Origin of the sequence: Georgenia wangjunii (assembly GCF_036421975.1) — a bacterium.
Lineage (GTDB): Bacteria > Actinomycetota > Actinomycetes > Actinomycetales > Actinomycetaceae > Georgenia_A > Georgenia_A wangjunii.
On sequence record NZ_JAZGON010000003.1, the window covers coordinates 172,880 to 230,550 of the forward strand.

Consider the following 57,671-nt stretch of genomic DNA (forward strand, 5'->3'; position numbering starts at 1 on the left):
GGGCAGGCCCTGTTCGAGGGCACCGACCTGTTCGGCCTCGGCAAGGAGCAGATGCGCCGGCTGCGGGGGCGGGACCTCAGCATGGTGTTCCAGGAGCCGCTCAGCTCCCTCGACCCGGTGTACACCGTCGAGTCCCAGCTGCGCGAGGGCCTGCGGCGCCGGGAGAAGCTGAGTGGCAAGGCCGAGCGGGCACGGATGAGCGAGGCGCTCGCCGAGGTGGGCATCCACGACGGCACGCGCGTGCTCCGCAGCTACCCGCACCAGCTCTCGGGCGGGATGTGCCAGCGGGTCATGATCGCCATGGCGCTGCTGACCCAGCCCCGCCTCCTCATCGCCGACGAGCCGACGACGGCGCTGGACGTGACGATCCAGGCGCAGATCCTCGAGCTCCTCGACCGGCTGCGTGTGGAGACGGACATGTCCGTCCTCCTCGTCACCCACGACATGGGCGTCGCGGCGGACCTGGCCGACCGGGTCGTCGTCATGTACGCCGGGCGCGTCGTCGAGGACGCAGACCCGGGCGCCGCGTTCACCGCCGCGCAGCACCCGTACACCGCCGGGCTGCTCGCGTGCATCCCTCCGATGGTCGGTGCGCGGCCGGAGAAGCTGCCGGCCATCGGCGGCACCGTGCCCGATCCCTCAGCACTGCCCCCGGGGTGCTCGTTCCACCCGCGCTGCCCGCGCGCGACCGAGCGGTGCACGACGGAGACCCCGCCCTTGGCGAGCGTGGGGGTCAGCACGGCCGCCTGCTGGCACCCTCTCGGTGAGCGACCACCGACGGACCCGCGCAGCGCGACGCCGGTGCCGGACGGGGCGCTGCTGTGAGCGCGCCGGTCACGCACCCCACCGCCGCGGGGGAGGTCGTGAGCGACCCGATCCTGTCGATGCGCTCGGTGTCCAAGCACTTCCAGGTGCGCACCACGGCCAACCCCTTCCGTCCGCCGAGCGTGCTCAAGGCCGTCGATGGCGTCACGCTCGACATCGCCCGCGGCGAGACGTTCGGGCTCGTCGGGGAGTCCGGCTCCGGGAAGTCGACCCTTGGCCGGCTCGCCGTCCGCCTCGCGACGCCCACCGCGGGGACCATCGACTTCGACGGGCACGACATCACGAGCATCGAGGGGGAGGTGCTGCGGCGGACACGGCGGCACATGCAGGTCGTCTTCCAGGACCCGCTGGGCTCGCTCAACCCCCGCATGCGCGTGGGGGACATCATCGGGGAACCCCTGCGGGTCTTCGACAACCTCCGTGGCTCCGCGCTGGAGGACCGGGTGGCCGAGCTGCTCCGAGCCGTGGGCCTCGACCCCTCGCGGGCCACGGCCCGGCCGCGCGCACTCAGCGGCGGCCAGCGCCAGCGCGTCGGGATCGCCCGCGCGATCTCGGTCAACCCGAGCCTCATCCTCGCCGACGAGGCGGTCTCCGCCCTCGACGTCTCGGTCCAGGCGCAGATCACCAACCTCCTCGGTGATCTGCGTGAGCGGCTCGGTCTCACCTATCTGTTCATCGCGCACGGGCTGCCCATCGTCCGGCAGGTGGCGCAGCGGGTCGGGGTCATGTACCTCGGCCGCATCGTGGAGGTCGCGGGCGTCGACGAGCTCTTCGACAACCCGCAGCACCCGTACACCAAGGCGCTGCTCGCAGCCTCGCCGGTGCCGGACCCCTCCCTCAAGCGCGAGCGGGTGGTGCTGCGCGGGGAGCCGCCCACGCCGCTCAACATCCCCAGCGGCTGCCGCTTCCGCACCCGCTGCCCCATGGCGCAGGACATCTGCGCCGACATCGCACCACCCGTGGTGAGGGTCGGCCCCGGACACACGTCCGAGTGCCACTTCGCCGGACAGCTCTAGGAGGACCCGTGCGGACGGAAGCAGACAGCCGGCCCATCGGGGTCCTCATCGCGAGCAACCTCCTGGGAGGCGTCGGGGTCGCCTCGGGCGTCGCCGTCGGCGCGCTCCTCGTCGAGGAGCACGGCGGGACCGCGATCGCCGGGCTCGGTCAGGCCGCGAGCGTCCTCGGCGCGGCCATCGCCGCGATCCCGCTCGCGACGATGGCCACGCGTCACGGGCGCCGGTGGTCCCTCGCCACCGGGTACGCGATAGCGCTGACCGGGGCGGTGCTCATCATCACCGCCGCGGTCGTCGGGCAGATCCTCGTCCTCCTGCTCGGACTCGGGCTCTTCGGCGTGGCGCAGGCGGTCAACCTGCAGTCCCGCTACGCAGCCGCCGAGGGGGTGCCCGCCGCCAGCCGGGCCAAGGCGATGTCGATCGTCATCTGGGCCACGACGATCGGCTCCGTCGCCGGCCCCAACCTCAGCGCCGTCGGCGAGCGGCTCGGGACGTCCGTCGGGGTGCCAGGGCTCGCGGGCCCCTACCTCTTCTCGCTCGTCTCGTTCGCCGGTGCCGGGCTCGCCGTGGCGCTGTTCTACCGGCCGGCGCGGGTCGCGGCGGTGGGGGCGGACGCTGGCGGCGCGCCGACCGGTGCCAGCGCGTCCCGGGTTCCGGCCGCCGCTCCGGCCGGGGGCCTCGCTCCCGGCCTGCCCGCCAGTGGCGAGGGTGCTGGGGGCCGCGTCGGCAGCGCGGCGAGCCATGCGCCGACCATGGGCGCGGTGCAGGCGCTGCGGTGGGCGCTCGCGCGTCGGGTGCCGCGTTTCGCCGTCGTCCTCCTCGCCGGCGGCCACGCCGTCATGGTCATGGTCATGGTGATGACCCCGCTGCACATGCAGCACAACGGGATGTCGCTCGAGGTCGTCGGGATCGTCATCAGCCTGCACGTGCTCGGGATGTTCGCCCTCAGCCCGGTGTTCGGCTGGCTCGCGGACCGCTACGGAGCGATCCGCACGGCGACGCTCGGGGTGGCGATCCTCGTCGTCGCAATCGTCCTCGGGTTCGTCGCCGCCTCGACGCACGCGCACGGCTCGCTCACCGCGGTGGCGCTGACGGTGCTCGGGCTCGGGTGGTCGGCGACGACCATCTCCGCCTCCGCCCTCATCACGAGCACGTCGAGCGACGCGGTGCGCGTGCCCCTGCAAGGAGCCACTGATGCCGGCATGAACTACGCCGGTGCCTCGGCGGCGGCCCTCGCCGGGCCCGTCCTTGCTGCCGGGGGCTTCCACGCCGTCAACATCGGCGGTGCGCTCATCCTCGTGCCGGTCATCGTCCTCCTCGTCGGCCTCCTCCGGCGCCCGGAGCACCCGGCGGAACCGCCGTCCCCGACGACGCCCGCCACCGCGCCCGCCGCAGGCGTCGTCGGCAGCAGCTGAGCGCCCACCGGCGGAGCAGCCCCTCTGGCGGAGAGCCTTCCCGCCGGGTGCATGTGTTCAGTGCGGCGTCGTGCTCGAGCCACGTCAGGGTCACCTGTCGGACATCCCGGTCCGGTGGACTGCGGGGGCCATAGCCGACCCCTGCAGCCAAGGAAGCCACGTGTCCCTGCGCAACGATCACCTACTTCGACGGCGTCCACGTGACGTCGCCCTCGGACTCCTCGCCGTCATCGGCCTCGCCGTGGGGCCCGCCACCGTGGCGGCCGCCGCACCGCCCGGGGACTCCCTCGACCTGACGAGCTCGGGGACCGCCATCGTCCACCGGCAGGACGAGACGACCGTCTCCCCGGGCGTGCGCCTGACGGAGTTCACCCGCTACGAGGCTGCGGGCTGGCTGCGGGGCGCGGTCCTCGAGATCGACCTCGAGAACCCCGCGATCTCGATCGACTACCTCCACCCTGGCGCCGTGGCAGGCAACAAGACGGTCCTCGACATGGTCGAGGAGGAGGGCGCGTTCGCCGGCGTCAACGGCGACTTCTTCGACATCAACAACTCCGGCGCGGCGAACGGGATCGGCGTCGACGCGGAGGACGGCATCGTCAAGTCGCCCGTCCCGGGCCACAACAACGCCCTCGTCATCGACTCGCGCGGCCTCGGGCACATCACCGAGGTCTTCCTCGAGGGCACGGCCGTCATCAACGGCGGCGAGAGCCGGATGCCCCTCACGGGCGTCAACACCTCGAACTTCCCCGGCGACGGCGTCGCCGTCTTCAACTCCGAGTGGGGCACGTACGCCCGTGCGAACAACCTGCCGGACCGCGCCGGGGCCGTCGAGGTCTGGATCGACGCCAGCTCCTCGGTCATCACCACGGCTCAGCCCGTCGGTGAGGGGGAGATCCCTGCGAGCGTGCGCGTCATCGTCGCGCCGGCCGGCCCGCTCGCGGATCAGCTGCGCGGCCTCGACGCCGGCGACACGGTCCAGACCTCCTACTCGGTCCGCTCCGACGCGGACAGGGCGGTCGTCGCGGTCGGCGGCCAGGCGGGGCAGACGCTCGTCGGTGATGGCGAGGTCCGGACCTTCGGCGACAAGAGCGTCCACCCCCGCACGGCCGTGGGCCTCGACGACGGCGGGACGCGCCTCATCCTCGCCGCGGTCGATGGCCGCACGACGCTGAGCCGCGGGCTCTCGCTCGACGAGCTCGCCGTCTTCATGCGCGACCTCGGCGCGGACAACGCGCTCAACCTCGACGGCGGCGGCTCGACCACGCTCGTCTCCCAGGAGCCGGGGGAGGACGGCGCGGAGGTCATCAACTCCCCGTCCGACGGCGTCGAGCGCGAGGACGCGAACGGGCTCGGCGTCATCGTCGAGAAGGGGTCCGGCGTCGTTCAGGCCTACACGGTCCGCCCGGCCCTCGCGGCCGACGACGCCGCGCGCGTCTTCCCCGGCCTGCACCGCCCGCTCGAGGCGCTCGGCTACGACGAGAACCACCACGCCGTCGCCAGCCCCGCCGAGGCATGGACCTCGAGCGACGAGGCCGTCGCCACGGTCACGGACGGCGTACTCACCGCCGTCGCACCGGGGCGGACGACCGTCACCGCTGCGGCGGGGGACGCCACCGGGCAGCTCGGCGTGCACGTCCTCGGCGACCTCGCGCGCATCGAGGCGACCCGCTCCGTGCTGGCCATGCCCTCGCCCGAGGCTGTCGCCCAGCTCGGTGTCATCGGCTACGACGCCCGGGGCTTCTCCGCCCCGATCGACGCCGCGGACGTCACCGTCACCGGCGCCGACGGGCTCCTCTCGCTCGAGGCAGGATCGGCGTCGACGTTCGACGTCTCCGCGCTCGTCGAGACGGGCTCGGCGAACCTCACCCTCGCGGTCGGCGACGCCGAGGCGGAGGTCTCCGTCCTCATCGGGGTGAACGATGTCGCGGTCACGACGTTCGACGACGCAGCGAGCTGGTACACGGCGGGCGCGCGCTCGACGAACGTCCTCGCGCCGGGTGAGGGCCGGGACGGCTCGGGCCTCGCGATGACGATCGGGTTCGACGAGCAGAGCGGCACCCGCACCGCGAACATGTACCCCTCGACCGACCTCAGCTTCTTCGAGCCGTTCGACGGTCAGCTCCAGGAGGTCGGCGCCTGGTTCAAGGGCGACGGTGACGGCAACCCCGCGACCTACTTCACGCTCATCGACGCGGACGGGCGCGCGCAGTACATCTACGGCCCACGCGTCGAGGGGACCGAGTGGCAATACATCAGCGTCCCCGTCCCGCAGACGCTCGCCTCCCCGGTGCGCTTCCGCTCGCTCGCGCTCTACGAGTCGGCGGCGGCGAACCAGTACCGGACCACCGTCCAGGTCGACGACGTCCAGGCCGTCGTCGCCCCGCTCGCCGAGGCGCCGCAGGTTGAACGCTTCCACGACGCCGCTGTTGTGCCGGCCGGCGCGACGGACGACGCTCCGCTGCGGGTGGCGGTCATGTCCGACGCGCAGTTCGTCGCACGCAACCCCACCTCACCCGCCGTCGCCGGTGCGCGCGAGGCGCTCCAGGAGATCGTCGCGGCCAACCCGGACGTGCTCGTCATCAACGGTGACTTCGTCGACGAGGCAGCCCCCGAGGACTTCGACCTCGCCCGCGCGATCCTCGACGAGGAGCTCGCGGCTGCGGACTTCCCCTGGTACTACGTGCCGGGCAACCACGAGGTCATGGCCGGCCCGATCGACAACTTCATCGCGGAGTTCGGACCGACGCACCAGCACTTCGACATGGACGGGACGCGGTTCATCACCCTCAACACCGCGACCGGCACCCTCGGCTCCGAGTTCGCGCAGGTCGCCATGCTGCGCGCCCAGCTCGACGCGGCGGCGGTGGACCCGGCCATCTCCGGTGTCCTCGTCTTCGGGCATCACCCGACGCGTGACTTCCTCCCGACGGCGGCCAGCCAGCTGAGCGACCGTCAGGAGGCCGCGATGCTCGAGGACTGGCTCTCCGACTTCCGCGAGTCGTCCGGGAAGTCGACGGCGTACATCGGCTCCCACGTGGGGGCGTTCAGCGCCCGCAGCCAGGACGGCGTCGTCCACCTCATCAACGGGAACTCGGGCAAGAGCCCGAGCTCGACACCGGACAACGGCGGATTCACAGGCTGGAGCATGCTCGGGGTCGACCCGGCTCAGGGCGCCTGGGCCTCGGCCGCGGGCGAGTGGCTCGACGTCGAGATCATGGCGCGCGTGGCGTCCATCGAGATCACGGCGCCCGCATCGATCACCGGTACCGACTTCGCCGTCGTCACCGCGACCCTCACCCAGGACGACACCCGCGAGGTGCCCGTCCAGTGGCCCGTCTCGGCGGCGTGGGCCGGGAGCGACGGCGTGCACGTCGGGACCGCGGGCTCGGCGCCGACCGACGCACTCGTCGCGCTCGACCCGGTCACGGGACTGCTCAGCTCGCTCGACCGCCGCTGGGACGGCGAGGCGCTCGTGCCGGCGGCCCCCGAGCAGGAGCTGACGGACGTGGTGCGTACCGAGGACGTCGAGATCTCGGTGACCGTCAACGGGGTGACCGCCACGCACGCGATCGCGGTGGCCGTGCCGGCGCTGGCGGAGCCCGAGCCGGAGCCGACCGAGGAGCCGACCACGGAGGAGCCCTCGGACGAGCCGACCGAGGAGCCGACGACGGAGGAGCCGACCGAGGAGCCGACGACGGAGGAGCCGACCGAGGAGCCGACGACGGAGGAGCCGACCGAGGAGCCGACGACGGAGGAGCCGACCGAGGAGCCGACGACGGAGGAGCCGACGGACGAGCCGACCACCGAGGAGCCCTCGGAGGAGCCCACCGACGAGCCCGGCCCGGCGCGGGTCTCGCTCAGCGCGCGGAGCGTCGCGGTGGGCGGCGAGCTCGTCGTCACGGCGCAGGGCTTCCTGCCCGACGAGCAGGTCGAGATCGAGCTGCTCGGCGGTGGCGTCCTGGCCGCGGTGGCGACCGACGACAACGGCATCGTCAGTGCGACGGTCCGGATACCGGCCGGCACGCCGGTCGGGGAGCACGTCCTTGCCGTCACGGGGCTGGCATCGGGCCTCGTGGCCGAGGTAGAGCTCACGGTCACGGCCGCGACGTCTCCCGGTGGCGACCCCACCGGCGGCGCGGACGATGACGGCGTCAGCGGTGACGGCACTGACGGCGTCAGCGGTGACGGCACCGCGGGCGGCGGCGGAAGCCTCCCGAGCACGGGCGCACCGGTCGAGGCGCTCGCGGGCGGCGCCCTGGTGCTGCTCCTCGCCGGTCTCATGGTGGGCGTGGTCCGCCGGACGCGGGCGACCCCGCTGTCCTGACCGACGCAGCGACCGAGGGCCCCGCGAGCGATCTCGCGGGGCCCTCGGCCGTTCCGCGAACGTCGCTCAGCCGCCGGCGCACCTAGCGGGAGGAGATCAACGGGGAGCGTGGCTGTGCCTATGTCGCCGGAGCACTCCCCGATGTGCACGGCCCAGCCGGCTCGGCGATGTTCATCGCCCGGCCATGGTGCGTGCTCCTTCTCTTCACCCCACGTCATTAGCGTCACGGCGACACCGCCACCAGAAAGGCGCCCCATGTCCGATCCCCGCATGACCGTCCACGGTTCCCGACGCCGTCGGCGCACCAGCAGCGTCGCCCTCGCATCCATGGTCGCCCTCGGTGCGGCGCTCGCCGTGACGGCGCCTGCCGTCGGGGCCGAGAGCGTGACCGACGCCCGCCCCGACCGGGTCGTGCTCACGCCGGCCTCCGATCCCTCGACGGCCCAGTCGTTCAGCTGGCGCACCGGCGCCGAGGTGCTCGACGGGGCGGTGCACATCCGTCTCGCCGGCAGCACCGACGACTGGCGCGTCGTCGAGGCGTACACGAACGCGCCCATCTCGACCGACGGTCCCGCCACGGTGAGCCACTCGGCCACCGTCACCGGTCTCGTGCCGGGGACCGAGTACGAGTACTACGTCGGCTCTGACGAGGCCGTGGACGAGACCTGGACCTTCCGCACGGCCGGCCAGCCGGGCGAGGAGTTCACGTTCCTCTACTTCGGCGATGCGCAGAACGAGCTCGACAGCACGTGGCGGCCGGCGGTGGAGGCCGGGTACAGCGCCTTCCCCGACGCGATCGGCACCGTCAACGCGGGCGACCTCATCAACAACTCGAACAACACCGAGTGGGACCAGTGGTTCGCGGGCATGGACGGCTTCTCGCAGACGAGCAACGTCATCGCCGCCCCCGGCAACCACGAGTACAGCGACGACAGCTTCTTGCGCCAGTGGAAGTCGAACTTCGAGTACCCGGCCAACGGCCCCGAGGCGGGCACCGTCGAGGGCGACTCGGCAGCGGCCGCGCAGGAGCGCGCGTACCGCGAGCACATGGCCGAGGTCATCGAGGAGACCGTGTACTACACGGACTACCAGGGGGTCCGGTTCATCGCGCTCAACGCGAGCCGAAGCCAGGCGACGGCGCTGTTCACCCCGGAGTACCTGCCGCCGTGCCTCATCGGCTGCGCCGACCCGGTCGCGCTGTGGCTCGACCTCCAGGCCGCGTGGCTCGACCACGTGCTCTCGACGAACCCGAACCAGTGGGCAGTGGCGACCTTCCACCAGCCGGTGTTCTCGACGGCGGTCGGGCGCGATGAGGTGGACCTGCGCGAGGCATGGCTCCCCGTCTTCCAGGAGAACGACATCGACCTCGTCCTCATGGGGCACGACCACACCTACGCGCGCGGCTACGTCTCGAGCGACGCCACGACGACGCCGGGCATCACGACGGGGCCGGTCTACGCGGTGTCGGTGGCGGGCCCGAAGTACTACGACCAGCAGCCCGAGGACGACAACGTCTGGACGCGCAACGGCGCCACGCAGGTGGTGCGGGCCGGTCAGACGTCCACCTTCCAGGGCATCACGGTGAGCGGTGGAACGCTGCGGTACGAGTCGTACGTGGCGGCGAAGTGGGACGGGGACGAGGCGTCGACGACCGATGTGCCCGTCGGCGGACTGCTGGACTCGTTCACCATCACCAAGCGCGACGACGGCACCAAGTGGGTCACGGAGGACGGCGTGGACGTCCCCGCACCGGGTGAGGGACCGGACCCGGTCAACCCCGTCGACCCCGCGGACCCGGAGGAGCCGACCGACGAGGAACCGGCCGAGGAGCCTGCTGACGTGCCGCTCGGTCATGTCGCGCTGGGTGAGCTCCGTTCGCCCTCAGCCGCCGTACCCGGCCCGAGCGCCTACGACGAGCGCAACGGCGTGCTGTTCGTCGCCGACCAGGCGACCGACGGCACGGGGCGGATCGAGGCGGTCGACGTCGCCACCGACACCGTGCTGCGCTCCTTCGAGGTCGGCGGACCGGTCATCGACCTCACCTACTCGACCGTCGAGGGCGGCATGATGCTCGTCGGCTGGGAGCAGGACGGCGCCTACCTGGCCAACGGGTTCGTCGCGGGTGCGGCGGGGTTCGGCGCGCCGCTCCTCGACGAGCCGCTCGCCCTGCCCGCTCCGTTCGACGTCGCACCGATCCGCGGCGTCGGGTTCGACGCGGGGGCGCAGATGGCCTACCTCGCGCTGGACGCGTCGGCGCTGGGCGCCGGCAGCATCATCGTCGCGATCGACATCGACAACGGCTCGCTCGCGGGCCAGACGGTTGTCCCCGCCGGCGTGCAGCGCATGAAGGTCGACCCCGCCACGGGGATCCTGTACGTGACGTTCGACGACGGCGACGCCGGCGCTCTGCGCCTCTACAACGGTCGTGGTGGCCTCGAGGTCGTGCAGGAGCACACGCTGGACGCGGGAACGCGCAGCGTCGAGCTCGACCAGGGCAACGGTCGCGTGTACGTCGGTCACGCCACCGCGGATGGTGGTGTCTCGGTCGTCGATGTCCTCACCGAGACGGTGCACCGCGAGAGCGGGCTGGCCGCGGACGTCGAGGCCGTGTCGATCGATCGCGAGCTCGGGCTCGTCTACCTCACCAGCACGTCCGCGGAGGCCCCGGTCGTCGTGGCGGGGCGCCACCAGGCTCCCCGGATCACATCGTCGCCGTCACCGGTGACCGTGGACGCGGGCGAACCTGCCAGCTTCAGCGCGAGCGCCTGGGGCGTGCCGACGCCGGCCGTGCAGTGGGAGCTGCGCACGGCGGGTTCGGACGCGTGGACCGCGGTCGTGGGCGCGACGTCCGACACGCTCGTCGTCCCCGACGCTACGGACGGCGCGCAGTACCGCGCTGTGTTCACCAACGACGTGGCCGGCGAGACCTACAGCACCAGGTCGGGCACCGCGACAGTGACCGTCGTCGGCGGCGAGGTGCCCACGGACCCGGGGACCGACCCGACGGACCCGGGCACGGACCCGACGGACCCGGGGGCCGACCCGACGGATCCGGGCACCGGCCCGACCGACCCGGGCACGGACCCGACCGATCCCGGGACCGACCCGGCTGGTCCGGGCACCGACCCGAACGAGGGAACCGGTAGCGGTGGCGGCGACGATGACGGAGACGACGCGCCCGGCGGCGGAAGCCTGCCGAGCACCGGCGCGCCCGTCGAGGCGCTCGCGGGCGGCGCCCTGGCGCTGCTCCTCGCCGGTCTCATGGTGAGCGTGGTCCGTCGGACGCGGGCGAACCAGATGTCCTGATCGACGCAGCGACCGAGGGGCCCCGCGAGCGATCTCGCGGGGCCCCTCGGCGTTCCGCGCGAACCCCGGCGCCGATCGGCCGAGCGGCGCACGGCCAGGTCAGGCTCACCCGCGGCGGCGAGGCGGGCGGGACGAGCGAGTCGTGGGGCTATGTCGCCGTGCGCCTGTCGGTCTCGTTCCGCCGCCGCCGGGTCGTCACGCTCAGACCGACGCAGTGGCAGGAGCTCGCGGCGATGACCGCACTGCTCGATGCCCGCCTCTCGGGCTGGGAACGGGCCGACCAGGCGGTCTGAGCGACGCGCCACGCCAGACGCCCGTCAGCCGCTGTTCGGATGACGGACAGTCGTGGTTCACCTTCCGGTCACCGGGGCCGCCTACGGTCCGAGCGTCCCCACCTGACGGAGGAGTTTCCTTGCTCATGCGCGCCCCATCCGCTCGACCGCCCCGAGCCGCGACCCCGCGGTCCCGGGCCGCGATCTCCCGGCCCCGCGCCGGCGTCGCCGCGGCCGCCCTGGCCGCCCTCGTCCTCGGCGCCACCGTGCCGGCGACCATCGCCACCGCAGCCCCGGCGACGAGCTGGCCGCTCGTCGTCACCGAGGTCGTCCCGAACCCGGACAGCTACGACCACTTCGAGTACTTCGAGGTCACGAACACCACGGCCGAGGACCTCGTCATCGGCGAGGGCGGCTACACGTTCTCCTACGCCTTCGACGACTCGGCCGACACCGGCAACAACGTCCCGCTCGCGGCCCCGGCCGGAACGGTCGTCCCCGCCGGCGGCACGACGGTCTTCTGGGTCTCGTACGAGAGCGCCGACGGCAACGTCAACTCCTTCGCCTACGACGAGGCGTACTTCCGCGCGTTCTGGGCGTCACGCGGCGGTTCCCTCGCGGGTTACGACGTCGTCCGCGTCACCGGGCAGGCCGGCATGGCCAACGGCGGCGGGCGCACGATCCGCATCGCTGACGCGACCGGCGCCGTCGTCGGCTGGTCGCACTACCCGGCCGGATCCACGGGCATCGACGAGGCGGCGCAGTTCCGCACGCCGGTCGAGGCGTCCCAGGGCTCGATGGACCTCCTCGCCGGCAACGCGGCGCCGACCCCCGGCGTCGTCGACCCCGCACAGCTCGAGGACCGCGGCGGCTCCGAGGAGCCGACCGAGGACCCCACGGAGGAGCCCACCGAGGACCCGACGACGGACCCGACCGACCCGATCCCCGGCCCGGCCGCGGACTCAGCTGTCGGCAACCTCCTGCTCACCGAGCTCGTCGTCGACAGCACGAACGTCGGCGCCAGCGACGGCTACGAGTTCATCGAGCTCTACAACACGACCACCGAGCCGATCGACTACGCCGACTACCAGATCCGCTACCTCTACCCGGACAGCGGCAGCAGCGCGCTGTGGCCGGCCACCCCCGAGGACGCCGTCGTCGCCCCCGGCGGCACGCTCGTGCTGTGGATCAAGAACGGCCCGAACAACGACCTCACCCGCGCGGACTTCAACGCCTTCTACGGCACCGCGGTCCCCGAGGCGCAGATCCTCGAGATCACGGCCGGCGGCATGGCCAACGGCAGCGCCCGCGGCATCGAGGTCATGACGGACACCGGCGTCACGGTCAACCACGGCTTCTACAACATGGCCGGCGTCCGCGACGTCCAGACCAACCAGGGCCTCACGTACGCCGTGGACCCGGCTGACTTCGCGCTCCAGCGCCTCCTCGGCTCGCGCCCCGCCACCCCCGGCGCGGTCGACGCCGACCAGGTGCCCACCGAGCTCACCGCGATGACGGCGGACGCGACGGCTCCCGTCGTCGCGGACACGACGCCGGCCACGATCGACCCGAGCGGCGACTTCACCGTCTCCGCGACGATCACGGACGACACCCTCGTCCGCAGCGTCACGCTCGAGCTGCGCTCCGACGTCGAGGACGCCCCGCGCACGGTCAACCTGCTCCGCGGCGACGCGGACGGCTTCGCGCACACGATCGGCGCGGTCGACCTCATCGGCAAGGCGTACTACGAGTACCGGTTCGTCGTCTCCGACGGCACGAACGTCACGGCGACCGACGTCGTGCGCGTCCCGGTCGAGGGCGTCAACGCGGACCCGGTCCGCCTCAGCGTCTCCGACGGCGACGTCCTCGCCGGCACCGCGACGGTCTCCGCCGCGGGCGACGACTTCCCCTCCGGCATCTCCCTGGCGATCGACGGCACCGAGCGCACCCCGACGACGGCGCAGCTCGAGTCCGCGCCCGTCTTCGCCGTCGAGGTGACGGCCACGGACGACCGGTTCCGCAACGCCGTCGTCATGCCCGGCGATGGCGAGACGGTCAACGACCAGTGCGCCTCCGGCGAGGTCCTGACGATCTTCGAGCGCGGGACCTACGCAGGCGTCGAGACGGTCACCGCGCCGGTCCCGCTCGGCTACCTCGAGCAGGGCGCCGACCTCACCGTCCTCGTCTCCTCGGGCACGAAGGCCTGGCCGTGCGAGGACGACGACGAGAACAACGACGACTTCTCCATCTCCAACCCGCGCCTCATCCTCCCCGACGGCCGCACGCTCACGCCGGCCGGGTACACGGGCGGCTCGCTGTCGATGGGTGACTCCAACGACGGCCAGTACGACAACTACCCCGCGGTCTTCACCATCCCCGACGACGCGTACGTCGCCGTCGGCTACGCATGGGACACGACCGAGGCGGCCGACGGCGAGCACACCGTCACCGCGACCGACGGCGAGTTCACGGCCACCGCCGCCGTCGTCGTCGACAACACCGCGCCCGTCATCACGTCCCGCGTGAGCGCGGACCGCACCGAGGGGGAGCGCCTCCAGGGCGCCATCACCCTCGACGCCGAGGTCACCGACGCCACCACCGAGGTGGCCGACGTGCTCGCCACGCTCGACGGCACGCCCGTCGAGCTGCCGTACGTGACGTCCTCGACCGACCTCGCCGTGGGCGGGCACACGTTCGTCGTCACGGCGACGGACGCTGCGGGCAACACCGCCGAGCTCGTCGAGGCGTTCGAGGTGCCGGAGGAGAACCCCTCGGTCGAGCTCCTCGCGCCCGAGGACGGCGCGTCCGTCGAGGCGCCCGCGCTCGAGCTCTCGGCCCGGGTGACCGACCCGACGGGTGACGACCTCGACGTCGTCTTCCGCGAGGCCTACGCCTACGACCCGACGGACGCGGCGGTCACGGCGCGCTCCGGCGAGACCCGGGACGCGCTCGCTCCCGAGCGCGACGGCGCCGACCTCGACGACGCCCAGCTCGCCGCGCTCGCCGGCATCGACGGCGAGTCCGTCGACGTGTCGAGCGCGGACGCGCTGCCCTACCAGGCGTTCGACGTCGCCGTGCCCGCGGACGCGGGCGACGGCGCGTCGGTGCGCGTGCGCTGGGACGGCACCGCGAACGAGGCGGCCAAGGTCCTGCTCTACGTGTGGAACACGCACCTCGGCGCATGGGAGGAGGTCGACCGGCACCTCACCGACGGCGAGGCGTTCACCCTCGAGGCGGACGTGCCGGCGGCGGACCACCTCACGGACGGCACCGCGCGGTTCCTCGTCCAGCACTCCGAGGGGTACGCGGGGGAGGACCTCTCGACGCGCGAGTCGGTCGTCGAGCCGGCGCACCCGCTGGACACCCCCCGCTCGGAGTACGACTTCACGCTCGCGTGGGAGTCGGACACGCAGTACTACAACGAGGAGTTCTACGACCACCAGCTCAACATCCACCGCTACCTGCTCGACCAGCGTGCGGACATCAACCTCCAGTACCTCTTCCACACGGGCGACATCGTCGACAACTTCGACCAGCCCTACCAGTGGGCCAACGCCGACCCGGCCTACCGGATGCTCGACGAGGCGGGCCTGCCGTACGGGGTGCTCGCGGGCAACCACGACGTCGGCAACTTCGACAGCGACTACACCGAGTACAGCCGGTACTTCGGCGAGGCGCGCTTCGCCGGCAACCCCTGGTACGGAGGCTCGTACAAGGACAACCGCGGCCACTTCGACCTCATCACCGCCGGCGGCATCGACTTCATCGTCGTGTCGATGGGCTGGGACCCGGGCGACGCCGAGATCGCGTGGATGAACACCGTGCTCGCCGAGTACCCCGAGCGCGTGGCGATCATCAACCTCCACGAGTACCTCCTCACCACCGGCGGGCTCGGCCCGATCCCGCAGCGGATCCAGGACGAGGTCGTCGCGACGAACGCCAACGTCTCGATGGTCATGTCCGGGCACTACCACGACGCCTACACGCGGTACGACTCGTTCGACGACGACGGTGACGGCGTCGACGACCGGACCGTCACGCAGATGCTCTTCGACTACCAGGGCCTGCCCGAGGGCGGCCTCGGGTTCCTGCGGCTCATGCAGTTCGACAACGAGGACGAGGAGATCCGCGTGCGGACGTACTCCCCGTCGCTCGAGGTCTACAACTCCGACGACCCGTCGCTCGACCTGGAGAACCAGGACTTCGTCATCTCCTACGAGACGGCGGGGATCGTCAACCGCGTCAAGGAGCTGAGCGGCGACGCGTTCCGGGCCGAGGTGCTGACGGACGCCGAGCTCGGCGCGGGTGCGGGTGCCGGGGACGACGACAGCGAGGCCGGCGTCGTCGGTCGGGTCGAGGGCGTGCCGAGCGGGTCCGAGGTGTCGGTGTCGTGGACGCCGGCCGACGGCACGTACGGCTGGTACGTCACGGCGACCGACGCCTTCGGCGGCGAGGCCGACTCGGAGGTGTGGGAGGTGACGTTCACCGGCACCGAGGTCCCGACCGACGAGCCGACGGACGGCGGCCCGACGGACGGCCCGACCGACGGCGGCCCCACGGACGGCCCGACCGACGGCGGCCCGACGGACGAGCCGACCGACGGCGGCCCGACGGACGAGCCGACCGACGGCGGCCCGACCGACGGCGGCCCGGACGACGACGGTCCGGGTGCTGGTGGCCCGGACGGTGACGGCGACGGACCTGGCGCCGGCGGACCGGGTGCGGGTGGCTCGGACGGCTCCGGCTCCGGCTCTGGCGGCCTGCCGACGACCGGCGTCGGCATCGGGAGCGCCGCCCTGGCGCTCCTCCTCCTGGCCGCCGGTGGCGCTCTCCTCGCCAACCGCCGCCGCGAGGTCCGCGCCTGATCCGCTGCCGGCCCACCTCCTCAGGTTCGTGATCATGCAGAAGTGCCGCGCACCTCACCCATGATCGTGATCATGGAGAAGTGCCGGTCACGCTCCATGGTCGTGATCACGGAGGAGTGCCCGACCTGAGTCAGATCGACCGCGCCCCGGCGTAGCGAACCCGCTACGCCGGGGCGTCGTCGTCGTCCATACCCGAGCTGCGCCGTCGGCCGGGCGCTGCGCAGGACTCCCCGAGGCATGATCGCTAGATTTGGGCAGATGACGGACAAGGGCACACAGTCAGAGATCATCGCCGCGCTCGAGGTCATCGACCCCGAGACCTTCGACGCCACCGCCGAGGCGGAGCGCAGGGTCCAGTTCCTGGCCCAGTACCTCCAGGACACCGGTGCCAAGGGCCTCGTGCTCGGCATCAGCGGCGGCGTGGACTCGACCGTCGGGGGGCGGCTGTGCCAGCTCGCGTGCGAGCGCGTCCGGGAGAACGGTGGCGACGCCCGGTTCGTCGCCGTGCGCCTGCCCTACCTCGTCCAGCGGGACGAGGACGACGCCGCCGCCGCGCTCGGGTTCATCCAGCCGGACCTCAGCGCGACCATCGACATCGGCCCCGCCACCGACGCCCTGTGGGACCAGGTCCACGCGACCGGCATGCCGATGGACGCGGAGAAGGACCACTACCACAAGGGCAACGTCAAGGCGCGGATGCGGATGATCTCCCAGTACGCCATCGCCGGCGCGCGCGGGATGCTCGTCGTCGGCACCGACCAGGCCGCGGAGGCCATCGTCGGTTTCTACACGAAGTTCGGCGACGGCGCGGCAGACGTCACCCCGCTGTTCGGCCTGCCCAAGCGCCGGGTCCGCGAGATCGGCGCGTACCTCGGCGCACCCGAGCGCCTGCTGACGAAGGTCCCGACGGCGGACCTCGAGTCGGACCGGCCGCTCCTCGCGGACGAGGAGGCGCTCGGCGTGCGCTACGAGGCGGTCGACGACTACCTCGAGGGCAAGGACGTCGCGGAGCAGGACGAGGCGACGATCCTCGGGTGGTACCGGCGCACCGGCCACAAGCGCGCCCTGCCCGTCACGCCCGACGGGTACCTGGGCGACCGCTCCTGAACGACGGGCAAGACGCCCGGACGCCCATCGCGGCGTCGACGGCCAGGCCGGTGACGACTCCTCCTACGACGGATGGGAGAGCGCCCTCGACGTCCTCGCTGAGCACGTCACGGCAGTGGGGTCCCGAGCTCGCGGCGCATGAGCCAGCGCGGCCGGTGGCCGCTGTGGCCGGTGGTCGGGGCGGCGCGGTGGAAGCCCGCGCGCTCGAACGCCTCGACCGTGCCGACGTAGCCGGAGATGACGTCGACCTTCTCCGCGCCCTTCTCGATGGGGTAGCCCTCGACCACCGCGGCCCCGTGGGTGGCCGCGTGCTCGACCGCGCCGGCGAGGAGGTCGTGCATGAGCCCCCGACGGCGGAACCCCGGGCGCACGACGAAGCACACGATGCTCCACGGTTCCGGCCCGTCGAGGAGGGGGAGCGTGCGCGAGCGCAGGAGGCGCCGGTAGGAGCTGCGCGGGGCGACCGAGCACCAGCCGGCCACCTCGCCGTCGACGTAGGCGAGGACGCCCGGGCCGGGCTCGCTGTCGCACTCGCGGCGCATGAAGTCCGGACGCTCGAGGTTCGGCACGCGCGAGTCGCGGAAGCTCATGCACCAGCAACCGCCGGCGTCGGGCCGCTTGGTCCCGGCGACGAGCGCGAAGTCCTCGAAGCGCCCGACGGCGGAGCGCACCTCGGTGGCCATGGGAGAACGCTAGGCCGGACGCGCCCGCGGCGACAGGCGTTTCGCCGCTTGACCGGGGATACCGGGGAAGCGCTGCGGCCACGTGAGCACACCGCTGCTCCCGGATCGCCCGCGCTAGAGACCGGTCGGGCTCTCCCGGGCGCTGGCCCCCGACAGGCGCGGAGCCTCAGTGACCGGGGCGGGGCGCCGCGTCGTCGGCAGGCGGCGCGGGCGGGGCGTGGCGGGCGGCGTCGTCTGCAGGCGAGGCGGCCGAACCGTGGCGGGCGGCGTCGTCGGCCGCGGTCTTCTCCGACTCTGCGCGGAGGACGCCGCGGTGCTGGGGGATGGCCCACGCGAGGGCGAGAAGGCCGAGGAGGATGCCGGCGCCGCACACCCGGAGGATGCCGTCGGCCAGGTCGACGCCTGCCGCGCGCAGGATGAGGACGACGACGAGCGCCACCACCCACACGCCGATGCCCGTGAGCACCATCGTCACCGTGTTGACCTTCATCGGCGGAAGGTCCTCGGGACGGGTCTGGGGCAGCGGCATGCTCTGATCGTAGGCGCCGTGACGGCGCCGTGACGGCGGCGTCGGGAACGTGTCAGCTCGCGCCTCCGCCGTCCCACGTGGAGCCGACGGTCGGGCCGGCCGGCCCCGTCACGCAGGGCGGGGTGCGTACATGATCACTGCGACGCCGACGAGGCAGACGAGCGCACCGAGGACGTCCCACCGGTCGGGCCGGAACCCGTCGACGACCATCCCCCACGCGAGCGAGCCGGCGACGAACACCCCGCCGTACGCGGCGAGGATCCGGCCGAAGTTCGCGTCGGGCTGGAACGTGGCGACGAGCCCGTACAGGCCGAGGGCGATCACCCCCGCGCCGACCCAGACCCAGCCCTTGTGCTCGCGCACCCCCTGCCACACGAGCCAGGCGCCGCCGATCTCGAAGAGCGCGGCGACGACGAAGAGCAGCATCGAACGTGCTGGCATGGCATCTCCCTTCTCCGTCGACGGACGCTAGCGGTGCGGGCCGGTCGGTCCCGGGAGGCGGGCCGCCGCCGAGCTCCCGCGGGAACCGGACCGGCGTCAGGCGGGCCGGGCGCGGTCGGCGGCGGTGTTGACCGCGCCGGCGACCTCCTCGGCGTGACGGGTCGTGACGACCCACGTGCTGCCGTCCGCCTTTCGGAGCTCGACCCCCGTCCGGCCGCGGCCGATGAAGCCGTACCGGCGGCCGGCCGGCGCCTTGCGCAGCCCCCAACCGCCGAACTCCCCGGCGCTCACGGTGACGGGCCGCGCGTCCTCGACCTCGGCGGCGTCGATCCGCAGCGCGGTGCGACCGAACCAGCGCACGACGACGGCGCCGTCCTCGACCCGGAGCCGCCCGGACATCCCGATGGCGTGCTCCGCGACGCTCGACGTGCGCGAGCGGGGCAGGTCGGGATCCGGCCGGGCTCTCGCGTGCACGACCGGCTCGAGGTTGCGCGGCACCCGCGCGCAGAGGAACCCGACGACGACGCACGGCACGGCGAGCGCGGCGAGCATTCACCACTCGACGGCGCGGGCGGTGCCTCCGCGCTGGACGGCCAGGCTGAGGACGCCGGTCGCGGCGAGGAAGAGGGCGGTGCCGACCCCGAACCCGAGGAGGCTGGCGCGCAGGGCGGACCAGAGGCGCCCGAGGCCGGCGAACAGGCCGATCACGCCTGGCACGACCACCACCACCGCGGCCATGAGGGCGACGAAGCCCCTCCGGGACCCGAAGCTGTCCGCCTCACCCGAGGGACCCCAGTGGGTGGCGATGCGCTCGCCGAGGTCGTCCGCCCAGACTGTGCCGGCGACGACGACGGCCGCGCCCGCGAGGAGCGGGACGCCGACGCCGAGCGTCAGGGCGGGGACGTCGATGAGCGGCGCGCTCCGGAACGGGGCGGCACCGTCGGGGAGGCGGCCGGACGCGCCGTCACCGCCGTCGGACGGGCGGCCGGACCGGCCGCGGGCATCGGCGCTGGGAGTGGTGCTCATCGGACCTCACCGTCGGAAGGGGCGGTTCCCTGCCAGGTTAGTGACTGCCGGCTATGCGTCGGTGAACCGCCGTCCTGGTGACCACGGCCAGGCGTGCCGGCCGACCCGCGCGCAAGGCTGACGCTGTGAGACGCGCTTCCGGCGCGCAGGCGCGCTCTGGCACCATTTCGCCCATGCCCTCCCAGTCGCAGACGCGCACCCATGACATCAGCCGGGTCGACCGGTACTTCCACATCACCGAACGCGGCTCCACCGTGGGCCGCGAGGTCCGTGGCGGCATCGTCACGTTCTTCGCGATGTGCTACATCCTCGTCCTCAACCCCCTCATCCTGTCCACGCCGGACAGCACGGGCGCGTACCTCGGCGGGGGCACCGACGGCCCGAACTTCGCCGCCGTCGCCGCCGGCACCGCCCTCATCGCGGGGCTCATGTCGATCCTCATGGGCGTCGTCGCCCGCTTCCCGCTCGCGCTCGCGGCCGGCCTGGGCATCAACGCGCTGCTCGCCTACACGATCGTCGGGATGCCCGGCATGACGTGGGGCGACGCGATGGGGCTCATCGTCCTCGAGGGCATCGTCATCCTCGTGCTCGTCCTCACCGGGCTGCGCGAGGCCGTCTTCCGCGCGGTCCCGCAGCAGCTCAAGGTCGCCATCTCCGTCGGCATCGGCCTGTTCATCGCGCTCATCGGCCTCGTCAACGCGGGCATCGTCCGGCCCGGCGGCACGCCCCTCCAGCTCGGCGTCAACGGCTCGCTCGTCGGCTGGCCGGCGCTGGTGTTCGTCGTCGGCCTCTTCACCATCCTCATCCTCATGGTGCGCAAGGTCCGTGGCGCCATCCTCATCGGTGTCATCGCCGCGACGGTGCTCGCGGCGATCGTCCAGGCCGTCGCCAACCTCGGCACGATCGCCGACGGCGACGTCAGCGGCTGGGGCCTCACGGTCCCGGCCATCGACGGCTCGCCCTTCTCGGCGCCGGACTTCGGCACCATCGGCGAGTTCTCGCTCTTCGGGGCGTTCGGGAAGATCGGCATCGTCGCCGCGCTCCTGCTCATCTTCTCCCTCATGCTCGCCGACTTCTTCGACACGATGGGCACGATGGTCGCCATCGGCGCCGAGGCTGACCTCCTCGACCCCGAGGGCAACCCGCCCCGGACCCGTCAGATCCTCGTCGTCGACTCCATCGGCGCGATCGCCGGTGGCGCGGGCGGGGTCTCCTCGAACACGAGCTACATCGAGTCGGCCACCGGCGTGGGCGACGGCGCGCGCACCGGCCTCGCCCCCGTCGTCACGGGCGTCGCCTTCCTGCTCTCGACGTTCCTCGCCCCGCTCGCCGAGTTCGTCCCCTACGAGGCGGCGACGCCGGCGCTCGTCGTCGTCGGTTTCCTCATGATGCAGCAGGTCACGCAGATCTCGTGGCGGGAGCTGTCCATCGCCGTCCCGGCGTTCCTGACGATCATCCTCATGCCGTTCGCGTACTCCATCACCGTGGGCATCGGTGCGGGCTTCATCGCGTACGTCGTGCTCGCCGCGGCGCGCAAGGGTGGCGCGCGCTCGGTGCACTGGCTCATGTGGGTGGTGGCGGCGCTGTTCGTCGTCTACTTCGCGCTCGGCCCGATCCAGCAGCTGCTCGGGATCTGATCCTGCGGCCGCTGGAGAGCAGAGTCGTAAGGGCCGACGGCGAGTGGGCCCCGCCGTCGGCCCTGCGGATCAGGACCAGAGGCGGCGGGTGGCGATCTCCGCGCCCTGCGCGAGGGACTCGAGCTTGGCCCAGGCGAGGTCGGGGTGGATGCGCCCGCCGAGGCCGCAGTCCGTCGAGGCGATGACGTTCTCGCGCCCGACCCGGCTGGCGAAGCGCTCGATGCGGTCCGCGACGAGCTCGGGGTGCTCGACGACGTTCGTCGCGTGCGAGACGACGCCCGGCAGGATGAGCTTGCCCTCGGGGAGCGTGACGTCGTCCCACACGCGCCACTCGTGCTCGTGGCGCACGTTGCCCGCCTCGAACGAGTACGCGCCGGCGTTGACCTCGAGCATCGTCGAGACGATGTCCGCCATGGGCAGGTCGGTCGTGTGCGGGCCGTGCCAGCTGCCCCAGCACAGGTGGAAGCGGATCCGGTCCTCCGGCAGGCCGCGCAGGGCGTGGTTGAGTGCCTCGACCCGCAGGCGGGTGAACGCGACGTAGTCCTCGACGCTGGGCTCCGGCTCGATCTGGTCGAAGTTCTCGGCGATCGACGGGTCGTCGATCTGGAGGACGAGGCCGGCGTCGATGATCGCCCTGTACTCCTCGTGGAGGGCGTCGGCCCAGGCGAAGAGGTACTCCTCGTCGGTGGCGTAGAAGCGGTTGGCGATGCGGGAGGCGCTGCCCGGGGCGATCGAGGTGATGAACCCCTCCTGCGCGCCGGTCCGCGTCAGGGCGGCCTTGAGGTTCGCCACGTCCGAGGCGATGGCCTCCTGGCCGGTGTACGTCAGCGGGCCCGTGCACGCCGGGAACTGCGGCGCACCGTTGGCGCCGCCGGTGAAGATGCCCGACGTCGGGTCCGCGTACGCCGCAGCGAAGCGCTTGCGGTCGCGGCGGTGGAGGAAGCCGGTGAGGCGGACGTCGCCCGGGGCGGACAGGTGCTGGTCGACGGCCCACGAGGAGTCGGTGTCGAGCGTGAGCCCGCCCGTGCGCTGGAAGGAGTAGGACCACCAGGCGCCGTAGTCGATCGGCGAGCTCATGCCCTTGCCGTACTCGCCGTCGCCGACGACGGTGATGCCGGTGTCGAGCTGGCGCTGGACGAGGTCCGTGACCTCGGCGGCGAGGAGGTCGGCGAAGCCTTCGGGCTCCTCGCCCTGGGCGCGCGCCGCGTTGGCGGCGAGCAGGGCGTCGGTACGCGGCAGGCTGCCGGCGTGGGTGGTCTGGATCCGGTCGGCGCTGCTGAGCATGGGCATCTCCGTGTGTCTGCGTGGCGGGGCTACGCGCATCGTCGCACCGGGCCGACGGCGGCGGCTCGGGCGTCTCGGAGCGTGGGTCCGGGCGGGGGGCGAGGGCCCGAGGCGCGGACGCGCCGGCGGTCGCCTGGCGGGTGAGTGGTCTCACCTGGGCGCCTATTTCGTTAGCGGTACTAACGAGTTATGATGGAGCCATGCCAACGAACTCGTCTGCGACAGTCATGCCGGCGAGCCGCACCACCCGACGCCCCGACCTGGCCACCGAGCTCCGCGTGCTGATCCTGCGCCTGTCACGGCGCATCCGCACGGAGTCGAACCCCGCCGATGTCAGCGAGTCCCAGTACTGCGTGCTCTCCGGCCTCACCCTCAACGGCCCGATGACGCCGCGCGCTCTCGCCGAGCGCGACCACGTCCAGCCGCCCACGATGACGCGCACCATCGCGACGCTCGAGGCGGCCGGCCACGTCACGCGCAGCAGCCACCCCTCGGACGGGCGCCAGGTCCTCATCGAGCTGACGCCGTCGGGCGCGAGCCTCGTGCGTGAGACGCGCAAGCGGCGCAACGTGTGGATGGCGGAACGACTCAAGGGCATCACCGCCGAGGAGCGCGAGGTGCTCACCGAGGCCGTCCGGATCCTCGAGAGGATGGCGACGGATTGAGCACGACCTTCCACTCGCTCCGCTACTTCAACTACCGCCTGTGGTTCACGGGCGCCCTCGTGGCCAACATCGGCACGTGGATCCAGCGCGTCGCCCAGGACTGGCTCGTCCTCACGCACCTGTCCGAGGACTCCGGCCTCGCCGTCGGCATCGTCACCGCGCTGCAGTTCGCGCCGACGCTCCTCCTCAGCCCGTACGCGGGGGTCCTCGCCGACCGCCTGCCCCGGCGCCAGATGCTCATGGCCACCCAGGGCGCCATGGGCGTGCTCGCCGGTGGGCTCGGTGCGCTCGTGCTCTCGGGCAACGCCGAGCTGTGGCACGTCTACCTCTTCGCGCTCGGCCTCGGCGTGGTCAGCGCGTTCGACTCACCCGTGCGCCAGACGTTCGTCGCCGAGATGGTGCCCGCCAAGAGCCTGCCGAACGCCGTCGGGCTCAACAGCGCCTCCTTCAACGCTGCCCGCCTCATCGGCCCCGGCGCCGGTGGGCTGCTCATCGCGGCGGTCGGGCCCGGCTGGGCGTTCCTCATCAACGCGGTCAGCTTCGGCGCGACGATCTTCTCCCTCAGCCTCATGCGCCGCGCCGAGCTCCACGAGATGCCGCACAGCGGGCGCTCCAAGGGTCAGGTCCGTGCGGGGCTCGCGTACGTGCGCCACCGTACGGACATCCTCGTCATCATGGTGGTCATGGGCGTGGTCTCCGCGTTCGGCCTCAACTTCCAGCTGACGAGCGCCGTCATGGCCCGCGAGGTCTTCGACAAGGGGGCCAGCGGGTACGGCATCCTCGGCTCGATCATGGCGATCGGCTCGCTGGCCGGCGCGCTCATGGCCGCCCGCCGCAAGCACCCGCGGGTCCGGCTCGTCATCGGGTCCGCCTTCGCCTTCGGCGTGCTCGCCGGCGTCATGGCGCTCATGCCGACGTACGAGACCTACGCGATCTCGACCATCGCCGTCGGCTTCGCCTCGCTCACGATGATGACGGCGGCCAACACCGTCATCCAGATGTCCACCGAGCCGGCCATGCGCGGGCGCGTCATGAGCCTCTACATGATGGTGCTGCTCGGCTCCACGCCGATCGGCGCGCCCCTCGTCGGGTGGGTCTCGGAGGCGTTCGGCGCCCGGTGGTCGATCGGCGTCGGGGCGATCGCCGCGCTGCTGGTGGCCACGGTCGCGGCGGTCTGGACGAAGCGGACGTGGCAGGTCAAGGTCACGTACGAGCTCCGGCCGCGCCCGCACGTCACGCTCACCGGCCCGGGGGAGCGCCGCGCCCGCGAGCTCGCCCGCGCCGACCTGGCCCGTCAGGACGCGCAGCACTCCTCGCACGTGGCCTGACGACGACGGCGCCCGGCTCGGCGCCGTCCTTGCCGCCCCGGCGCCGTCGCCCCGGCCAGCCTGCAGGCGCACGGCCCAGCGTGGCCGGCCCGGGCGCCGGCCCGGGCGCCGGGCGGCGGGGGCCCGGGCGCCGGCTGGCGGGGACCCGCGTCGCGGCGTCGGCCTGCCCCCGGTGCCGGGCACCGCCCTCAGCCGATGAGCGCGGTGGTCTCGGGGTAGCGGAACGCCTGCTCGCGGGTACGCATGGCTAGCGCCGTGCCGAGCGTGATCGGCCCGAGCCGGCCGACGAACATGAGTGCGCACAGGAGCAGCTGGTGGGGGAGCGCGAGGTCCGCCGTGATCCCCGTCGAGAGGCCGACGGTCGCGAAGGCGGACACGACCTCGAAGAGGATCTCGTCGAGGGTGAAGGGCGACGTCATGGCGATCGTGATCGTCGACGCCATGACAAGGGCGACACTGAGCAGCGCGACCGTGAGCGCCTGCCGGAGCGTGACCGAGGAGATCCGCCACCCGTAGGCGGAGACGTCGCGGTCCCCGCGCAGCTCTGACCAGATGGCGAGGCCGAGGACGGCGAACGTCGTCACCTTGATACCGCCGGCCGTGCCGGCGCTGCCACCGCCGATGAGCATGAGCACGTCCATGCCGAGCCACGTGCCGGTGTTGAGCTCGGCGACGTCGACGCTGTTGAAGCCCGCGGTCCGGGTGGTGACGGACTGGAACAGTGCCGCGAGCACCTTGCCCGGGCCGCTGAGCGACCCCAGCGCCGCGCCGTTCCACTCCGCGACGAGCACGAAGAGTGTGCCACCCGAGACGAGCAGCGCCGTCATGAGCAGCGTGAGCTTCGTCTGCAGGCTCCACCGCGCGGGCCGCCGGTGCTGGCGGTACAGCTCGAGCAGCACCGGGAAGCCGAGCCCGCCGACGACGAGCGCGGCAGCGATGGGCAAGCAGATCCACGGGTCGCTGCCGTAGGGGACGAGGTTGTCGCTGAACAGCGCGAAGCCAGCGTTGTTGAACGCCGAGATCGAGTGGAACAGCCCTAGCCATGCCGCCCGCCCGAGCGGCACGTCGTAGCCGATGGACCACCGCAGCGTGAGCGCGAGCGCGGTCACCGTCTCGACGACAACAACGGTGCGCAGCACGTTGAGCAGGACGGTGCGTACGTCCCCGAGCCGGGCGGTCCGCGTCGCCGTCGCGGCCACGACCTTGCTCTGCAGGCGCAGCCGGTGGGAGAGCATGAGGCCGAGGACGGACGCGAGCGTCATGACGCCGAAGCCGCCGACCTGGATGAGGCCGAGGATGACCACCTGGCCGAAGGTGCTCCAGTACGTCGGCGTGTCGACGATGATGAGGCCGGTGACGCAGACCGCCGAGACGGCGGTGAAGAACGCCTCGATGAGGCTCGCGTCCTGGCCAGTCGCGGACACGGGCAGCAGCAAGAGGGCCGTGCCCCCGACGATGGCGACGGCGAAACCGAGGACCACCACCTGGACCGGGCGTCGGCGGCTGATCTCCCGGTGCGCGCGCGTCGCGGTGGAGCGGCGGGAGGGTGGGAGCAGCCGGTGCAGGCGCCCTTCGGGTGCTGCGGGCACGGCCGGCGGCGGCGTGGACCGCCGGCGCGGCGGAGTCGTCGGATGGATGTCGGGGGAGGTGGTCACCAGTGCCTGGGCTCTCGGGTCGTCTCGCGCCACGGCGCCCGTGCGGGCACGCGGAGTGGCGCATCTGAGCGTAGGAAGTCCGGGGCAGCCGGAGATGCGCGGAAGGCTCCGCGAGGCATCAGGATTTCGTTAAGAGGCCCGCGCCGACGCCGGACGTCGTGTTCCGGGCCGCTGTGCCAGGCTGAGCGCGTGCCCACCCCGACGGCCCCACGGCGTATGAGACGCGCGCCGCTGGACGGGAGCTCCAGCGCGGGCCGGAGCGCCCGCCCGGGCAGCGGCGCCCGCCCGGACGAGAGCGCCCGCCTTGGTGCGGTCGCCCGCGCGAGCTGGCGCGCGCGGCTGACCGCCGGGACAGGGGTGTCACCGACGCGGCGGATATCGGCGCTCGTGCTTGCCGCCGCGGGCCTGCCCCTGGCGACCGTCGCGCTCGCCGCCGCGCGTGCCGAGCTCGCGCTGGGGAGCTTGCTCCTCATCTACCTGCTCGCCGTCGTCGTCATCGCCGCGCTCGGCGGCCTCGTGCCCGGCGTGCTCGCCGCGGCGGCGTCGTTCATGCTCGCCAACTGGTTCCTCACCCCGCCGTACCACACGCTTGCCGTCGCGGAGGGGGACAGCGTGGTCGAGCTCGTCGTCTTCGTCGTTGCAGCCGTCGTCGTGAGCGCGACCGTCGAGCTGGCTGCGCGCGACCGCGCGACGTATCAGGAGGAGATCGCCGCGCAGGAGGTGGCGGCCCGCGAGCTAGCCGCGGCGGACCGCGTGCGCTCGGCGCTCATCGCCGCCGTCGGGCACGATCTCCGCACGCCTCTGGCCAGCACGAAGGCGGCGGTGAGCACGCTGCGCCAGGACGACGTCGAGTGGCGGCCGGACCAGCGCGCCGAGCTCCTCGCGACCATCGAGGACTCCACCGACAGGCTGACTCGCGTCATCACTAACCTCCTCGACATGAGCCGCCTGCAGTCCGACGCGGTCGCGGTCCACCTCGCTCCCGTCACGCTCGACGAGGTCGTCGCTCGGGCGCTGCTGGCGGAACGCGGCGCTCCCGTCGTGACGACGATCCCGGACGACCTCCCGCCGGTCCTCGCGGACGCCGGGCTGCTCGAGCGCGTCGTCGACAACCTCGTGCGGAACGCGCTCCGCTTCAGCCCAGGCGCCACCCCCGTCGAGGTGACGGCGGAGATCGTGCGCGGCCACGACGGCGGCGACCGCGCTCGGCTGCACGTCGTCGACCACGGCCCGGGCGTGCCGGCAGAGCGCTGGGCGACGATGTTCGTGCCCTTCCAGCGGCTCGACGACCGCGAGCACACCTCCAACGCTGGGCTCGGGCTCGCCATCGCACAAGGTTTCGCCCAGGCCATGGACGCCGTCATCACGCCGTCGCACACCCCCCGGGGTGGACTCACCATGACGGTGGACCTGCCGGTGGCAGCGAGGTGACCCGCCTCCTCCTCGTCGACGACGACGTCGCCCTCGTGCGCACGCTGACGATCAACCTCGAGGCGCGAGGCTTCGACGTCGTGTCGACCGGGCGCGGCAACCGGGCCATCGCGCTCGCCCGCGCCACCCCGCCCGACGTCGCAATCATTGACCTCGGGCTGCCCGACACCGATGGGATCGAGGTCGTCCGCGCGCTGCGCGTGTGGTCGAGCGTCCCGGTCCTCATCCTCTCCGCGCGCGAGGCGCAGGAGGAGAAGGTCGCCGCCCTCGACGCCGGCGCGGACGACTACGTCACCAAGCCCTTCGGTGTCGACGAGCTGCTCGCCCGGCTTCGCGCCGCGCTACGCAGGACGACGCCGACACCCGCCCCCGCCGTCGTCCACGCGGGTGCCCTCACCATCGACCTCGAGGCGCGACGGACCGAACGCGCGGGTCTCGCCGTGCACCTCACGCCCACCGAGTGGAACCTGCTCGAGACGCTCGTTCGCTCCGACGGCGCGCTCGTCACGCACCGTGACCTGCTCCAGGCGGTGTGGGGCCCGAGCTACGCCGACGAGACCAACTACCTGCGCGTGTACATGGCGCAGCTCCGCCGCAAGCTCGAGGACCAGCCGAGCTCCCCGCGGTACCTCCTCACCGAGCCGGGTGTCGGCTACCGGTTCGAGCGGTAGCGCCCGCGAGCGGACCCTGCACCGGTGAGCGCGTGAGATCAGCCGCGGGTCGCGGCGTGGCGCTTGAGGAGCTCGACGACGCCGAGGAGTGCCGCGATGTCGTCGTCGGCCTCGGCCTCGGGCTCGGACGCGGCCGGACCGTCCGCGCCGTCGTCGCCGCCGTCGTCGCCCGCACCGCCGCCGTCGCCCGCGCTGCCGCCCGGCGTGGGCGCGCTCGAGGGGCCGCCGGCCAGGGCGGCGTTGTAGTAGAGCCCGTCGCCGATGAGGAGGATGGCGCGCGCGGAGGCCGGATCGCCTACCTCCTCGGCGATGAGGGCGTACCACTGCTGCTGGATCTCGCGCATCGCGTCGCGGGCGTTCGGGCTCGCGTTCTGGGCGAGGCGCGCGGTCGCGACGAGGGCCCGGTCGAGCGGGGAGCCCGCGAAGTCCGAGGAGCTGACGTAGTACGCGGAAGGGCCCTCGGGGGCGACGCGCATCGCGGCGACGTCGGCGGCTGCGAGCTCGCGGAGGCGCTCGATGAGCCCGTCGACGAGCGCGTCGCGCGACTTGAAGTGGTAGAGCAGGCCGCCCTTGGACACCTGCGCGCGGGCCGCGACGGCGTCAAGGGTGGCTGCTCGTTCCCCGTCGCCGATGAGGAGGTCGGCGAAGGCGTCGAGCACGGCGTCCCTGGCTGACATACCCGCAACGGTAGCCGCGTGACACATGTACCGTCCAGACGGTACAGTAGACGACGGACATGCAGCGCCGATGGGGTCGCCGCGCCGTGTCCCGAGCCCGACCCGCCTACGCCGGCGACTTCCCGTCGCCCCGCCCGACCCCGCAGTGGAGCACCGCATGACCGCTCACCCGACCGTCCCCACCCAGGACGCCCCACCCACCCTCAGCACGAGGCGGCGGTGGGCCGCGCTGGCCGTCCTCATGCTTCCCGTGCTCCTCGTCGCGGTGGACAACACGGTGCTCAGCTTCGCCGTACCGTCCATCTCGGAGGACCTACGCCCGGGCGGGACCGAGCTGCTGTGGATCGTCGACGTCTACCCGCTCGTCCTCGCCGGCCTGCTCGTCCCCATGGGCAGCCTCGGGGACCGGATCGGGCGCCGCCGGCTCCTGCTCGTCGGCAGCATCGGCTTCACCGTCATCTCGGCCCTCGCCGCGTTCGCCCCGAGTGCCGCGATGCTCATCTCCGCGCGCGCCGGGCTCGGGTTCTTCGGCGCCATGCTCATGCCGGCGACGCTCTCGCTCATCCGCAACATCTTCGTCGAGCCCACGGAGCGCCGGACGGCGATCGCCGTCTGGGCGGCCGGCTTCTCCGGCGGCGCGGCCCTCGGACCGATCGTCGGGGGCTTCCTCCTCGAGCACTTCTGGTGGGGCTCGGTCTTCCTCCTCGCCGTGCCGGTCCTCCTCCCGCTCCTCGCGTTCGGACCGTTCCTCCTGCCCGAGTCGCGCGACCCCGCGCCCGGGCCGATCGACCCGCTGAGCATCGGCCTTTCGCTGGCGACGATGGTCCCGCTCGTCTACGGGATCAAGAGCCTCGCCGAGTCCGGCTGGGGCGTCGAGCCGCTCGTGCCGGTCGCGCTCGGGATCCTCGCCGGCGTCGTCTTCGTCCGGCGCCAGCTGCGCCGCGCCTCGCCCATGCTCGACGTCCGCCTCTTCACCAACCCCGTGTTCAGCGGCGCCGTGGCGGCGAACCTGCTCAGCGTCTTCTCCCTCGTGGGCTTCCTCTTCTTCATCTCCCAGCACCTGCAGCTCGTGAGCGGGCGCGCACCGATGGAGGCCGGGCTCGTCCTCCTGCCGGGGCTCGCGGTGACGATCATCGCCGGGCTGGCGGTCGTGCCGGTCGTGCGGCGCGTGCGGCCGGCGCGGGTGGTCGCGTCCGGGTTGCTGCTCAACGCCGTCGGGTACGCGGTGGTGCTCCTCAGCGGCACGTCCGGCTCCGACGTCGGGCTGCTCGTTGCGTTCATGATCCTCGGCGCCGGGGTGGGCTCGGCCGAGACGATCTCCAACGACCTCATCCTCTCGAGCGTGCCGGCCACGAAGGCCGGCGCGGCATCGGCGATCTCGGAGACGGCGTACGAGGTGGGCGCGGTGCTCGGCACCGCCGTCCTCGGCAGCATCCTCACCGCCGCCTACCGCACGCGGGTGGCCGTGCCCGACGGGCTCGGCGCCGCCGACACCCGCGCCGCGGAGGAGACGCTCGGCGGCGCGCACGAGGTGGCGTCGCGGCTGCCGTCCGGGCCGGGGGAGGCGCTCCTCGAGTCCGCGCGGCACGCCTTCGACTCCGGGGTCGTCGTCACGTCGGCGATCGGCGTCGCGACCATGCTCGTCGCGGCGTGGATCGCGCTGCGGACGCTGCGCACCGCGCGGTAGGTCCGAGGGGTCGGCGACCGCGGCTGGAGCGCGAGCCCCGGCCGCGCTGCTTCGCGCCGCCACCCGCCCGCGGCCGGTCCGTGTCGAGGTCCGTGCGCCTCGACACGCTCGACCCCGGCCGGTCCGTGCCGAGGCGCACGGACGTGCGTCCTCCACCTGGCAGGGACCCGCGCGGCGGCGGCGGCGACACCGGCGTCAGGCGGGGAAGTGCTGCCCGAGCTCGACCGTCATGCCGGCGTTGAGCTCGAAGGCGAGACGGGCCTCGGCGAGGACCTGCTCGCGCTCGCGCTCGGACCACGGCGCCTCGTCGAGCGCGCGGCGGTAGCCGTCCTTGAAGAGCTTCGGCTTGGGGATGGCCGGGAAGTGGTAGAACCGCACGCCGTCCTCGCCGGGGGCGAGGTCGTAGGTGCGCGCGAGGATGCGGCCGATCGCGAGCCCACCGGAGAGGTCACCGAGGTAGCGCGTGTAGTGGTGGGCGACGAACGGGCCGGCCTTGTCGAGGGCGGCGATGCGCTCGGCGTACCGGGCGGTCGCCGCGAGCGGCTCGATACGCGCGCGCCAGTCGGCACCGACGAGGAACGTGAGGTCCGCCTCGATGCTCGGGAGCCGCTCGAGGTCCGCGGTGATGAACGCGCCCGCCACCGGGTCCGCCGCGAGGACCCGGCCGCGCTCCTCGAGCGCGGTGTAGACGAACCAGTGCTGCGTCACCAGCGCCGCGTAGCCCTCGCGCGGCATCTCGCCGGCGAAGAGCCGCTTCATGAAGCCGACGTTCTCCGCGTCCTCGTGGACGTCGCGGGTACTCAGGCGCAGCGTCGTCGAGAACGGCGGCACCGCCTGCGCGAGCGCCGGGGCCGGCGGGTCGAGCAGGGCGCCGGAGGTGGCGTCGGCCATTCGGGCTCCTTCGGAGGGTGCGGCTCAGGCCAGCTTCTCGACGACGTGGTCGACGCACGCCGTCAGGGCGCGCACGTCCTCGGGATCGACGGCCGGGAACATGCCGACGCGCAGCTGGTTGCGCCCGAGCTTGCGGTACGGCTCGACGTCGACGATGCCGTTGGCCCGCAGCGCCGCCGTCACCCCCGTCGCGTCGATGGCCTCGTCGAGGTCGATCGTCCCGACGACGGGGGAGCGGTGCTCCGGCACGTCGACGAACGGCGTGGCCCAGGCCCGCTCGGCCGCCCAGCCGTAGAGGATCTCGGCCGATGCTGCGGTGCGCTGCGCGGCCCAGGCGAGGCCGCCGTTGCCGAGCATCCACTCGACCTGCTCGGCGAGGAGCACGAGCGTGGCGATGGCCGGGGTGTTGAGGGTCTGGTCCTTGCGGGAGTTGTCGACCGCGGCCTGGAGGGAGAGGAAGTCCGGGATCCAGCGGTCTGAGGCGTCGATCTCCTCGATGCGGGCGAGCGCGGCGGGCGAGCACACCGCGAGCCACAGCCCGCCGTCGGAGGCGAAGCTCTTCTGCGGCGCGAAGTAGTAGACGTCGCTCTCGGCGAGGTCGACGGCGACGCCGCCGGCGGCGGAGGTCGCGTCGACGAGCATGAGCGCGCCCGCGTCGGCGCCGGGGACCCGGCGCACGGGGGAGAGGACGCCGGTGGAGGTCTCGTTCTGCGGCCAGGCGTAGACGTCCGCGCCCGGCGCGGCGTCGACGACGGCGAGCGCCCCCGGCTCCGCGGTCACGACCTCGGAGTCCTCGAGGAAGGGGGCGCCGGTGGTCGCCGCGGCGAACTTCGCGCCGAACTCGCCGAACGCGGCGTGGCGGGCGCGGCGGTGCACGAGCGAGAACGTCGCGGCGTCCCAGAACGCCGTCGACCCTCCGTTGCCGAGGACCACCTCGTACCCCTCGGGCGCGCCGAGCAGCTCGGCGATGCCGGCGCGGACCCGGCCGACGAGTGAGCGCACCGGCGCCTGGCGGTGGGACGTGCCCATGAGCGTCGCGCCGACGGCGGCGAGGGCGTCGACGTGCGAGGGGCGCACCTTGCTCGGGCCGCAGCCGAACCGGCCGTCGGCGGGGAGGAGCTCGGTCGGGATGCTGATCGTCGGCGTCGTGCTCATGGCGCGATCCTCCCACCCCGGTGCCGGTGCCCGGGCGGACCGCTCACGGCCGCGCCCCTGCTCGCGAGGCGCCCGCGCGCGGGCCGGCCCCGACCGCCGCTCACGGCCGCGCCCGGCGGGGCCGCACCCGCGCCCGTCGCCGGCCGCCCGGTCACCTCGCTCCGGGTCCCGGCGCGAGCCGGAGGAGGGAGCGCTGCACGTCGAGGATGTGCGCGGACCACCCCGCCGTCCGCCCGCAGATGAGCAGCGCATTGAACAGCCGCGGCTCGACGCCCGCGAAGTCGAGGAGGACGGCCGCCCAGAACGTCGCGCTCGCGCGCACGGGCCGGTCCGACAGGTCCTGGAGCGCCTCGCCCGCGGCGCGCTCGACGGCCTCCGCCGCGTCGAGCAGCGGGACCTCGAGCCGCGCGCAGACCGCGTGGACGAGGTCGGCGCGGGTGTCGTCGACGAGCTCGTCGCTGCGGGCGAACCCGGGGACGAGGTGGGTCTCCTCGAGGACGGTCCGGACCGTCGTCGCCGCGTCACCGGCCCGGTCGGCGTCGCGGATGAGCCCGACGGCGCGGACGGCGGCCCCACCCGTGAGCGGGCCCCCGACGGCGGCGACGGCGCCCGAGAGGCACGCGGCGGCGTCGGCGCCCGTGCTCGCGACGAGCCGCGCGACGCGGGTGGAGGTGGTGAGACCGTTCTCGGCCATGACGGTCCACAGGCTGTCGAGGGCAGCGGCGGACTCCGGTCTGGCCTCGCCCCGCCAACGGATGAGGAACCGCTCGGCGATCGTCGAGCCCTGCTCGACCTCCTGCTGAGGCACCGCCGGCAGGTCGAGGCCGCGCGCGGACTGGGCGACGAAGGACAGCGCCATGACGGAGGCGCGCGCGAGGTCGTCCCGGGCGCGCTCCGCGGAGACGTCGAGCAGGGGACGGAACCCCCAGACGGGCGCGAGCTGGGCGAGGGCGCTCTGGACGTCGACCCGCACGTCACCCGTGCGCACCGGCAGCGGGAACGGCTCGGCCGGCGGGAGCCCCGGCGTCGGGGACCCGTCGACGAGCAACCCCCACACCGCCTCGAAGTGCTGGCCGAGGAGCGCGGTGAGCGGCTGGCCGCGGTAGGTGACGGACCCGTCGGGCAGGCGGGCGTAGATGGTGGGATCGGCGGCGAAGGGCGTCCGCCCTCCCGCGGGGCTGCCCGCGGCGGGTTCCGAGTGCTCGTGGGTCATCAGGGGTGATGCTAGCCGTGACGCGGGTCACTCCCGACGCCGTCCTCGGCCGGCGACGCCGGCCGAGGTCGTGCGCCGGTGGCGGGTCCCCGCGCCGTCCGACGCCATATCCTGGCTGGAGAGCCCAAGGACTAGAGAGCAGGCGACATGGCTGACCTGATCGATACGACGGAGATGTACCTCAAGACGGTCTACGAGCTGGAGGAGGAGGGGGTCCCGCCCATGCGCGCGCGGATCGCCGAGCGCCTGGGGCACTCCGGTCCCACCGTGTCGCAGACGGTCGCCCGGCTCGAGCGCGACGGTCTCCTCATCCTCACGGGGACGCGCCAGCTCGAGCTGACCGCTGCGGGCCGCGAGAAGGCGACCAGGGTCATGCGCAAGCACCGCCTCGCCGAGCGGCTCCTCACCGACGTCGTCGGCCTCGACTGGGAGTACGTCCACGAGGAGGCGTGCCGCTGGGAGCACGTCATGAGCGAGCGCGTGGAGAAGCGCCTCGTCCAGCTGCTCGACCACCCGCACCACGACCCGTACGGCAACCCCATCCCCGGCCTGGAGAACCTCGGGGAGACCCCGCTCGACCCGCCGGCACGCGCCGTCATCAACCTGCTCGAGGCGGCCGGACTCACGACGCCGCCGGAGCGCGACGCCCCCATGACCCTGCGCCGCATCGGGGAGCCGCTCCAGGTCGACGTCGAGCTCCTCAAGCGCCTCTCCGAGGCCGGGGTGCGGCCCGGCGCCGCCGTCCTCGTCCAGCGCGGCACCGAGGTGGTCTCTGTTCGATCGCCCGCCTCCCACCTCGTGCTGGACCTGCCCGACGACGTCGCGCGACACCTCTTCGTCGACGTCTGAGGGCGCCGGACGCACCGGTTGTTAGCGCACGCCACCGGCAGCACCGTGCCACTTCACGTGTGACGTCCAGCACAATCTCCACAGGACCGTGACCGGAACGTGACATGGCCGTGTGCGGTGTGTAGTGTCGCGAACGCTTCCCGCACCCTCCATATCGGGGAGCCCCCGGACGGACGCCGAACCCTGCCGCCGCCCGAGGTCCAGAACGAAACCGTCGGCAGGGACGGGGGAACCATGATTGGCGGTCGGCTCCGGTCGGCCCCTAGGGGTAAAGCTCGGACTGCGAGAGCGGGACGAGCCGGGTGAATCTCCAACCCGCACCCGACAGCTCACCTCGCAGGCGACAGGAGAGGCACACACACGTGACCGTTACCACCACAGGCGCGCGCCACCGCGCAGCACGCCGCCCCCTGACCCCGCTGAGCACCTTCGGCCAGGCCGTCACCGGACCCGTCGCCCGCCGCGGCATGGTCGTCGCGGCGTCCTCCGGACTGGCCATCACGATGGCCGCCAGCACCGCGATCGCCTCCACGGACGGCACGACGACGGCGCTCCCGTCGGTCGACGTCGCCTCGCTGGCGGGAGAGGCCCGCGCCGCGCTGTCGACGCTCTCCCCGAGCGTGGCCGTGCCGACCGACGTCGAGTGGAGCGTCGAGGTGGCCGAGGCCGCCGCGACGCCGCCCAAGGCCGAGGTCGCCGCCGAGCCCGTCGCGGCCCGGGTCCAGGAGATCGCCGCCGCCGAGGCTGCCGCTCAGGCCGCTGCCGAGGCCGAGGCCATCGCCGCGGCTCGCGCCGCCGAGTCCGCCTCGCGCACGAGCGCCCGCTCCGAGGCACCCGCCGCCGCCGCCTCCTCCTCCGCCGCCGAGGCGCCGGCCCAGGCCGCCCAGGCCGCTCCCGCGCAGAACTACTCCAGTGGCTCGATCGTCGACATCGCCTACCGCTACGTCGGCACCCCGTACGTGTGGGGCGGCGCGACCCCGGCCGGCTTCGACTGCTCCGGCTTCACGTCGTACGTCTTCGCGCAGGTCGGCATCAGCATCCCGCGCTCGAGCGCGGCCCAGCGCAACGCCGGCACCGTCGTCAGCGCCTCCGAGGCCCGCCCCGGTGACCTCGTCTGGTGGCCCGGCCACGTCGGCATCTACCTCGGTGACGGTCAGCACATCGCCGCCCGCAACCCCTCCAAGCCGCTGCAGGCCGGCCCCATCTCGCACGTCGGGCGCGGGGCGCCCACCTTCATCCGAGTCGGCTGAGCCCTCTCCTTCATCGACGGCCCGTACCGGGCGTCGGCACCCACTGCGTTGCGGATCGACCCGGCGAAGGCCGGACGGATCGGCAGCACGGACGGGGCGTCGCGCCAGGTGCGGGCCGTCGTCGTCCGTCCGGGAGCGAATGGCGGCCCGGGACGGCCGGCATGGACCATGATGGGAACGAGCAGTTCCCCGATCGGCGGAGATGGTGATCATGGCTCGTGAGAACGTCGTACTCGTCGGGGTGGATGGCTCGGAGGCGAGCCTTGCCGCCGTCGACTGGGCGGTCGCCGAGGCGAAGACCCTTGGCTGGCGCGTGCACGTCGTGTGCGCCTACGCCGTGCCGTCCTTCACGGTCGCGTCCCTCGACGGCGGGTTCGCCGCCGTCGACGACTCGGCGATCCAGCAGGGCGCCCAGACCGTCCTCGACGAGGCCGTCGCCCGCGCGAGCGCCGCCGGCGTCCACGTCACGTCCGCGCTCGAGACCGGTGACCCCGCCGGCGTGCTCGTCGAGCTCTCCCGCCAGGCCGGGATCGCCGTCGTCGGCACCCGTGGCGGTGGCGGGTTCACCGACCGGCTCCTCGGCACCGTCTCCTCGGCGCTGCCGGCGCACGCGCACTGCCCCACCGTCGTCGTGCCGCAGCCGCCCGAGGGGCAGCCCGCGTACACGCCGGTGCGGCGCATGGTCGTCGGTGTCGACGGCTCGGAGTCGGCGAAGGTCGCACTGCGCCGCGCCGTCGACGAGGCCATCGCCTGGAACGCCCACCTCACCGCCGTCGCGACCGTGCCGATCGGTGGCGGCGTGGGGTCTCTCGCCTGGCTGCCGGCCGCCGTCGACCGCGACGAGGTGCTCGCCGACGTCAAGGAGGGGCTGAGCGTCGCCGTCGAGCGGGCCGTGGACGGGCGGGACATCGTCGTGAGCCAGCACGCCCTCGACGGGAACGCCGCGGCCCTGCTCGCCGAGTTCTCCACGGCGGTCGACCTCGTCGTCGTCGGCTCCCGCGGGCGCGGCGGGTTCGCCGGTCTGCTCCTCGGCTCGACGAGCCAGGCGGTGCTCCACCACGCGGTGTGCCCGGTGCTCGTCGTGCCCGCCCGCTGCGCGGACGAGGGCACGTCCCCGAGCGACGTCCCCTGGCGCCGCCGCCCCTGAACGCGCCGCCCGCCCGCCCCCGGGCGGGACGGGCGGGACGGGTGCGCGTGAGGGTCGGGCTGCGGCGGCGCGCGGAGGTCAGGGGCGGATCTCCAGGGTGCAGCACTTGGCCCCGCCGCCGCCCTTGAGCAGCTCGGACGTGTCGATGCCGATCGGGTTGAAGCCGCGCTCGGCGAGCGCGCCGGCGAGGTCGGTCGCGCGCGGGTTGTGGATGACGTTCCTGCCGTCGCTGACGCCGTTGAGGCCCAGCACGACCGCGTCGGCCTCCGTCGCGATGACGGCGTCGGGGAAGAGGTGCTCGAGCACACGACGGCTGCCCGGGGAGAACGCCGGCGGGTAGTAGGCGATCTCGGAGTCGGAGAGCACCATCATCGCCGTGTCGAGGTGGTAGAACCGCGGGTCCACGAGGTGCATGGAGATGACCGGCTTGCCGATCGCCTCCTGCAGCTCGAGGTGCGAGGCGTGCGAGGTACGGAACCCGGTCCCGGCGAAGACGAGGTCGCCGACGGTGAGGATGTCTCCCTCGCCCTCGTTGGTCTGCGTGGCGGTGACCGTGGGGAAGCCGGCGTCGGCGAACCACTTCTCGTAGGCGGGCCCCTCGGGCATGCGCTGCGGGTAGGTGAACTTCGCCGAGTAGACGACGCCGTCGCCCATGACGGCGCCGTTCGCCGCGTAGACCATGTCCGGCAGGCCGGCGATCGGCTCGATGAGCTCGACGTCGTGGCCAAGCTCGAGGTAGGTCCCGCGGAGGGACTCCCACTGCTCGACCGCCCGCTCCGTGCTCGTCGGGACCTCCGGGTGCATCCACGGGTTGATCTCGTAGCTCACCGTGAAGTACGTCGGCGGGCACATGAGGTAGCGACGGGCGGTGGCCTCGCGGGTAGCGGGCATGGAGGACCTTCCTTCGTGAGCGGGGGTCCGCCGAGCGTACGCAGCGCACGTGGGCGGTTCGCGGCGGCGCGCGGGTGCGCGTGAGCGGCTCGATCGCACGACGGCGCGTCGAGGTCCCGTGAGAGCGGACGGTCAGGCCGTCAGTCGCGCCAGCCGAGCTCGCGTGCGCGGTCGATCCACCCGAGCTCGTCGCTCGGGGTGCGGGCGGCGACGTCCATGACGTGCTGCGCGTGCTCGACCGCGGGGGTCACCGTCTCGATGAGCCCGCTCCAGAGGTCGCTGAGGGTGGCTCGTGCATCGGTGACGGCCGCGTCGACGAAGGCGTGGGCGGCCAGCGCACGCCCGGCGCACTCCGCAGCGACGGGCGCGGAGCCGGCGCGCGGCGCCCGCGGGGCGGCCGGAGGGCCGTCCGACGCCGTGGTCGACCGCCCCACGTGGATGAGGCGAAGGTCGGCTGCGGCCGGGAGCGCGGCGGCAGCGTCGACGGCCGGGGTCGGCGCACCGTCGTCGACCAGACCGACGCTTCTGCGCGTCGTCGTTGGCGCGCTCTCCCCGATGGTCATCTCGTGACCCGTCTGTCAGAGGGGAACGGAGGTGGTCAGAGGAACTCGTCCGCGTGCAGCAGGCGCGTGAGCGCGCTCAGGAGACGGGTCCGGACCGTGCACATGGTGGTGCGCTGGAGCGTCACCTTGTCAGCAGTGGCGCTGAGCAGCTCGATGATGTCCGCCCCGGTCCACACCCAGGCGCCCTCGAACGCGAGCTGATCGGCGCGCATCTCGGGGCGGCCGGTCGGGCTGCGGTAGGCGAGGATCTGCACGCCGCCGGTGAGGGCGGTGGAGGTGGTGCCGAGCGCGCCGAGCGCCGTCGCGTCGAGCCCGAAGAGGTGGGGGACGACCTCCTGGCGACCGCGGCGCATCGCGTCGGCCACCGTGTGCGACATCGTCCACCCGGTCGTCACGGGCCCTCCGACGGTGTCCGGGCCCGTGGTGTCGTCACCGAGGGGGAGCGCTCGCAGGATCTCCTCGACGAGCGAGCCGTCCGAGGCGAGGCTGATCTCGACCGTGCTCTCCTGCTCGTACTGCAGCTCGCCCGAGCGGGCCGGTGAGGCGAGCCGGCGGCGGCGGGAGAGGGCGACCGTGTGGCCGTCGCGCCAGGCCGTGCTCTGGGCGACACCGACGGCGCCGGACCACGACCGCACGTCCACGCGGACGTCGGCGAGCGCGAGGGTCATGAGGCCGGCCGCGAACGGCTGGACGACGGCGTCGAGGTCGTCGTTCGACGGGACGTAGCGCGCGAGGCCGCGCTGGGCGAGCATCTGCCACGAGCGGCGGCGCTCGGCCTCGGTCAGCGGGGCGAACTCCGTCAGGCCGAAGGCGGCCGGTGCGAAGTCCGCCGGCACGGGTGCGTCAGGGACCGCGTCGAGGACGGCGCCGCGCAGGACGAGCCACTCGCCGATGTCGAGGCGGAACCTGGTCGAGCGAGCCTTGCGCTGGCGCACCAGCGGGCGGACTGTCTGTGCAGTCATGAGAACCTCCCCGTTCGACCGGGCGACGTGGTCCCGCCGCGGGCTCTCGGTGCGCCGCTCCAAGGAAAAGTTTCTCCCTATGAAACATGTGCGCCGGGAGCCGTTGTTGGGCATCGCGGTTAAGCAATTGTCGTGACGCCCGCCACTTCGGCACAGGCCCGGAGATCCGCGCCTGCGCCCCGACGGGGTCAGGCACTGACGCTATCCCGCTCGCGGACCCGTAAAAGGCTCCCAGAGCCCCCGTGGAGGATCCGACGGCCGTTTCTAGACCAATGTCTAGACGCAGGTCTAGACGTTGGTATGGACTCAGGTTTTTGGTGCGGCGTCGGACTTTAAAGAGCGTGCGATGCGCCAGAGGGCGAGCGCCCCCATGGCGTCGAGGAACGGCGCGAGGACGACTCGGGTCACGGCACGCGGTACGGGGCCGCGGAGCCACACGTCCTCGTCCCACCGGACGCGGGCACGGGAGTCGTCGACCCCGTGGACGGTGATCCGGGCGACGCCGAGGAGGAGCGGCCCGGACTTGCGCAGGACGGCGACGCCATCGGTGCCGCCGGCGGGCGGGTCGAGGCGTGCGACGGTCATCCGGTCGACGAGGACGAGGGCGGTCGTGGGGGGGGGGGGGGGGGGGGGGGGGGGGGGGGGGGGGGGGGGGGGGGGGGGGGGGGGGGGGGGGGGGTCGAGGAGGAGGGGGGCGGTCGGGGTGACGACGTCGTCGCCGACCCGGAGGGGGTGCTCGGGCACGTCCATGCGCGTGAGGGGGATCCACTCGCCGTGCCGGGAGAGGTCGGTGACCAGCTCGAACGCGGCGGCGGCGGGCAGGGGCAGCGTGCGGGCGCTCACGGGTGGAAGTCGACCACGCCCGGCGCGCAGCCACCACCCGGTGCGCTCGCCGTCCACGCCTCGGGGTGTGATCTGCGCCGCCCGTGCTTCCGCCGCCACCGCTCGTCCGCTATGGTCCGAGGCGGACGGCGATCGGAGCCGCCCCGTACCCATGGAGTGTGCGTGCTCAACCGCTGGAACCTCACTGTGCGCCCCGTCGTCGACCTCCGACGTCAGGCGAGCGCGCTGTGTTGTCTGCGCGCCTGCCGGGTCTGACCCAGCAGGCGTGTGACCGCGTGCGCGCGGTCGGGGCAGTAGCCCGGCGCACCGCCCGGCCCTGAGCCCCTCCCCAGCTCCCGCACCGACGCCCGGCCCCGCCGGCGTCCCCTCCCCGCATCCTCGCCCGGCGTCACGGGCGCGACGGGACCTCCTCAGCCGCGTCACCGCAGCGCCCCCGGCGCGCGCCGCCGCACGCCCTGTCAGAAAGGCAGCACCTGTGTCCACCCCATCCACCGCTACCGAGCCGAGCGCCCAGCGCCGCCGGCTGCGCCTGCCGTCCTTCAGCGTCCAGATCATCCTTGCGCTCGTCGTCGGCGTCCTGCTCGGGTGGCTCGCCCTCGAGATCGGCGACACGGCCGACGGGCAGCCGAACGGCCTCGAGGTCACGCTGAGCACGATCGGCTCGACGTTCGTCAGCCTCCTGCGGGCGATCGTCCCGCCGCTCGTGTTCACGGCGATCGTCGCCTCGATCGCGAACCTGCGCGGTGTGGCCAACGGGGCGCGCCTCGCCGGTCAGACGCTCCTGTGGTTCGCCATCACCGCGCTCGTCTCGGTCGCCATCGGGATCGGCCTCGGTCTCGTCCTGCGCCCGGGCGAGAACACGACGGTCTCGGAGGCCGCCGCGAGCGAGCCCAGCAGCACCGGCAGCTGGCTCGACTTCATCCAGGGCCTCGTCCCCGCCAACTTCCTCGGGCTCGCGACGAACAGCCGCCTGAGCACCGGCGACGACGGCGTCATCTCCGGCGTCAGCACCTCGGTGAGCTTCAGCGTCCTCCAGATCGTCGTCCTCGCGCTCGTCGTCGGGATCGCGGCCCTGCGCGTGGGCAGCAAGGCCGAGCCGTTCCTCTCCTTCAACCGGTCGCTCCTCGCGATCATCCAGAAGGTCCTGTGGTGGGTCATCCGCCTCGCCCCGCTCGGCACCCTCGGCCTCATCGGCAACGCGATCGTCGCGTACGGCTGGGACTCGCTCCTGCCGCTCGGGACGTTCGCCATCGCCGTCTACGTGGGTCTCGCGCTCGTCGTCCTCGTCGTCTACCCGGTGATCCTGCGTGCGAACGGCCTGCCCGTCATGCGCTACTTCCGTGGCGCCTGGCCTGCGATCCAGCTCGGCTTCGTCTCGCGCTCCTCGATCGGCACGCTGCCCCTGACGGAGCGCGTGGTGGAGCGCAACCTCGGCGTGCCGCGCTCGTACGCGTCCTTCGCGGTGCCGCTCGGCGCGACGACGAAGATGGACGGGTGCGCCGCGATCTACCCGGCGCTCGCGGCGATCTTCGTCGCCCAGTTCTTCGGCGTCGAGCTGAGCATCACCGACTACCTGCTCATCGCGTTCGTCTCTGTCGTCGGGTCGGCGGCGACCGCCGGCCTCACCGGCGCGATCGTCATGCTCACCCTCACGCTGTCCACCCTCGGGCTGCCGCTCGCGGGCGTGGGCCTGCTGCTCGCCATCGACCCGATCCTCGACATGGGCCGCACCGCCACCAACGTGGCCGGCCAGGCTCTCGTGCCGCTCATCGTCGCCAAGCGCGAGGGCATCCTCGACCTCGACAAGTACCACTCGGCCAACTCGGAGAACCTCTTCGTGGACGACGACGACGCGGCCGACGTGGCCGCGACCGCCGCGGAGGGCCCGGAGGTCGTCTCCGGGTCGGAGGCGGAGCGCACCGCGGGGGAGCAGCTCGCCACCGCGCGCTGAGCCTCCTCCTCGCCGTTGCTCCTCGCCGCTGCTGAGCGCGGCTCGGGGCAGCCGGCGGGGCACGCTCCCCACGACGAGGGCCGCCAGGTGATCCTGGCGGCCCTCGTCGCGGTCCCGGGCGCCGCGCTGCCGTCGCGGACCCGGCGTCCCGCCACGTGGGCAACGCGGGGGTGGTACTTGGCTTCCGCCATCGGACCCGGTTACCATCCGAACCACCATCCAGAGCAGCCGAGAGACCTGGCTCGTCGAAGCTGCAGCAACCCCGATGGACCCGAGTCGCTCGGGCCCGCCGCGTGGGTGCTCCCGCCAGGACCGATGGAGGGACGCACGATGACTGACGCACTCAACCCCGCAGGATCCGGCTGTCCGGGGCCCGGCTCCTACCCCGAGCCGCCGCCGAGCTGGGGCCCGCAGACCCGGGCGGTCCACGCCGGGCACGCGCGCAGCGACTTCCACGAGACGTCCGAGCCCATGTTCCTCACCCAGGGCTACGTCTACGAGCGCGCCGCCGACGCCGAGGCGGCGTTCCTCGGCGAGGTGGACCGGTTCACGTACTCCCGGTACGAGAACCCGACCGTCTCGACCTTCGAGGAGCGTCTGCGCGCGCTCGAGGGGGCCGAGGCCTGCTACGCCACGTCCACCGGCATGTCCGCGGTTTTCAGCACGCTGGCCGCGCTCGTGCGCGGTGGCTCGCGCGTGGTGGCGGCCCGGGCCCTGTTCGGCTCGACGCTCACCCTCTTCGAGGACGTCTTCGCCAAGTGGGGGGTGCGTACCGACTACGTCGACGCCCACCGCATCGAGTCGTGGGAGGAGGCCCTGGCCACGCCGGCGGACGTCGTCTTCTTCGAGACGCCGTCGAACCCCATGCAGGACATCGTCGACGTCCGGCGGGTGAGCGAGCTGGCCCACGCGGCGGGAGCCGTCGTCGTCATCGACAACGTCTTCGCCACGCCCATCCTGCAGCGGCCGATCACGCAGGGCGCCGACGTCGTCGTCTACTCCGCGACGAAGCACATCGACGGCCAGGGCCGGGTCATGGGCGGCGCGATCCTCGGGACCAAGGAGTTCATCGAGGGACCGCTCCAGCTCATCCTGCGCAACACCGGGCCCACGCTCAGCCCCTTCAACGCGTGGGTGCTCCTCAAGGGCCTCGAGACGATGCCGCTGCGCGTGCGCGCCCAGACCGCGGCGGCGCTCGAGCTCGCGACGTGGCTGGAGTCGTTGCCCGCGGTGTCGCGCGTCTACTACCCGTTCCTCGACTCCCACCCCCAGTCCGAGCTCGCTCGCTCGCAGATGAGCGGCGGCGGGACGGTCGTCACGTTCGACCTCGCCGCGCCGGGCGACGGCGCGGCACCGGCGGACCAGGCGGCCACCTTCGCGTTCCTCGACGCGCTGGAGATCGTCCTCATCTCCAACAACCTCGGCGACGCCAAGTCGATGGTCACGCACCCCGCGACGACGACGCACCGCAAGATCGGCCCGGACGGCCGCGCGGCCGTGGGGATCTCGAACGCCACCGTGCGGCTCTCGGTGGGGCTGGAGGACGTCGCGGACCTCCAGGCCGACCTCGCCCAGGCCCTGGCGTCCGCGCAGCGCTCGCGGCCCGGTGGTAGCGCCCAGGCCGCCGCGGCGGCGCTCGCCTCGCCGCCCGCCAGCACGCCGGCGGTGGCGGAGGTGGCGACGGCGGACGCCACCCGCGCCGCCGCCCTCGAGTTCGTCGGCTAGCGCAGCCCGCCCGCCCCGGCGGCACCCTGTCCGCCCGCACCCCCGTCCGCTCGTGATCATGCAGAGGTGTGACGGGCTGACCGGGCATTGACGATGTCGGTGCGCGTCCGTAGCGTCGCGCCCACCACGTGATGCTCGTCACAGGAGGCACCATGCGCCCCGTCCGTCGGCTCGCCGTTCCCCTCACCGCGCTCCTCGCGTGCGCCCTGCCGGGTGCGGCCGCGGCGGCGCCCGCACCGCTGGCACCACCTGGGGCGACGGTCGTCGGTGGGGTGCCGGCACGCCCGGCGGCCACGACCGGCCTCGCGGCACCGACCGCCCTCACCCCTTCCCGACTCACCCAGCCGGACCTCGGCCCGGCCGAGCGCCTCGTGCCGAAGCCTCGGGAGGTCGCGCTCACGGCCGGCACGGTCCCCGTGCCCGACGCCGTCACCCTCGTCCTCGCCGGTGACGTGGACCCGCGCGTCACGGCGGAGGCGCGCGCCGTCCTCACCGAGCTCGGCGCGGAGAGCATCGAGGAGATCCCGCTGGGGGAGACGCCGGGGACGGCGTTCGTCCTCGCGGTCGCCGACGCCCCCTCGGCCGAGGCCACGGCCGCCCTGGGGGTGCTCGGTACGACGCCGGTGGACCCGGCCGTCGCGGAGGGTTACGCGCTCGCCGTCGGGGCGCTCGGCCCGATCCCGGCGACCGTCGTCGCGGGGTCCGACGCAGCCGGCGCCTTCCACGGCCTCCAGACGCTGCGCCAGCTAGCCACGCCCGCCGAGCCCGCTGCCGTCGTCCCCCTCGGCTCCGTGCGCGACTGGCCGGAGCTCGGCCTGCGTGGCGTCATCGAGGGCTTCTACGGCGAGCCGTGGTCGCACGCCGACCGGCTCGACGTCGTCGACTTCCTCGGCGACGTCAAGGGCAACAGCTACGTCTACGCCCCCAAGGACGACCCGTACCACCTCGAGCAGTGGCGCGAGCCCTATCCGCCCGCCGAGCGCGCGGAGATCGCCGAGCTCGTCGCGGCCTCCGAGGCGGAGATGGTCTCGCTCATCTTCACGATCTCCCCGGGTCAGGACATCTGCTACTCCGACCCCGACGACGTCGACGCGCTCCTCGGCAAGATGGACGCGATGTGGGACATCGGCGTGCGCCAGTTCGGGATCTTCTACGACGACATCGACCTCGAGCTCGACTGCGCCGCGGACGTCGCCGCCTACGCGGGCGCCGCGAGCCCCGCGGCTGCTGCTCAGGCGGATCTCCTCACGACCGTCCTCGACGAGTTCGTCGCAGCCCGCCCTGAGGCGCTGCCGCTGCTCACCGTGCCCACCGAGTACTCGGGCACGGGCGAGTCGGACTACAAGACGACCTTCGCCGCCGACGTGCCCGCCGACGTCGTCGTCTACTGGACCGGCCCGGAGGTCGTCTCGGACACGATCACCGCGGAGGCGACCACCGAGGCCGTCGCGCTGTGGGCGCACCCCCTGGCGATCTGGGACAACTACCCGGTCAACGACTTCGCGCAGGCGCGGCTGTTCATGGGTCCGCTCATCGGCCGCGACGCCGACCTCGGGGATCTCGGCGTCCTCGGCTTCTCCGCCAACCCGATGAACCAGGCGCGCGCCTCGCAGGTCCCGCTCGCGACGGTCCACGACTACCTGTGGAACCCGGCCGGCTACGACCCGGACGCGTCCTGGGACGCCGCGCTCGCGCTCGTGGGCGGGGAGACGGTCGAGGCGCTGCGCATCTTCGCCGAGAACAACTACGCCTCCGACATCGGCCACCCCGCCAACCCCGAGCTCGCCGGGCGCGTCGCCGCGTTCACGGAGGCGTGGGAGGACGACGGCGACGTCGCTGCCGCTGCCACGGCCCTCACCGAGTACCTCCAGGCCATGGCGGACGTGCCGGACGCGCTGCGCGCCGGGGCGGACGCGGAGCTCGTCGACGAGATCGAGCCGTGGATGGACAAGGTCGGCGCATACGGCGAGGCGGGCGTGGCCGCCGTCGCCTCCCTCCTCGCCGACGCAGCGGGGGAGGAGACGACCGCCTGGCAGCAGCGCCAGGTCCTCGAGGACGCGGCCGCGCGGGCCGACGACCTCGACGTCGAGGTCAGTGGCGGGATCATGGCGGCCTTCCTCGCCTGGGCGCGGGAGGCGAGCGAGCTCGTCGTCCTCACGGCACCGCAGGCAGGTGCCACGTTCGACGCCGGCGACGACATCGCGCTCGCCGCGCGGGTGCGTGCGGGCGACGTCGAGGTGGCCGAGGTGGCCTTCTACGCCGGTGTCGAGGAGATCGCCGTCGACACGGCGGCGCCGTACGAGGTGACGTGGCAGGGCGTGCCCGAGGGCATGCCGAGCCTCTACGCGGTCGCCACCGACGCGGAGGGGACGGCGGTCGCCTCCGGGACGGTGCGCATCACCGTGGGGAGCCCCGACCCGGTGCTCCTCGTCGTCGGCCCGCCCGGTGGCCTCTCGACGGCGGACGCCGCCGGCGACCTGGCGACGGCCGCGCGCCTGGCCTTCCTCGGGTATCCCGTCGAGGTCGGGGTCGCGCCGGAGGTGACGACCGAGGATGCCGCGGGCAAGGCGGCGGTCGTGGTCTCGGAGTCCGTCTCCTCCGGTGACGTCGGGACGAAGTTCCGCGACGTCGACGTCCCGGTCGCCGCGTGGGAGCACTTCGTCTACGACGACATGGCCATGGCGGACGCACCCAACCTCGCGTTCAACTCCACCGACGTCGAGATCACGGGCGCCGACCACCCGATCGCCGTCGGGCTGAGTGGCACGGTGGGGATCTACCAGCGCGAGGGCATCGCCGGGTACGGCACGCCATCGGACGAGGCGGACGTCATCGCGATCGTCCCGGGTGTGCCGGAGCAGGCGACCGTCTTCGCCTACGACGCCGGCGACGCGATGATCGGGATGGACGCGCCGGCGCGGCGGCTCGGCCTGCCGTACGTGGACGATGCCGTCGGCGTGCTCACGCCAGAGGGGCAGGCGATGTTCGACGCCGCGATGCTGTGGCTCATCGAGGGCGAGCAGGAGGTCCCCACCGAGGAACCGACGGAGGAGCCCACCGGGGCTCCCACCGGGGAGCCGACGACGGGCGGGCCGTCGGTGCCGGGTCCGACGCCGCCGGGCGCGACCCCGCCGGGCGCCGCCCCGCCGGGCCAGCTGCCGAGCACCGGCGCACCGACGACGGCGCTGGCCCTCGTCGCCCTCCTCGCGACCCTGGCGGGGCTGGGAACGCTGGCGACCCGCCGTCGCACGCACACCGCCCCACCTGCGTGATCACGATCGGGCCGGGGGCACGTCAGCGGGGGAGCGGCCCCACTGAGCCGCGACGGACGATGGGGCAGGGGACGAGCTGCCCGCCGGGTGCGGGCTCGAGCGGGTGCTCGACGAGCCCGAGGAGGGTCTGGGTCGCGAGCTCACCCATGGCGTAGTGCGGCAGCGCCACCGTCGTCAGGCCCGGGCGCATCTCGCGGGCGAGGACGTAGAGGTCGTCGAACCCCACCACCGACAGGTCCTCCGGGATGCGCAGGCCTCGTGCGGCGGCCGCGTGGTACACCCCGATCGCCATCTGGTCGTTGAAGGCGAAGATCGCCGTCGGCCGGTCGGCCCGGTCGAGGAGCCGGCTCGCGGCGGCCTCCCCGCCGTCGGAGTCGGAGGCGCCCCGGACCACCCAGCTCGGGTCCGGGTGCACCCCGTACTCCTCGAGCGCCGCGTGGTACCCACGGAGCCGCCCGCGGGCGGCCGGGCTGTCGCCGACGTCGAGGACGAACCCGATGCGCCGGTGCCCGTGCTCGGCGAGCTCGACGACCGCCGTGCGCGCCCCGGCCTCCTCGTCGGGCACGACGTGCGGGCGCTGGCCGGACGCGGGAGCCGCGTCGAGAAGCACGACGGGCACGCTCTCGAGGAGCGCCGGCAGCTCGATGAGGCGGTGGTACATCGTCGCGTAGAGCACCCCGCCGGCCTGCTGCTGGCGCAGGGCCCGGATGGCGTGCTGCTCGAGCTCGGCGTCCCCGCCCGTGTTGACGAGCATGAGGAGGTAGCCGGCCTTCCACGCGGTGTCCTGGGCGCCCTGGATGAGCTGGCCGGCGTAGGGCGTCGTGGCGATGACGTCGCTGATGAACGCGACGGTCCGGGAGCGGCGCGTCCGCAGGCCGCGTGCCAGCCCGTTCGGGACGTACCCCAGCTCGGCGGCCGCACGCTGCACGCGCTCGCGGGTGGCGTCCGTGACGCGCACGCTCGTCACGTCGTTGAGGACCACCGAGACGGTCGACGGGGCTACGCCGGCACGCTCGGCGACGTCCTTGATCCGCGGTCTGTGCGGCACGCTCTCCCCGCCCGTCGTCGGTGCCGGTCGACCCGGCGCCCGTCGATTATCGCCGCTGACGCTGCGCCGGTGAAACGTCCACCCGCAGCTCGCCGCCGGGCCCGACGTGGACCGGCATGGGGTCGGTGAGGCGGCCGAGGAACGTGCCGTCGTCGTCGAGGTTCTCCCACGCGAAGAAGTGCCACTCCCCGCGGTGGTGGAGGAGGCGTCCCGCGTAGTGCCGCGCGAGCGGGTCACCGACGAGGAAGTCGTCGCCGTCGAGCGCGTACGGGCCGAGCTGGTGGTCCGCGGAGAGGACGTGCGTGCCCCCCTCGGCGCGCGTGCCCGAGCGGGAGAGGCGGGCGGTGCTGTGGTCGTCCGCCGTCGCGCAGAAGAGGATGCGCCAGCGCCCGCCGAGGTGGACGAGCTGCGGCACCTCGAGGTGGTAGAACTCGCCCGGCTCGCTCACCGGGGGACCGGCCTCCCACGCGTCGAGGTCCGGCGAGGTCGCGTGCCCGACGACGCCGCGCCCGTCGAGCGCCGCCCCCTCCTTGGCCCGGGCGGTCAGCAGCATGTGGAACCGCGCCGTCGGCTCGTCCCACCAGACCCACGGGTCCCGCCACGCCTCCTCGCGCACGCCGTCGTGGAGCGTCTCGTACCAGCGCGGGTCCGTCGTGAGGACCTGCCCGTGCTTCGTCCACGTGACGAGGTCCGGGGAGCTGGCCCGTCCGATGCGCTGGACGCTCCCGTCCTCGGCGCGGGAGACGCCCGTGTAGAACATCTGCCACGCGCCGTCGGCCCTGATGACGCTGCCCGTCCACGTCGCGAGGTCGTCGAAGTCGCCGGGCTCGCCGGGGCCGAGCGCGTCGGGCAGGACCTCCCACGTGCGCAGGTCCGTCGAGACGGCGTGGCCGACGGTCGCGCGGTGGTGGCGGAGGTCGGGGTCACCGAGGGAGCGGGGAGCCTGCAGGTAGAACACGTGGACGGCGTCGCCGTCCTGCGCGAACCAGAAGTCCCAGATCCAGCGGTCGGCCAGGGCGAGTGTCATCGGGGTTCGTCTCCGTACTGAGGGACGGCGTGCGTCCGGGTGAGTCGGCGTCGAGGTCGGGCATGGCGCGCGCCGACGGCGTCGGTCGGGTGGGTGCGGTTGTCGGGGGCGTGGCGGGCCAGCCGGCCGGGCGGGGGGCGCCCGGCCGGCGCCGGCCGCGGCGCTCAGCCCTTGAGCCCGGACGAGGCGAGGCTCTGGACGAACCAGCGCTGGAAGATGAGGAAGACGACGAGCACGGGCAGCACCATGAGGACGCCGAACGCGAAGATCTGGCCCCAGTCGTAGGGCGGCTGGCCCTGGAAGACGGCGATGGCGAGCGGCAGGGGCCGGCGCTGCGGCTGGTCGATCATCATGACCGGCCACAGGAACGAGCCCCACGTCGTGAGGAAGCTGAGGATCGTCACGGTGGCGAACACAGGCTTCGACATCGGGACGATGATCTGGAAGAACGTGCGGAACGGTCCCGCGCCGTCGATCCGGGCCGCCTCCTCGAGCTCCTTCGGCAGCCCGACGAAGAACGAGTAGAAGAGGTAGATCGAGAAGGCGCTCGCGACGAACGGCAGGAACTGGACGTAGTACGTGTTCCGGTGGTCGTTGAGGAAGTAGAACAGCGGGACGGCGATCGCCTCGAACGGCAGGATCGTCAGCGCGACGACGGCGAGGAGCACCCAGTCCCGCCCGCCCCACCGGAGCCGGGCGAGCGCGTAGGCGGCCATCGAGTTGACGAGCAGCCCGCCGAGGACGACGACGGCGGTGACGAACAGCGACGTGACGTAGAAGTCGCCGAAGTAGCCGGTGGCCGCCGTGTCGAAGCGCCCGAGCATGCCGGTGTAGTTGTCGAGGGAGACGTTGCTCGGCACGAACCCGCCGAGGCCGTCGATGACCTCGTTCGACGGCTTGAAGCTGCCGATGACCATGTAGGCGATCGGGGCGACGAAGAGGAGCGCGAGGAGGGCCATCGCCCCGTAGGTGATGGCGTTGCGCAGCGAGAACCCGCCGGCGGTGCCGCTCTTCGCGGTGGCCCGGGTGGCGCGAGGGCGGGCCGGGGTGGCCTTGACGGTCGAGCTCATGAGATCTCACGCTCCTCACGCAGGACGCGACGCTGCACCAGCGTGATGGTGAGCACGATGATGAAGAAGAGGACGGTGATCGCGGAGGCGCGGCCCACGTTGTTGGCGTCGAACGCGCTCGTGACCGCCTGGTACATGACCGTCGTCGTCGCGTTCTGCGGACCGCCCTGGGTCATGATGTAGACCTGGTCGAAGAGCCGGAACGACAGGATGGTCGTCACCATGACGACGAAGATGAGGGTGTTGCGCAGGCCCGGCAGCGTGACGTGGCGGAACTGCTGCCACCGGTTCGCCTTGTCCAGCGAGGCGGCCTCGTAGAGATCGGCCGGGATGCCCTGGAGGCCCGCCAGGAGGATGACCATCTGGAGGCCGGCGCCCTGCCAGATCGACATGATGATGATGGCGAGGAGCGCCGTGGCCGGGTTCCCCAGCCAGTCGAAGGGGCCGAGCGTGCCGAAGGAGATCGTGTCGATGAACGCGTTGAGCATGCCGAGCTCGCTGCGCGCGTAGATGACCTTCCAGATCACCGCGACGAGCGCCATCGGGAAGACGACCGGCATGAAGAAGAAGGTGCGGAAGAATCCCATCCCGCGCAGGGGCCGGTTGAGCAGGAGCGCGAGGACGAGGGCGAGCGTGGTCTGCACCGGCACGACGACAGCGGCGAAGACCATGTTGTTGAGCAGCCCGCGGTAGAACGTCCCGCGGAAGTCCGGATCGATGAGGATCCGGCGGTACTGCTCGAGGCCGAACCAGCTCGGCGGGTTCGGGGAGTCGAGCCGCACGTTGTGCATGGACAGCCAGCCCGCCATGACGAACGGGACGACGACGAAGAGCACGAGCCCGATCGCCGCCGGAGCGATCATCATCCAGCCCGCGCGGCTGTCTCGCCGCAGGCCACCGGTCTTGCGGGCCCGGGTATCAGGCTTCGTCGGGACGACGGGAGTCTGTGTGCTCACCGTGTCTCCTTCCGCGAGGGACGACGTACCGGCGGGCCGGGCGGCAGGCCGGGTGTGGCGGGCTGTGAGGGGCCCGCCGGGTGACGGGTGTGCCCGCCGGGGTGGAGGGCGCGCAGGCCCGCCGGGTGGCGGGGCCGGGCTGCGTGGAACCCGACCCCGCCCGGGGCGTGGCTCAGTCGAGCCCGTAGTTCTCGTTGTCCTGGAAGTCGAGGTCGATCGTGCGCGCCGCGCTGTCGAGGAGCTCGCGGGCGTCGCCGCCCTCGTAGGCGCCGAAGAACGCCTCGGAGAACTGCTGGCTGATGACCGGGTACGCCGGGGTGATCGGACGCGGGACCGCGACGCAGTCGGGCGAGAGGTCGCCGTCCCCGCACGTGCGGGCGAGGGACTCGGCGAAGAGGGCCAGCGGGCCGTCCGCGCCGTAGAGCTCGCTCTGCTCGAGGACCGTGGTCGTGCCCGGAGGGGCGGCGTTGGCGTCGGTCATCGCCGCGACGGCGTCGTCCGTGGCGAGGTAGTCGAGGAACGCGCCGGCGCCCTCGGGGTTGTCGCTCTCGGGGTTGATGCCCCAGCCCCACGAGCCCTGGCCGCTCTTGGCGCCCTGGCCGAAGTCGGGCAGCGGGAGGACGGCGAGGGAGTCCCCGAGCGCCTCGGAGTACGGGTTGTACATCCAGTGACCCACCCAGCTGAGGGCGACACGGCCGTCGACGAACGCGGCGTCGTCGGTGTTGGGGTCGATGTAGTCGCGCCAGCCCGCGAACCGCTCGACGGCGGCGACGGCGGCGTCGCTGTTGATGTGCCCGTCCGCCGTGTTGTCCTCGATGATGTGCTCACCGGCGGACCACACGACCGGCAGGAAGCCGTACGTGGGCCACTCGGCGCCGTAGTTCTCCTTGATGTCGAGGACCCGGCCGTCGTCGTCCGTGGCGGCGAGCGCCTCGAGGGCTGCCTCGAACTCGTCCGCCGTCCAGGCGTCGTCGAGGCCCTCGGGGTAGGTGACGCCCGCGGCGTCGAGCATGTCGGTGTTGGCGTAGATCCCGAGCGAGGCGTCGAACTGCGAGATGCCGTAGATCTCCCCGTCGTCGGGGTTGGTGTTCTGCGCGAGGACGGAGTCCGTCTGGTTCTCGAGGGTCTCCGCCGAGACGAGGTCGCCCACCGGGGCGAGCTTCTGGGCGTAGATGAGGGAGGCCATCATCGGGCCGTCGTACTCGAGGACGTCCGGCAGGTCGGCCGGCGCCGTCGTCGTCACCGTGCTCGTGTAGTCCGCCTCCGGGATGAACTGGAGCTCGGCCTGGACGTCGTCCTGGGAGTCGTTGAAGCCGTCGATCGCCTCCTGCAGGGCGTCGACCTCGGACTGCTGGCCCTGGTGGGCCCAGACCGTGATCGTGCCGGACCCACCGTCGCCGCCGTCTCCGCCGCCGCTCTCCCCGCCTTCTTCGGCCGAGCTGCAGGCGGACAGCCCGAGGACTGTCACCGCCAGCACGGACGTGCCCCAGCGTGCTCGTGACGTTCGCATCGCAACCTCCAAGTTGAGTTCCGGTTCATCGTCGAATCGATTCGATAAAGGTGGCAGGCACGGCCCGCGCCTGTCAAGACGTGAGCCAGGTCGCACGTGCAGCGCTCCGGCCCGGCACCTCCCGATCGCGGGCCGCAGGGCCGCGTGGCACGGTGGTGGCGCCCCCGCCGTCGTCCGTCCGAGGTGCCCTGTGACAAGTGAGCCCAGCCCCGTCCCCGGCCCGGACCGGCCGCACCCGGCGCCGCCGGCCGAGGCGCACCCCGTGCCGGTGCGCACGGCGGACTGGTGGAAGTCGGCCGTCGTCTACCAGGTCTACCCGCGCTCGTTCGCGGACTCCGACGGCGACGGGATCGGGGACCTGCGCGGCATCATCGAGCGGCTCGACCACATCGCGGCGCTCGGCGCCGACGTCATCTGGCTCTCGCCGATCTACCGCTCCCCGCAGGACGACAACGGGTACGACATCAGCGACTACGAGGACATCGACCCGACGTTCGGCACCCTCGAGGACGTCGACGACCTCATCGCTGCCGTCCACGCGCGCGGCATGAAGCTCGTCATGGACCTCGTCGTCAACCACACCTCCGACGAGCACGCGTGGTTCGCGCAGTCCCGCGCGAGCAAGGACAGCCCCAAGCGCGACTGGTACTGGTGGCGTCCGCCGCGCGAGGGCCACGAGGGCGGGACCCCCGGCGCCGAGCCGACGAACTGGGAGTCGTTCTTCTCCGGCTCCACGTGGGAGTGGGACGAGGCCACCGGGGAGTACTACCTCCACCTCTTCTCCCGCAAGCAGCCCGACCTCAACTGGGAGAACCCCGACGTCCGCCGCGCCGTCTACGCGATGATGCGCTGGTGGGTGGACCGGGGCGTCGACGGCTTCCGGATGGACGTCATCAACCTCATCTCCAAGGACGTCGCCGCGGACGGCTCGCTCCCCGACGGCGTCGTCACGGCCGGCAGCCGGTTCGGGGACGGCTCGCCGCACTACACGGGCGGCCCGCGCATCCACGAGCTCCTCGCCGAGATGCACGCCGAGGCGCTCGCGGACAAGGCGCTCCTCACCGTCGGTGAGATGCCGGGGGTGACGATCGACGAGGCGCGGCAGTTCACCGACCCGGCGCGCAAGGAGGTGGACATGGTCTTCACCTTCGAGCACATGGGCCTGGACCACGGCCCGGGGGGCAAGTGGGACTCGCGCCCGCTGCGGCTCACCGACCTCAAGGCCAACCTCGGCGCGTGGCAGGAGGGCCTCGCGGACGTCGGCTGGAACTCCCTCTACTGGAACAACCACGACCAGCCGCGGGTCGTCTCCCGCTTCGGTGACGACTCCTACGTGCACCGGGTGCCCTCGGCGAAGACCCTCGGGACCGTCCTGCACATGCTGCGCGGGACCCCGTACGTGTACCAGGGCGAAGAGCTGGGGATGACGAACGTCGAGCTCGGGAGCATCGCGGACTACCGCGACATCGAGACCCTCAACCACTACCGCCACGCCGTCGAGGCCGGTGCCGAACCCACCGACGTGCTCGCCGGGATCCGCCCCGTCTCGCGGGACAACGCCCGCACCCCCATGCAGTGGGACTCGGGCGCGAACGCCGGGTTCACGTCCGGGGAGCCGTGGCTCGCGCTCAACCCGAGCTACCCCGAGATCAACGCCGAGGCGGCAGTGGCGGACGAGGGCTCAGTGTTCCACCACTACCGGCGCCTCATCGCGCTGCGGCACACCCGAGACGTCGTCGTCCACGGCGACTTCACCATGCTCGTGCCGGCCGACGAGCAGGTGTTCGCGTACACCCGGTCGCTGGAGGGCACGACTCTCCTCGTCGTCGCCAACCTCTCGAGCGAGCCGGCGACGGCGGAGCTCGCCGGGTGCGCGTCGCTCCTCGGCGGGGAGCTGCTCCTCGGCACGCACGACGACGGCGCCCCGGCCTCGGGTGAGCGGGTCGCCCTGGCCCCGTGGGAGTCCCGGGTCCTCCTCGCGCGCTGAGCGCGAGGACCGGTCAGGAGGCGCGTGATTCCGCGACTATCGTCTAGTCGCGGCGCATTGATTAGCGCCTCGGGGTGCGTGAAGATGTGAACTGTAGTAAGCGATCCCCCCGCCCTTGACCGAGGCTTGCTCGGGCCTGCAGTGACGCAGGTCAGAAGGAGAGCAGTAGTCATGACACGACGCACCGTCGGCGCTCGCTGCGCGCCGGTCCTCGCCCTCTCCGCCTGCCTCGCCCTCGTGCTCGCTGGCTGCGGCTCCGCCGAGGCGGGCGCACAGGGCGGCGAGAGCATCGAGCTCGGGCCGCTCGACGAGTACGTCGAGCAGGCCTACGGCGAGTTCGACGAGGACCAGATGACCCGCGAGATGCAGGACGTCGAGGAGGCCGTCGCCGCGTGCATGGCCGAGGAGGGCTTCGAGTACATCCCCGTGGACCAGTCGCAGGGCATGTCCATGTCCTCCGACGACCTCGACGTCGACTGGGGGTCGCGCGAGTTCGCCGAGCAGTTCGGCTACGGCATCACCACCAACCCCTGGGGTGACGACGTCGACGAGGTCGCGCCCGAGGAGGAGTTCGTCGATCCCAACGCCAAGTACGTCGAGGCCATGTCCGCGAGCGAGCAGGAGGCGTTCTACGTCGCGCTCTACGGCGACCAGGTGTTCTCCGAGGAGGAGATGGAGGGGGAGGTCGAGTACGACTGGGAGCAGAACGGCTGCCAGGGGCGCGCCCAGCACGAGGTGCAGGACGTCGGCACGAGCGATCCCGCCATCGTCTCCCTCGAGCAGGAGATGAACTCCCTCTGGGAGCGCACGGCCGAGGACCCGCGGGTGGCGGAGGCCGACGCCGCGTGGGCCGAGTGCATGGCGGGTGAGGGCTTCACCGGGATCGCGACGGCCGACGACGCCCAGATGCGCATCATCGACGAGTCCAACGCGGTGTACGAGGAGGCGTACGGCGAGGACGGCGGAGACCTCACCGAGGACGACTACCTCGCGATCGAGGCGAAGATCGAGGAGCGGCTCGCCGCGATCACCGAGGAGGAGATCCGCACCGCCGTCGCCGACTGGGACTGCCGGGACTCGGTCGACTACGAGGCGACCCTCATGAAGGTGAGCCACGAGCTCCAGCAGGAGTTCGTCGACACCCACCGCGACGAGCTAGAGGCGTGGGTCGAGGCCGTCACCGCCGGGCGCTCGTGACCCGCCGTGGCTGACGGGACGGACCTCTCCGACCGCGGACGCGTGCCCGAGGAGGGGCCGGCCCCGGCCGGCTCCGTCGCCCACGGTGGCCGCCGTGCCCGGATGTCCGGCTCCGCCCGGACGATCTGGATCATGGCCCTCGTCGCCGTCGTCAGCCTGGGGATCGGCATCGTCGCGAGCAACCTCATCGTCTCGCCCGGCGAGGCGGCCGCCCGTGCCGCCCCGCCCGTGCCCGGTGCCATCACCGTGCCCGTCGAGCGCCGCGAGCTGGCGAACGACATCGTCATGCGCGGCGACGTCGTCTACGAGGACCCGGTCGAGGTCGTCGTCGAGACCGGCGACCTGGGCGGGCCGGCCATCGTCACCGGTGGCGTGCCCGAGGTCGGCGCGACGATCGAACCGGCGTCCGTCCTCCTCGAGGTCACCGGCCGCCCGGTCATCGCCCTGACGGGCGAGCTGCCCGTCTACCGGACGCTGCGCGGAGGCGTCTCCGGGCCCGACGTCGTCCAGCTCCAGGAGGCGCTCGCCGCCGCCGACCTCTACGCGGGCGAGGCCGACGGCGTCTACGGCGCCGCGACCGCCGCCGCCGTCGCGCTCCTCTACGACCGGGTCGGCTACCCCGCCCCTGGGCCCGGCGAGGAGGTCGAGGCCCAGGTCCAGGCCGCCCGCGAGATGCTCGACGCGGCCGAGGACTCCCTGCGCCTCGCCGACGCCGACCTCCGCGCCGCCCACAGCGAGGTCCCCCACGCGGAGCGCGTCCGGCTGCAGGCCGCCGTGAGGACGGCGGCCGCGCAGCTGGACGAAGCACGGGCCGCGTGCGCGGCGGAGCCCGCCGTGTGCCGCCCGTCGGACGTCACGGCGGCCGAGGGAGCCCTCGCGACGGCCGTCGCCGAGCGCGACGGCGCCGACACCCCGCCGGACACCTCGACCCAGCGTGCCGCCGTGAGCGCGGCGCAGGAGGCGCTCGCCCGGGCGCGGGAGGACCTGACGAGCGCCCAGGCCGGGGCCATCACACCGCTGCCGGCGAGCGAGGTCGTCTACCTCAGCTCGATGCCCCGCCGGGTCGACCTCGTCGCCGTCGACCGCGGCTCCGTCCTGTCGGGGACATCGGCGATGAGCGTCTCCGGGGCCGAGCTCCAGATCCGCGCGAACATCTCCGACACCGACGCGTCTCTGCTCGAGGTCGGCACGTCCGCCACGCTCAGCCTCCCGGACGACACCGAGGTCGGCGCCACGGTCACGCAGGTCGGCGGGGAGGACCCGGGCACGGGGGACGCCGCGTCCGACGCCGGGCGCACAGCGGTCATCATCACCCCGGGC

At 73.0% G+C, this 57,671-nt stretch carries 43 protein-coding genes and 2 riboswitches (2 of these 45 running past the window's edge); of the genes, 23 read left to right on the forward strand and 20 right to left on the reverse strand.

The window, feature by feature from the left end; genetic code table 11:
- The 8 genes from V2J63_RS06905 to nadE form a co-directional block, all read left to right on the forward strand.
- On the forward strand, nt 1–825 hold the 3' portion of the coding sequence (locus V2J63_RS06905; RefSeq protein WP_331230280.1) for an ABC transporter ATP-binding protein. Its footprint begins 213 nt before the window's first position; only the last 825 of its 1,038 coding nucleotides appear in the window; its start codon lies beyond the left edge, outside the window; its stop codon occupies nt 823–825.
- 38 nt (nt 826–863) lie between these two features.
- Nucleotides 864–1,841, forward strand: coding sequence for an ABC transporter ATP-binding protein (locus V2J63_RS06910; protein WP_331230281.1), 978 nt, complete (start codon nt 864–866; stop codon nt 1,839–1,841).
- A gap of 8 nt (nt 1,842–1,849) precedes the next feature.
- Nucleotides 1,850–3,253: an MFS transporter gene (locus V2J63_RS06915; protein ID WP_331230282.1), complete on the forward strand. Its 1,404-nt coding sequence runs from the start codon at nt 1,850–1,852 to the stop codon at nt 3,251–3,253.
- A gap of 160 nt (nt 3,254–3,413) precedes the next feature.
- Entirely contained in the window at nt 3,414–7,580 is a 4,167-nt protein-coding gene (locus V2J63_RS06920) for a phosphodiester glycosidase family protein (protein ID WP_331230283.1), read from the forward strand.
- Nucleotides 7,581–7,850: 270 nt separating this feature from the next.
- Nucleotides 7,851–10,886 carry a fibronectin type III domain-containing protein gene (locus V2J63_RS06925; RefSeq protein ID WP_331230284.1) on the forward strand — a complete coding sequence of 1,012 codons (3,036 nt, stop codon included), beginning with the start codon at nt 7,851–7,853 and terminating at the stop codon, nt 10,884–10,886.
- Between the two features lie 158 nt (nt 10,887–11,044).
- On the forward strand, nt 11,045–11,179 hold the full coding sequence (locus V2J63_RS06930) for a hypothetical protein (RefSeq protein WP_331230285.1): 135 nt from the start codon (nt 11,045–11,047) through the stop codon (nt 11,177–11,179).
- A gap of 125 nt (nt 11,180–11,304) precedes the next feature.
- The gene (locus V2J63_RS06935) at nt 11,305–16,023 is read left to right on the forward strand and encodes a lamin tail domain-containing protein (protein ID WP_331230286.1); all 4,719 of its coding nucleotides are present in this window, start codon (nt 11,305–11,307) and stop codon (nt 16,021–16,023) included.
- A 237-nt stretch (nt 16,024–16,260) separates the two neighbouring features.
- Nucleotides 16,261–17,130 carry an NAD(+) synthase gene (gene nadE, locus V2J63_RS06940; protein ID WP_331230287.1) on the forward strand — a complete coding sequence of 290 codons (870 nt, stop codon included), beginning with the start codon at nt 16,261–16,263 and terminating at the stop codon, nt 17,128–17,130.
- A gap of 107 nt (nt 17,131–17,237) precedes the next feature.
- Here nadE and V2J63_RS06945 read toward each other — a convergent pair whose 3' ends face one another.
- The 5 genes from V2J63_RS06945 to V2J63_RS06965 all read right to left on the reverse strand — a co-directional run bounded on the left by V2J63_RS06945 (nt 17,238) and on the right by V2J63_RS06965 (nt 19,809).
- Nucleotides 17,238–17,813: a GNAT family N-acetyltransferase gene (locus V2J63_RS06945; protein WP_331230288.1), complete on the reverse strand. Its 576-nt coding sequence runs from the start codon at nt 17,811–17,813 to the stop codon at nt 17,238–17,240.
- Nucleotides 17,814–17,979: 166 nt separating this feature from the next.
- Entirely contained in the window at nt 17,980–18,342 is a 363-nt protein-coding gene (locus tag V2J63_RS06950) for a DUF2530 domain-containing protein (protein ID WP_331230289.1), read from the reverse strand.
- A gap of 108 nt (nt 18,343–18,450) precedes the next feature.
- Complete coding sequence (locus V2J63_RS06955; protein WP_331230290.1) at nt 18,451–18,783, reverse strand: YnfA family protein; 333 nt, start codon at nt 18,781–18,783, stop codon at nt 18,451–18,453.
- A 96-nt stretch (nt 18,784–18,879) separates the two neighbouring features.
- Nucleotides 18,880–19,335 (reverse strand): hypothetical protein, encoded by a 456-nt coding sequence (locus V2J63_RS06960; protein WP_331230291.1) that lies wholly within the window; start codon nt 19,333–19,335, stop codon nt 18,880–18,882.
- Nucleotides 19,336–19,809 carry a DUF1648 domain-containing protein gene (locus V2J63_RS06965; protein WP_331230292.1) on the reverse strand — a complete coding sequence of 158 codons (474 nt, stop codon included), beginning with the start codon at nt 19,807–19,809 and terminating at the stop codon, nt 19,336–19,338.
- Nucleotides 19,810–19,982: 173 nt separating this feature from the next.
- Between V2J63_RS06965 and V2J63_RS06970 the strand changes: the two genes are divergently transcribed.
- Nucleotides 19,983–21,446 carry an NCS2 family permease gene (locus V2J63_RS06970; protein ID WP_331230293.1) on the forward strand — a complete coding sequence of 488 codons (1,464 nt, stop codon included), beginning with the start codon at nt 19,983–19,985 and terminating at the stop codon, nt 21,444–21,446.
- A 69-nt stretch (nt 21,447–21,515) separates the two neighbouring features.
- Here the strand turns inward: V2J63_RS06970 and V2J63_RS06975 are convergent, their stop codons facing one another.
- Nucleotides 21,516–22,730: a cobalamin-independent methionine synthase II family protein gene (locus V2J63_RS06975; RefSeq protein ID WP_331230294.1), complete on the reverse strand. Its 1,215-nt coding sequence runs from the start codon at nt 22,728–22,730 to the stop codon at nt 21,516–21,518.
- A gap of 200 nt (nt 22,731–22,930) precedes the next feature.
- Between V2J63_RS06975 and V2J63_RS06980 the strand changes: the two genes are divergently transcribed.
- Nucleotides 22,931–23,395: a MarR family winged helix-turn-helix transcriptional regulator gene (locus tag V2J63_RS06980; RefSeq protein ID WP_331230295.1), complete on the forward strand. Its 465-nt coding sequence runs from the start codon at nt 22,931–22,933 to the stop codon at nt 23,393–23,395.
- Complete coding sequence (locus V2J63_RS06985) at nt 23,392–24,723, forward strand: MFS transporter (protein WP_331230296.1); 1,332 nt, start codon at nt 23,392–23,394, stop codon at nt 24,721–24,723. The genes V2J63_RS06980 and V2J63_RS06985 overlap by 4 nt, the downstream gene beginning before the upstream one ends.
- A 188-nt stretch (nt 24,724–24,911) precedes the next feature.
- Here V2J63_RS06985 and V2J63_RS06990 read toward each other — a convergent pair whose 3' ends face one another.
- Nucleotides 24,912–26,312 (reverse strand): TrkH family potassium uptake protein, encoded by a 1,401-nt coding sequence (locus tag V2J63_RS06990; protein WP_331230297.1) that lies wholly within the window; start codon nt 26,310–26,312, stop codon nt 24,912–24,914.
- A 453-nt stretch (nt 26,313–26,765) separates the two neighbouring features.
- Here V2J63_RS06990 and V2J63_RS06995 point away from each other — a divergent pair, with 453 nt between their 5' ends.
- Both V2J63_RS06995 and V2J63_RS07000 read left to right on the forward strand, forming a co-directional pair.
- Nucleotides 26,766–27,809 carry a sensor histidine kinase gene (locus V2J63_RS06995; protein ID WP_331230298.1) on the forward strand — a complete coding sequence of 348 codons (1,044 nt, stop codon included), beginning with the start codon at nt 26,766–26,768 and terminating at the stop codon, nt 27,807–27,809.
- Nucleotides 27,806–28,480, forward strand: coding sequence for a response regulator (locus tag V2J63_RS07000; protein WP_331230299.1), 675 nt, complete (start codon nt 27,806–27,808; stop codon nt 28,478–28,480). Before V2J63_RS06995 ends, V2J63_RS07000 begins: the two co-directional genes overlap by 4 nt.
- Before the next feature lie 38 nt (nt 28,481–28,518).
- Here V2J63_RS07000 and V2J63_RS07005 read toward each other — a convergent pair whose 3' ends face one another.
- Nucleotides 28,519–29,157 (reverse strand): TetR/AcrR family transcriptional regulator, encoded by a 639-nt coding sequence (locus tag V2J63_RS07005; protein ID WP_331230300.1) that lies wholly within the window; start codon nt 29,155–29,157, stop codon nt 28,519–28,521.
- Between the two features lie 157 nt (nt 29,158–29,314).
- On the opposite strand from V2J63_RS07005, the gene V2J63_RS07010 reads away from it, so the two are divergent.
- Complete coding sequence (locus V2J63_RS07010) at nt 29,315–30,844, forward strand: MFS transporter (protein ID WP_331230301.1); 1,530 nt, start codon at nt 29,315–29,317, stop codon at nt 30,842–30,844.
- 195 nt (nt 30,845–31,039) lie between these two features.
- On the opposite strand, the gene V2J63_RS07015 is transcribed toward V2J63_RS07010, so the two are convergent.
- The 3 genes from V2J63_RS07015 to V2J63_RS07025 all read right to left on the reverse strand — a co-directional run bounded on the left by V2J63_RS07015 (nt 31,040) and on the right by V2J63_RS07025 (nt 34,103).
- Nucleotides 31,040–31,735, reverse strand: a complete 696-nt coding sequence (locus V2J63_RS07015; protein WP_331230302.1) for a biliverdin-producing heme oxygenase — start codon at nt 31,733–31,735, stop codon at nt 31,040–31,042.
- Nucleotides 31,736–31,759: 24 nt separating this feature from the next.
- A complete protein-coding gene (gene serC, locus V2J63_RS07020) occupies nt 31,760–32,890 on the reverse strand; it encodes a phosphoserine transaminase (protein ID WP_331230303.1) in 1,131 nt (376 codons plus the stop codon).
- A gap of 151 nt (nt 32,891–33,041) precedes the next feature.
- Entirely contained in the window at nt 33,042–34,103 is a 1,062-nt protein-coding gene (locus tag V2J63_RS07025) for a citrate synthase (protein WP_331230304.1), read from the reverse strand.
- A gap of 147 nt (nt 34,104–34,250) precedes the next feature.
- Between V2J63_RS07025 and V2J63_RS07030 the strand changes: the two genes are divergently transcribed.
- The 3 genes from V2J63_RS07030 (at nt 34,251) to V2J63_RS07040 (ending at nt 37,349) form a co-directional block, all read left to right on the forward strand.
- Nucleotides 34,251–34,952 carry an iron-dependent transcriptional repressor DtxR gene (locus tag V2J63_RS07030; protein ID WP_331230305.1) on the forward strand — a complete coding sequence of 234 codons (702 nt, stop codon included), beginning with the start codon at nt 34,251–34,253 and terminating at the stop codon, nt 34,950–34,952.
- Nucleotides 34,953–35,148: 196 nt separating this feature from the next.
- Nucleotides 35,149–35,309: riboswitch (cyclic di-AMP (ydaO/yuaA leader) on the forward strand.
- 5 nt (nt 35,310–35,314) lie between these two features.
- On the forward strand, nt 35,315–36,202 hold the full coding sequence (locus V2J63_RS07035) for a C40 family peptidase (RefSeq protein WP_331230306.1): 888 nt from the start codon (nt 35,315–35,317) through the stop codon (nt 36,200–36,202).
- A 211-nt stretch (nt 36,203–36,413) separates the two neighbouring features.
- Nucleotides 36,414–37,349 carry a universal stress protein gene (locus tag V2J63_RS07040; protein WP_331230307.1) on the forward strand — a complete coding sequence of 312 codons (936 nt, stop codon included), beginning with the start codon at nt 36,414–36,416 and terminating at the stop codon, nt 37,347–37,349.
- 78 nt (nt 37,350–37,427) lie between these two features.
- Here the strand turns inward: V2J63_RS07040 and ddaH are convergent, their stop codons facing one another.
- The 4 genes from ddaH to V2J63_RS07060 all read right to left on the reverse strand — a co-directional run bounded on the left by ddaH (nt 37,428) and on the right by V2J63_RS07060 (nt 40,350).
- Nucleotides 37,428–38,240, reverse strand: coding sequence for a dimethylargininase (ddaH, locus tag V2J63_RS07045; protein WP_331230308.1), 813 nt, complete (start codon nt 38,238–38,240; stop codon nt 37,428–37,430).
- 140 nt (nt 38,241–38,380) lie between these two features.
- On the reverse strand, nt 38,381–38,803 hold the full coding sequence (locus tag V2J63_RS07050; RefSeq protein WP_331230309.1) for a hypothetical protein: 423 nt from the start codon (nt 38,801–38,803) through the stop codon (nt 38,381–38,383).
- 35 nt (nt 38,804–38,838) lie between these two features.
- On the reverse strand, nt 38,839–39,765 hold the full coding sequence (locus V2J63_RS07055) for a hypothetical protein (RefSeq protein WP_331230310.1): 927 nt from the start codon (nt 39,763–39,765) through the stop codon (nt 38,839–38,841).
- A 306-nt stretch (nt 39,766–40,071) separates the two neighbouring features.
- Nucleotides 40,072–40,350 carry a hypothetical protein gene (locus V2J63_RS07060; RefSeq protein ID WP_331230311.1) on the reverse strand — a complete coding sequence of 93 codons (279 nt, stop codon included), beginning with the start codon at nt 40,348–40,350 and terminating at the stop codon, nt 40,072–40,074.
- A 733-nt stretch (nt 40,351–41,083) separates the two neighbouring features.
- On the opposite strand from V2J63_RS07060, the gene V2J63_RS07065 reads away from it, so the two are divergent.
- The 3 genes from V2J63_RS07065 (at nt 41,084) to V2J63_RS07075 (ending at nt 47,556) form a co-directional block, all read left to right on the forward strand.
- Nucleotides 41,084–42,559: a dicarboxylate/amino acid:cation symporter gene (locus V2J63_RS07065; protein WP_331230312.1), complete on the forward strand. Its 1,476-nt coding sequence runs from the start codon at nt 41,084–41,086 to the stop codon at nt 42,557–42,559.
- A 212-nt stretch (nt 42,560–42,771) separates the two neighbouring features.
- A riboswitch (SAM riboswitch) is annotated at nt 42,772–42,881 on the forward strand.
- An 8-nt stretch (nt 42,882–42,889) separates the two neighbouring features.
- Nucleotides 42,890–44,284: an O-succinylhomoserine sulfhydrylase gene (locus V2J63_RS07070; RefSeq protein ID WP_331230313.1), complete on the forward strand. Its 1,395-nt coding sequence runs from the start codon at nt 42,890–42,892 to the stop codon at nt 44,282–44,284.
- Between the two features lie 152 nt (nt 44,285–44,436).
- The gene (locus V2J63_RS07075) at nt 44,437–47,556 is read left to right on the forward strand and encodes a beta-N-acetylglucosaminidase domain-containing protein (RefSeq protein WP_331230314.1); all 3,120 of its coding nucleotides are present in this window, start codon (nt 44,437–44,439) and stop codon (nt 47,554–47,556) included.
- A gap of 22 nt (nt 47,557–47,578) precedes the next feature.
- Here V2J63_RS07075 and V2J63_RS07080 read toward each other — a convergent pair whose 3' ends face one another.
- The 5 genes from V2J63_RS07080 to V2J63_RS07100 all read right to left on the reverse strand — a co-directional run bounded on the left by V2J63_RS07080 (nt 47,579) and on the right by V2J63_RS07100 (nt 53,167).
- On the reverse strand, nt 47,579–48,604 hold the full coding sequence (locus V2J63_RS07080; protein WP_331230315.1) for a LacI family DNA-binding transcriptional regulator: 1,026 nt from the start codon (nt 48,602–48,604) through the stop codon (nt 47,579–47,581).
- Nucleotides 48,605–48,650: 46 nt separating this feature from the next.
- Complete coding sequence (locus V2J63_RS07085; RefSeq protein ID WP_331230316.1) at nt 48,651–49,631, reverse strand: glycoside hydrolase family protein; 981 nt, start codon at nt 49,629–49,631, stop codon at nt 48,651–48,653.
- Between the two features lie 164 nt (nt 49,632–49,795).
- A complete protein-coding gene (locus V2J63_RS07090) occupies nt 49,796–50,701 on the reverse strand; it encodes a carbohydrate ABC transporter permease (RefSeq protein WP_331230317.1) in 906 nt (301 codons plus the stop codon).
- Nucleotides 50,698–51,657 (reverse strand): carbohydrate ABC transporter permease, encoded by a 960-nt coding sequence (locus tag V2J63_RS07095; protein WP_331230318.1) that lies wholly within the window; start codon nt 51,655–51,657, stop codon nt 50,698–50,700. The genes V2J63_RS07090 and V2J63_RS07095 overlap by 4 nt, the downstream gene beginning before the upstream one ends.
- A gap of 172 nt (nt 51,658–51,829) precedes the next feature.
- Nucleotides 51,830–53,167 (reverse strand): sugar ABC transporter substrate-binding protein, encoded by a 1,338-nt coding sequence (locus V2J63_RS07100; RefSeq protein WP_331230319.1) that lies wholly within the window; start codon nt 53,165–53,167, stop codon nt 51,830–51,832.
- 262 nt (nt 53,168–53,429) lie between these two features.
- Between V2J63_RS07100 and V2J63_RS07105 the strand changes: the two genes are divergently transcribed.
- The 3 genes from V2J63_RS07105 to V2J63_RS07115 form a co-directional block, all read left to right on the forward strand.
- Entirely contained in the window at nt 53,430–55,154 is a 1,725-nt protein-coding gene (locus V2J63_RS07105; RefSeq protein ID WP_331230482.1) for a glycoside hydrolase family 13 protein, read from the forward strand.
- Nucleotides 55,155–55,325: 171 nt separating this feature from the next.
- Nucleotides 55,326–56,351 (forward strand): hypothetical protein, encoded by a 1,026-nt coding sequence (locus V2J63_RS07110; protein ID WP_331230320.1) that lies wholly within the window; start codon nt 55,326–55,328, stop codon nt 56,349–56,351.
- A 6-nt stretch (nt 56,352–56,357) separates the two neighbouring features.
- On the forward strand, nt 56,358–57,671 hold the 5' portion of the coding sequence (locus tag V2J63_RS07115) for a peptidoglycan-binding protein (protein ID WP_331230321.1). The gene runs 312 nt beyond the window's last position; the window shows 1,314 of its 1,626 coding nt (coding positions 1–1,314); it begins with the start codon at nt 56,358–56,360; its stop codon lies beyond the right edge, outside the window.

What these genes read in the sequence shown, in the direction of transcription:
- V2J63_RS06925 (WP_331230284.1), top strand. Translation starts at nt 7,851, where the DNA reads ATGACCGTCCACGGTTCCCGACGCCGTCGGCGCACCAGCAGCGTCGCC.
- V2J63_RS06935 (WP_331230286.1), top strand. Translation starts at nt 11,305, where the DNA reads ATGCGCGCCCCATCCGCTCGACCGCCCCGAGCCGCGACCCCGCGGTCC.
- nadE (WP_331230287.1), top strand. Translation starts at nt 16,261, where the DNA reads ATGATCGCTAGATTTGGGCAGATGACGGACAAGGGCACACAGTCAGAG.
- V2J63_RS06945 (WP_331230288.1), bottom strand. Translation starts at nt 17,813, where the DNA reads ATGGCCACCGAGGTGCGCTCCGCCGTCGGGCGCTTCGAGGACTTCGCG.
- V2J63_RS06950 (WP_331230289.1), bottom strand. Translation starts at nt 18,342, where the DNA reads ATGCCGCTGCCCCAGACCCGTCCCGAGGACCTTCCGCCGATGAAGGTC.
- V2J63_RS06955 (WP_331230290.1), bottom strand. Translation starts at nt 18,783, where the DNA reads ATGCCAGCACGTTCGATGCTGCTCTTCGTCGTCGCCGCGCTCTTCGAG.
- V2J63_RS06960 (WP_331230291.1), bottom strand. Translation starts at nt 19,335, where the DNA reads ATGCTCGCCGCGCTCGCCGTGCCGTGCGTCGTCGTCGGGTTCCTCTGC.
- V2J63_RS06965 (WP_331230292.1), bottom strand. Translation starts at nt 19,809, where the DNA reads ATGAGCACCACTCCCAGCGCCGATGCCCGCGGCCGGTCCGGCCGCCCG.
- V2J63_RS06970 (WP_331230293.1), top strand. Translation starts at nt 19,983, where the DNA reads ATGCCCTCCCAGTCGCAGACGCGCACCCATGACATCAGCCGGGTCGAC.
- V2J63_RS06975 (WP_331230294.1), bottom strand. Translation starts at nt 22,730, where the DNA reads ATGCTCAGCAGCGCCGACCGGATCCAGACCACCCACGCCGGCAGCCTG.
- V2J63_RS06980 (WP_331230295.1), top strand. Translation starts at nt 22,931, where the DNA reads ATGCCAACGAACTCGTCTGCGACAGTCATGCCGGCGAGCCGCACCACC.
- V2J63_RS07005 (WP_331230300.1), bottom strand. Translation starts at nt 29,157, where the DNA reads ATGTCAGCCAGGGACGCCGTGCTCGACGCCTTCGCCGACCTCCTCATC.
- V2J63_RS07010 (WP_331230301.1), top strand. Translation starts at nt 29,315, where the DNA reads ATGACCGCTCACCCGACCGTCCCCACCCAGGACGCCCCACCCACCCTC.
- V2J63_RS07015 (WP_331230302.1), bottom strand. Translation starts at nt 31,735, where the DNA reads ATGGCCGACGCCACCTCCGGCGCCCTGCTCGACCCGCCGGCCCCGGCG.
- serC (WP_331230303.1), bottom strand. Translation starts at nt 32,890, where the DNA reads ATGAGCACGACGCCGACGATCAGCATCCCGACCGAGCTCCTCCCCGCC.
- V2J63_RS07025 (WP_331230304.1), bottom strand. Translation starts at nt 34,103, where the DNA reads ATGACCCACGAGCACTCGGAACCCGCCGCGGGCAGCCCCGCGGGAGGG.
- V2J63_RS07030 (WP_331230305.1), top strand. Translation starts at nt 34,251, where the DNA reads ATGGCTGACCTGATCGATACGACGGAGATGTACCTCAAGACGGTCTAC.
- V2J63_RS07040 (WP_331230307.1), top strand. Translation starts at nt 36,414, where the DNA reads ATGGCTCGTGAGAACGTCGTACTCGTCGGGGTGGATGGCTCGGAGGCG.
- ddaH (WP_331230308.1), bottom strand. Translation starts at nt 38,240, where the DNA reads ATGCCCGCTACCCGCGAGGCCACCGCCCGTCGCTACCTCATGTGCCCG.
- V2J63_RS07050 (WP_331230309.1), bottom strand. Translation starts at nt 38,803, where the DNA reads ATGACCATCGGGGAGAGCGCGCCAACGACGACGCGCAGAAGCGTCGGT.
- V2J63_RS07055 (WP_331230310.1), bottom strand. Translation starts at nt 39,765, where the DNA reads ATGACTGCACAGACAGTCCGCCCGCTGGTGCGCCAGCGCAAGGCTCGC.
- V2J63_RS07060 (WP_331230311.1), bottom strand. Translation starts at nt 40,350, where the DNA reads ATGACCGTCGCACGCCTCGACCCGCCCGCCGGCGGCACCGATGGCGTC.
- V2J63_RS07070 (WP_331230313.1), top strand. Translation starts at nt 42,890, where the DNA reads ATGACTGACGCACTCAACCCCGCAGGATCCGGCTGTCCGGGGCCCGGC.
- V2J63_RS07075 (WP_331230314.1), top strand. Translation starts at nt 44,437, where the DNA reads ATGCGCCCCGTCCGTCGGCTCGCCGTTCCCCTCACCGCGCTCCTCGCG.
- V2J63_RS07085 (WP_331230316.1), bottom strand. Translation starts at nt 49,631, where the DNA reads ATGACACTCGCCCTGGCCGACCGCTGGATCTGGGACTTCTGGTTCGCG.
- V2J63_RS07090 (WP_331230317.1), bottom strand. Translation starts at nt 50,701, where the DNA reads ATGAGCTCGACCGTCAAGGCCACCCCGGCCCGCCCTCGCGCCACCCGG.
- V2J63_RS07100 (WP_331230319.1), bottom strand. Translation starts at nt 53,167, where the DNA reads ATGCGAACGTCACGAGCACGCTGGGGCACGTCCGTGCTGGCGGTGACA.
- V2J63_RS07110 (WP_331230320.1), top strand. Translation starts at nt 55,326, where the DNA reads ATGACACGACGCACCGTCGGCGCTCGCTGCGCGCCGGTCCTCGCCCTC.